This window comes from Psychrobacter sp. Choline-02u-9, from assembly GCF_002836505.1.
In the GTDB taxonomy this organism is placed as follows: Bacteria; Pseudomonadota; Gammaproteobacteria; order Pseudomonadales; family Moraxellaceae; genus Psychrobacter.
The window spans coordinates 173,014-230,684 of sequence record NZ_PJBF01000042.1; the positions used below are offsets into that span (position 1 = coordinate 173,014).

At 43.1% G+C, this 57,671-nt stretch carries 53 protein-coding genes; 24 read left to right on the top strand and 29 right to left on the bottom strand.

Features of this window, described 5'->3' with window-relative positions; all coding sequences use genetic code 11:
• Window positions 1-48 precede the first annotated feature (48 nt).
• The gene (locus CXF69_RS04335) at window positions 49-957 is read right to left on the bottom strand and encodes a LysR family transcriptional regulator (RefSeq protein WP_101204534.1); all 909 of its coding nucleotides are present in this window, start codon (window positions 955-957) and stop codon (window positions 49-51) included.
• Between the two features lie 161 nt (window positions 958-1,118).
• Here CXF69_RS04335 and CXF69_RS04340 point away from each other — a divergent pair, with 161 nt between their 5' ends.
• Both CXF69_RS04340 and CXF69_RS04345 read left to right on the top strand, forming a co-directional pair.
• Window positions 1,119-1,565, top strand: a complete 447-nt coding sequence (locus CXF69_RS04340) for a DoxX family protein (RefSeq protein WP_101204535.1) — start codon at window positions 1,119-1,121, stop codon at window positions 1,563-1,565.
• Window positions 1,566-1,653: 88 nt separating this feature from the next.
• Window positions 1,654-2,481 (top strand): DODA-type extradiol aromatic ring-opening family dioxygenase, encoded by an 828-nt coding sequence (locus CXF69_RS04345; protein ID WP_101204536.1) that lies wholly within the window; start codon window positions 1,654-1,656, stop codon window positions 2,479-2,481.
• Window positions 2,482-2,620: 139 nt separating this feature from the next.
• On the opposite strand, the gene nirD is transcribed toward CXF69_RS04345, so the two are convergent.
• Together nirD and nirB are read right to left on the bottom strand one after the other, a co-directional pair.
• Complete coding sequence (nirD, locus tag CXF69_RS04350) at window positions 2,621-2,971, bottom strand: nitrite reductase small subunit NirD (RefSeq protein ID WP_101204537.1); 351 nt, start codon at window positions 2,969-2,971, stop codon at window positions 2,621-2,623.
• A gap of 179 nt (window positions 2,972-3,150) precedes the next feature.
• On the bottom strand, window positions 3,151-5,751 hold the full coding sequence (gene nirB, locus CXF69_RS04355) for a nitrite reductase large subunit NirB (protein ID WP_101204538.1): 2,601 nt from the start codon (window positions 5,749-5,751) through the stop codon (window positions 3,151-3,153).
• Window positions 5,752-6,391: 640 nt separating this feature from the next.
• Between nirB and CXF69_RS04360 the strand changes: the two genes are divergently transcribed.
• The 5 genes from CXF69_RS04360 to cobA all read left to right on the top strand — a co-directional run bounded on the left by CXF69_RS04360 (window position 6,392) and on the right by cobA (window position 16,206).
• Window positions 6,392-7,900, top strand: coding sequence for a NarK family nitrate/nitrite MFS transporter (locus CXF69_RS04360; protein WP_101204539.1), 1,509 nt, complete (start codon window positions 6,392-6,394; stop codon window positions 7,898-7,900).
• A 16-nt stretch (window positions 7,901-7,916) separates the two neighbouring features.
• A complete protein-coding gene (locus CXF69_RS04365; RefSeq protein ID WP_310649261.1) occupies window positions 7,917-10,106 on the top strand; it encodes a bifunctional protein-serine/threonine kinase/phosphatase in 2,190 nt (729 codons plus the stop codon).
• Window positions 10,107-10,158: 52 nt separating this feature from the next.
• Complete coding sequence (locus tag CXF69_RS04370) at window positions 10,159-11,637, top strand: NAD(P)/FAD-dependent oxidoreductase (RefSeq protein WP_227522874.1); 1,479 nt, start codon at window positions 10,159-10,161, stop codon at window positions 11,635-11,637.
• Entirely contained in the window at window positions 11,634-15,137 is a 3,504-nt protein-coding gene (locus CXF69_RS04375; RefSeq protein ID WP_101204540.1) for a nitrate reductase, read from the top strand. The genes CXF69_RS04370 and CXF69_RS04375 overlap by 4 nt, the downstream gene beginning before the upstream one ends.
• Window positions 15,138-15,342: 205 nt before the next feature.
• Window positions 15,343-16,206, top strand: a complete 864-nt coding sequence (gene cobA / locus CXF69_RS04380; protein WP_227522881.1) for a uroporphyrinogen-III C-methyltransferase — start codon at window positions 15,343-15,345, stop codon at window positions 16,204-16,206.
• A gap of 164 nt (window positions 16,207-16,370) precedes the next feature.
• Here cobA and CXF69_RS04385 read toward each other — a convergent pair whose 3' ends face one another.
• The gene (locus tag CXF69_RS04385; protein ID WP_101204542.1) at window positions 16,371-17,255 is read right to left on the bottom strand and encodes a LysR family transcriptional regulator; all 885 of its coding nucleotides are present in this window, start codon (window positions 17,253-17,255) and stop codon (window positions 16,371-16,373) included.
• A 174-nt stretch (window positions 17,256-17,429) separates the two neighbouring features.
• Between CXF69_RS04385 and CXF69_RS04390 the strand changes: the two genes are divergently transcribed.
• Both CXF69_RS04390 and CXF69_RS04395 read left to right on the top strand, forming a co-directional pair.
• Window positions 17,430-18,569, top strand: a complete 1,140-nt coding sequence (locus tag CXF69_RS04390) for an alkene reductase (RefSeq protein ID WP_101204543.1) — start codon at window positions 17,430-17,432, stop codon at window positions 18,567-18,569.
• A 171-nt stretch (window positions 18,570-18,740) separates the two neighbouring features.
• Window positions 18,741-18,962: a putative antibiotic biosynthesis monooxygenase gene (locus CXF69_RS04395; RefSeq protein ID WP_101204544.1), complete on the top strand. Its 222-nt coding sequence runs from the start codon at window positions 18,741-18,743 to the stop codon at window positions 18,960-18,962.
• A 35-nt stretch (window positions 18,963-18,997) separates the two neighbouring features.
• Here the strand turns inward: CXF69_RS04395 and CXF69_RS04400 are convergent, their stop codons facing one another.
• The 7 genes from CXF69_RS04400 to CXF69_RS04430 all read right to left on the bottom strand — a co-directional run bounded on the left by CXF69_RS04400 (window position 18,998) and on the right by CXF69_RS04430 (window position 24,798).
• Window positions 18,998-19,465: a DUF305 domain-containing protein gene (locus CXF69_RS04400; RefSeq protein ID WP_101204545.1), complete on the bottom strand. Its 468-nt coding sequence runs from the start codon at window positions 19,463-19,465 to the stop codon at window positions 18,998-19,000.
• 43 nt (window positions 19,466-19,508) lie between these two features.
• A complete protein-coding gene (locus CXF69_RS04405; RefSeq protein WP_101204546.1) occupies window positions 19,509-20,633 on the bottom strand; it encodes a copper resistance protein B in 1,125 nt (374 codons plus the stop codon).
• A gap of 25 nt (window positions 20,634-20,658) precedes the next feature.
• On the bottom strand, window positions 20,659-22,359 hold the full coding sequence (locus CXF69_RS04410) for a copper resistance system multicopper oxidase (protein ID WP_101204547.1): 1,701 nt from the start codon (window positions 22,357-22,359) through the stop codon (window positions 20,659-20,661).
• Window positions 22,360-22,457: 98 nt separating this feature from the next.
• Window positions 22,458-23,111, bottom strand: a complete 654-nt coding sequence (locus tag CXF69_RS04415) for a DUF411 domain-containing protein (RefSeq protein ID WP_101204548.1) — start codon at window positions 23,109-23,111, stop codon at window positions 22,458-22,460.
• A 140-nt stretch (window positions 23,112-23,251) separates the two neighbouring features.
• Window positions 23,252-23,845: a c-type cytochrome gene (locus CXF69_RS04420; RefSeq protein ID WP_101204549.1), complete on the bottom strand. Its 594-nt coding sequence runs from the start codon at window positions 23,843-23,845 to the stop codon at window positions 23,252-23,254.
• 194 nt (window positions 23,846-24,039) lie between these two features.
• Entirely contained in the window at window positions 24,040-24,336 is a 297-nt protein-coding gene (locus tag CXF69_RS04425; protein ID WP_227522875.1) for a hypothetical protein, read from the bottom strand.
• Between the two features lie 177 nt (window positions 24,337-24,513).
• On the bottom strand, window positions 24,514-24,798 hold the full coding sequence (locus CXF69_RS04430) for a hypothetical protein (protein ID WP_101204550.1): 285 nt from the start codon (window positions 24,796-24,798) through the stop codon (window positions 24,514-24,516).
• A gap of 408 nt (window positions 24,799-25,206) precedes the next feature.
• On the opposite strand from CXF69_RS04430, the gene CXF69_RS04435 reads away from it, so the two are divergent.
• From CXF69_RS04435 to CXF69_RS04445, 3 genes are all read left to right on the top strand, one after another.
• A complete protein-coding gene (locus tag CXF69_RS04435) occupies window positions 25,207-25,929 on the top strand; it encodes a heavy metal response regulator transcription factor (protein WP_101204551.1) in 723 nt (240 codons plus the stop codon).
• A gap of 1 nt (window position 25,930) precedes the next feature.
• The gene (locus CXF69_RS04440) at window positions 25,931-27,478 is read left to right on the top strand and encodes an ATP-binding protein (protein ID WP_101204552.1); all 1,548 of its coding nucleotides are present in this window, start codon (window positions 25,931-25,933) and stop codon (window positions 27,476-27,478) included.
• 208 nt (window positions 27,479-27,686) lie between these two features.
• Complete coding sequence (locus CXF69_RS04445) at window positions 27,687-28,814, top strand: M14 family metallopeptidase (protein WP_101204553.1); 1,128 nt, start codon at window positions 27,687-27,689, stop codon at window positions 28,812-28,814.
• Window positions 28,815-28,880: 66 nt separating this feature from the next.
• Here the strand turns inward: CXF69_RS04445 and CXF69_RS04450 are convergent, their stop codons facing one another.
• Complete coding sequence (locus CXF69_RS04450) at window positions 28,881-29,846, bottom strand: EamA family transporter (RefSeq protein WP_101204554.1); 966 nt, start codon at window positions 29,844-29,846, stop codon at window positions 28,881-28,883.
• 243 nt (window positions 29,847-30,089) lie between these two features.
• Window positions 30,090-31,469 carry an aminotransferase-like domain-containing protein gene (locus CXF69_RS04455; RefSeq protein ID WP_101204555.1) on the bottom strand — a complete coding sequence of 460 codons (1,380 nt, stop codon included), beginning with the start codon at window positions 31,467-31,469 and terminating at the stop codon, window positions 30,090-30,092.
• A 265-nt stretch (window positions 31,470-31,734) separates the two neighbouring features.
• On the opposite strand from CXF69_RS04455, the gene CXF69_RS04460 reads away from it, so the two are divergent.
• Window positions 31,735-32,916: an MFS transporter gene (locus tag CXF69_RS04460; protein WP_101204556.1), complete on the top strand. Its 1,182-nt coding sequence runs from the start codon at window positions 31,735-31,737 to the stop codon at window positions 32,914-32,916.
• A 132-nt stretch (window positions 32,917-33,048) separates the two neighbouring features.
• Here the strand turns inward: CXF69_RS04460 and CXF69_RS04465 are convergent, their stop codons facing one another.
• On the bottom strand, window positions 33,049-33,321 hold the full coding sequence (locus CXF69_RS04465) for a type II toxin-antitoxin system HicB family antitoxin (RefSeq protein ID WP_101204557.1): 273 nt from the start codon (window positions 33,319-33,321) through the stop codon (window positions 33,049-33,051).
• A gap of 227 nt (window positions 33,322-33,548) precedes the next feature.
• Here CXF69_RS04465 and CXF69_RS04470 point away from each other — a divergent pair, with 227 nt between their 5' ends.
• Together CXF69_RS04470 and CXF69_RS04475 are read left to right on the top strand one after the other, a co-directional pair.
• Complete coding sequence (locus CXF69_RS04470) at window positions 33,549-34,412, top strand: SDR family NAD(P)-dependent oxidoreductase (protein WP_101204558.1); 864 nt, start codon at window positions 33,549-33,551, stop codon at window positions 34,410-34,412.
• A 298-nt stretch (window positions 34,413-34,710) separates the two neighbouring features.
• The gene (locus tag CXF69_RS04475) at window positions 34,711-35,760 is read left to right on the top strand and encodes a zinc-binding alcohol dehydrogenase family protein (RefSeq protein WP_101204575.1); all 1,050 of its coding nucleotides are present in this window, start codon (window positions 34,711-34,713) and stop codon (window positions 35,758-35,760) included.
• 132 nt (window positions 35,761-35,892) lie between these two features.
• On the opposite strand, the gene CXF69_RS04480 is transcribed toward CXF69_RS04475, so the two are convergent.
• Complete coding sequence (locus tag CXF69_RS04480; RefSeq protein ID WP_101204559.1) at window positions 35,893-36,366, bottom strand: winged helix-turn-helix transcriptional regulator; 474 nt, start codon at window positions 36,364-36,366, stop codon at window positions 35,893-35,895.
• Between the two features lie 102 nt (window positions 36,367-36,468).
• Between CXF69_RS04480 and CXF69_RS04485 the strand changes: the two genes are divergently transcribed.
• Both CXF69_RS04485 and CXF69_RS04490 read left to right on the top strand, forming a co-directional pair.
• Complete coding sequence (locus CXF69_RS04485) at window positions 36,469-37,197, top strand: SDR family oxidoreductase (RefSeq protein WP_101204560.1); 729 nt, start codon at window positions 36,469-36,471, stop codon at window positions 37,195-37,197.
• A 64-nt stretch (window positions 37,198-37,261) separates the two neighbouring features.
• Complete coding sequence (locus tag CXF69_RS04490) at window positions 37,262-37,849, top strand: 2-hydroxychromene-2-carboxylate isomerase (protein WP_101204561.1); 588 nt, start codon at window positions 37,262-37,264, stop codon at window positions 37,847-37,849.
• A gap of 171 nt (window positions 37,850-38,020) precedes the next feature.
• On the opposite strand, the gene CXF69_RS04500 is transcribed toward CXF69_RS04490, so the two are convergent.
• Both CXF69_RS04500 and CXF69_RS04505 read right to left on the bottom strand, forming a co-directional pair.
• A complete protein-coding gene (locus tag CXF69_RS04500; protein ID WP_102078383.1) occupies window positions 38,021-38,767 on the bottom strand; it encodes a carbon-nitrogen hydrolase family protein in 747 nt (248 codons plus the stop codon).
• Between the two features lie 122 nt (window positions 38,768-38,889).
• Entirely contained in the window at window positions 38,890-39,780 is an 891-nt protein-coding gene (locus CXF69_RS04505; protein ID WP_101204563.1) for a LysR family transcriptional regulator, read from the bottom strand.
• Window positions 39,781-39,911: 131 nt separating this feature from the next.
• Here CXF69_RS04505 and CXF69_RS04510 point away from each other — a divergent pair, with 131 nt between their 5' ends.
• Together CXF69_RS04510 and dddP are read left to right on the top strand one after the other, a co-directional pair.
• Window positions 39,912-40,781 (top strand): DMT family transporter, encoded by an 870-nt coding sequence (locus tag CXF69_RS04510; protein WP_228153121.1) that lies wholly within the window; start codon window positions 39,912-39,914, stop codon window positions 40,779-40,781.
• A 198-nt stretch (window positions 40,782-40,979) separates the two neighbouring features.
• Window positions 40,980-42,329: a dimethylsulfonioproprionate lyase DddP gene (gene dddP, locus CXF69_RS04515; protein ID WP_102078382.1), complete on the top strand. Its 1,350-nt coding sequence runs from the start codon at window positions 40,980-40,982 to the stop codon at window positions 42,327-42,329.
• Window positions 42,330-42,505: 176 nt separating this feature from the next.
• Here the strand turns inward: dddP and CXF69_RS04520 are convergent, their stop codons facing one another.
• Together CXF69_RS04520 and CXF69_RS04525 are read right to left on the bottom strand one after the other, a co-directional pair.
• Window positions 42,506-43,033: a GNAT family N-acetyltransferase gene (locus CXF69_RS04520; protein ID WP_101205835.1), complete on the bottom strand. Its 528-nt coding sequence runs from the start codon at window positions 43,031-43,033 to the stop codon at window positions 42,506-42,508.
• Between the two features lie 134 nt (window positions 43,034-43,167).
• A complete protein-coding gene (locus CXF69_RS04525) occupies window positions 43,168-44,043 on the bottom strand; it encodes an MBL fold metallo-hydrolase (RefSeq protein WP_101205836.1) in 876 nt (291 codons plus the stop codon).
• 147 nt (window positions 44,044-44,190) lie between these two features.
• Here CXF69_RS04525 and CXF69_RS04530 point away from each other — a divergent pair, with 147 nt between their 5' ends.
• Window positions 44,191-45,084, top strand: coding sequence for a LysR family transcriptional regulator (locus tag CXF69_RS04530; RefSeq protein ID WP_101205837.1), 894 nt, complete (start codon window positions 44,191-44,193; stop codon window positions 45,082-45,084).
• A 184-nt stretch (window positions 45,085-45,268) separates the two neighbouring features.
• Here CXF69_RS04530 and nfsB read toward each other — a convergent pair whose 3' ends face one another.
• From nfsB to CXF69_RS04545, 3 genes are all read right to left on the bottom strand, one after another.
• Window positions 45,269-45,925 carry an oxygen-insensitive NAD(P)H nitroreductase gene (nfsB, locus tag CXF69_RS04535; protein ID WP_101205838.1) on the bottom strand — a complete coding sequence of 219 codons (657 nt, stop codon included), beginning with the start codon at window positions 45,923-45,925 and terminating at the stop codon, window positions 45,269-45,271.
• 513 nt (window positions 45,926-46,438) lie between these two features.
• A complete protein-coding gene (locus CXF69_RS04540; RefSeq protein WP_101205839.1) occupies window positions 46,439-47,587 on the bottom strand; it encodes an acetyltransferase domain-containing protein in 1,149 nt (382 codons plus the stop codon).
• Window positions 47,588-47,747: 160 nt separating this feature from the next.
• Window positions 47,748-48,722 (bottom strand): 2OG-Fe(II) oxygenase family protein, encoded by a 975-nt coding sequence (locus CXF69_RS04545; protein WP_198551541.1) that lies wholly within the window; start codon window positions 48,720-48,722, stop codon window positions 47,748-47,750.
• A gap of 175 nt (window positions 48,723-48,897) precedes the next feature.
• Here CXF69_RS04545 and CXF69_RS04550 point away from each other — a divergent pair, with 175 nt between their 5' ends.
• Window positions 48,898-49,812, top strand: coding sequence for a LysR family transcriptional regulator (locus CXF69_RS04550; RefSeq protein ID WP_101205840.1), 915 nt, complete (start codon window positions 48,898-48,900; stop codon window positions 49,810-49,812).
• A gap of 82 nt (window positions 49,813-49,894) precedes the next feature.
• Here the strand turns inward: CXF69_RS04550 and CXF69_RS04555 are convergent, their stop codons facing one another.
• From CXF69_RS04555 to pqqA, 6 genes are all read right to left on the bottom strand, one after another.
• Entirely contained in the window at window positions 49,895-50,944 is a 1,050-nt protein-coding gene (locus CXF69_RS04555; protein WP_180952632.1) for a dipeptidase, read from the bottom strand.
• A 2-nt stretch (window positions 50,945-50,946) separates the two neighbouring features.
• A complete protein-coding gene (gene pqqE / locus CXF69_RS04560) occupies window positions 50,947-52,113 on the bottom strand; it encodes a pyrroloquinoline quinone biosynthesis protein PqqE (RefSeq protein WP_102078381.1) in 1,167 nt (388 codons plus the stop codon).
• Window positions 52,110-52,406, bottom strand: a complete 297-nt coding sequence (pqqD, locus tag CXF69_RS04565; protein WP_057760106.1) for a pyrroloquinoline quinone biosynthesis peptide chaperone PqqD — start codon at window positions 52,404-52,406, stop codon at window positions 52,110-52,112. The genes pqqE and pqqD overlap by 4 nt, the downstream gene beginning before the upstream one ends.
• Window positions 52,403-53,161 carry a pyrroloquinoline-quinone synthase PqqC gene (gene pqqC, locus CXF69_RS04570; RefSeq protein ID WP_102078380.1) on the bottom strand — a complete coding sequence of 253 codons (759 nt, stop codon included), beginning with the start codon at window positions 53,159-53,161 and terminating at the stop codon, window positions 52,403-52,405. Before pqqC ends, pqqD begins: the two co-directional genes overlap by 4 nt.
• 42 nt (window positions 53,162-53,203) lie before the next feature.
• A complete protein-coding gene (gene pqqB / locus CXF69_RS04575; protein WP_102078379.1) occupies window positions 53,204-54,115 on the bottom strand; it encodes a pyrroloquinoline quinone biosynthesis protein PqqB in 912 nt (303 codons plus the stop codon).
• Window positions 54,116-54,186: 71 nt separating this feature from the next.
• Complete coding sequence (pqqA, locus tag CXF69_RS04580; RefSeq protein WP_082894360.1) at window positions 54,187-54,261, bottom strand: pyrroloquinoline quinone precursor peptide PqqA; 75 nt, start codon at window positions 54,259-54,261, stop codon at window positions 54,187-54,189.
• A gap of 359 nt (window positions 54,262-54,620) precedes the next feature.
• On the opposite strand from pqqA, the gene CXF69_RS04585 reads away from it, so the two are divergent.
• Window positions 54,621-54,872, top strand: coding sequence for a hypothetical protein (locus tag CXF69_RS04585; protein ID WP_102078378.1), 252 nt, complete (start codon window positions 54,621-54,623; stop codon window positions 54,870-54,872).
• Window positions 54,873-55,127: 255 nt separating this feature from the next.
• A complete protein-coding gene (locus CXF69_RS04590) occupies window positions 55,128-55,373 on the top strand; it encodes a hypothetical protein (protein ID WP_102078377.1) in 246 nt (81 codons plus the stop codon).
• A 165-nt stretch (window positions 55,374-55,538) separates the two neighbouring features.
• On the opposite strand, the gene CXF69_RS04595 is transcribed toward CXF69_RS04590, so the two are convergent.
• Complete coding sequence (locus CXF69_RS04595; RefSeq protein WP_102078376.1) at window positions 55,539-56,435, bottom strand: 3-hydroxyacyl-CoA dehydrogenase; 897 nt, start codon at window positions 56,433-56,435, stop codon at window positions 55,539-55,541.
• Between the two features lie 589 nt (window positions 56,436-57,024).
• On the opposite strand from CXF69_RS04595, the gene CXF69_RS04600 reads away from it, so the two are divergent.
• Window positions 57,025-57,519 carry a glutathione S-transferase family protein gene (locus CXF69_RS04600; RefSeq protein ID WP_205963280.1) on the top strand — a complete coding sequence of 165 codons (495 nt, stop codon included), beginning with the start codon at window positions 57,025-57,027 and terminating at the stop codon, window positions 57,517-57,519.
• Window positions 57,520-57,671: the final 152 nt, after the last annotated feature.

Here is a 57,671-nt window from a genome sequence, read left to right on the forward strand (position 1 = left end):
CTACGATACATAATGTGTCGTGGCTTTTTTATTTCTCTATATTTAGAGCTATATATTCTCATCCCAATACGGCGGCGTGCCATAGTAGTTGGTCATAAAGTCGATAAAGCATCTGACTTTGTGAGGTAGTAGTTTTCTATGGGCATAGACTGCATACAACCCCAAAGGGCTAGGTTCATATTCTGGCAACACTACAACCAACTTACCAGTACTTAATGCTTCGCTAGCAATAAAAGTTGGCTGTAATATCAATCCTCCGCCTGCAATAGCTGCTTCAACGAGTACGTCACCATTATTACTATGGAAAACGCTACGTTCTTTGAATTGTTTGGTCTTTAGGTATTTGTAGATTTGACCCTTAGTTTCTACATTCATATAGCTATAATGCAAATAGCGATGCGACTCTAAATCCTCAAGTTGCTTAGGGGTGCCATGAGCTTTGAGGTACTCAGGCGAGGCGCATAGCACCACGCGAATCGGAGCAATCTGCTTGGCGATAAGCGATGAGCTTTGGAGCTGTCCGATACGCAGGGCAATATCAAACCCTTCTTCAACGATATCTACTTTTCGATCACTCAACTGCAGATCAACGGTAACTGACGGATAGCGCTCCTGAAAATCAGTGATGAGTTTTGCCATATGCTTTAAGGCAAAGGAGACGGGCGCACTGATGCGCAGGACGCCTTTGGGATGCTGCTGTAAGCCGCCTAACTGCGATGCCATCTCATCAATACTCAATAAAATCTGCTGCGCGTGTGTAAAGTATTGACTGCCAGCTTCTGTCAGGCTGACTTTGCGTGTAGTACGGTTGAGCAGGCGAGTATGTAGTTCCTCCTCTAGCTTTGCTACATACTTGCTTACTAGCTGCGGCGAGAGCTGCATCGTAATTGCCGCCTTACTAAAGCTGCCTTCTGTCACTACCGCGACAAAAGCACGCATGGCATCGATTCTATCCATATCTGTCCCTATAATTCTCTCGATATCAAATCCATTATAAACAGTATGTTGATAATTATTCAATATAACTGATCTTACTCTTTTATAGCGTTGATAGTAAAGTGTGCCTATATCATTTTCGACACTATTTATTCTAATCATACGTTATGGAGTGAGCATCAATGAAATCATCACTATTAAATACTATTTTGACATCAAAAGCTGGAGCAGCGGCCTTAGTTCTTCGTGTACCCGTTGGCCTAATTTTAGCAGCCCATGGCGCCCAAAAATTATTTGGTTGGTTCGGTGGTAACGGACTGGCAGGTACGGCTCAATGGTTAAGCAGTATGGGTATGGAGCCTGGCTACCTGATGGCAATACTCGCAGGCGGTGCTGAGTTCTTCGGTGGTCTGGCTATGGTATTAGGTTTGCTAACCAGACCGGCCGCTTTAGCCGCAGCTTTTACCATGTTGGTGGCTATTTTTTCTGTCCATATCAGTAATGGGCTGTTCGCTGATAATGGTGGTTATGAATACGCGCTAACATTGATGGTGGCTTCGCTTGCTCTAGCCATCCAAGGTGGCGGTTCCTTCAGTATGGATAAGGTATTGTCAGAAAAATTAGGATAGGTTTTATAGTTGTAAATAGCTTTATTCAATTTTCGTGAATAAAGCTGTTTAATTAGAGCCATTTAAGAAAAGCAACAAGGGGAAAGCCATGATAACACTTCTATCTAATGAGTCAGTTAGCCAGCCTGTATTGTTTATACCGCATGGTGCAGGGCCGTGCTTTTTCATGGATTGGCAACCAGCGGATACGTGGTATGAGATGGCAACGTTTTTAAAGAGCATTTCTGCTCGTTTGCCTGAGCGACCAAAGGCTATCTTAATCATTAGTGCACATTGGCAGACAGCTGAATTTAGTATCACCGCTAGTAAGCAACCTGATCTCATTTATGATTATTATGGCTTTCCTGAACATACTTACAGTTTGACTTATCCAGCCTCAGGCGCACCAGCATTGGCGGAGAAAGTCAGTAGTCTACTGACAGAGGCAGGGGTAAGCAATAAACAAGATGCGGAGCGTGGGTTTGATCACGGGGTATTTATACCGCTCAAGCTAATGTTCCCTGAGGCGGATATTCCAGTGGTCCAACTATCCCTGCGTCATGATTTAGACCCACAAGCGCATTTGGCTGCTGGTCAGGCATTGGCGTCATTGCGTACAGAGGGTGTGCTAATCATCGGTAGCGGCATGAGCTTTCATAATATGCGCGGTTATGGCGATACCAGTTTTACTGAACCGTCAGAGCGTTTTGATGAATGGCTAACGAACACTGTAGAATCAGCAGATTCGAATAAACGACTCACGGCCTTGGCTAATTGGAAAAATGCTCCTCATGCGCTTGACTCACATCCGTTAGGGGCAGAAGAGCATTTGTTACCGCTTATGATAGCGGTGGGTGCAGCAGGACGTGATAAAGGCCAAAAGACTTACTCCCAGCAAGTGCTAAAAACGCAATTGTCAGCTTTTCAGTTTGGGTAAGTATTTTGAAAATCATAGATCACGGTGTTTCAGCGTAATTGTCAAAAATAAAACATCCTTTGAATCTCAGAATCAAAGGATGTCTTAGATTAATACAGCAATTATTAATGGCATATCAAATTAGAGATAACGTCGCTTATTATTCGTAGTTTGCCACCACATTATTCCCATCAAGTTTGAATTTATAAGTATTGAGCACAATACTCTCATCATCTAAACACTGGCCAGTAGCTAGGTTAAAGCGTTGTTTATAGATGGGCGAGGCCACATAAAGCACTTCTTTTGCTGTTCCTGTATCATCTGTAATCGTGGTTCCACCAATCAACCCCCGTGACAGTACATTGGCTTGACTGAATGGATCGTAGTTATCAAGAGCAAATAAATCGTTCTCTTTGGTACGAAAGATAGCAATTTGTTTGCCATCTATCAGGGCGCAGACACCGGTTTCAGGAATGATATCGTCAAGTGTACAAATAGTCTGTTGGTTCATGAGGCGGTATCCTTAGTGATGATAATATTGCTCTGTATGAATGATAAATCGTGAGTGATAAGCTGCAATTTGCAAAACATGATTTGAGAAAAATGAGTCGTAAAACTTGAGTCTAAAAACATGAGTGGAAAAAACAGCACCTTGCTTGTTGTGATAACAAACAAGGCACTCATCATTGGCTAGGCCAATTCAACCAGGTTGATGGTTGCTTTTTCCGCATCAGTCGCTGGGCGAATCTGCTCACGATCAGTCACGAAAACGACATTATCATCGCCTTTCTCACTGTTTACAAAATGACGGAAACGTTTGAGTTTTTCGGTGTCATTAATCGTCGCTGCCCACTCACACACGTAATTGTCGACCAATAATTGCATTTGTGCTTCGAGCTCATCTGCTATGCCCAAACTGTCTTCGATAATGACGGCTTTTAGATAATCAAGCCCGCCATCTAAGCTTTCACGCCACTTTGAGGTGCGCTGTAGCTTGTCCGCTGTTTTGATATAGAACATAATGATGCGGTCGATGTATTTGACCATGGTTTCGGTATCCAGATCGGTGGCGAACAGCTCACCATGACGCGGGGTAATACCGCCATTACCACAGACAAATAAATTCCAGCCGTTTTCAGTCGCAATCATGCCAAAGTCTTTACTTTGCGCCTCAGCACATTCGCGCATACAGCCTGACACACCCATCTTGATTTTGTGCGGCGAGCGCACGCCTTTGTAACGATCTTCTAATCTCAAGGCGAGGCCAATGCTGTCATCGACGCCGTAGCGGCACCAGTTATTACCGATACAAGATTTCACGGTACGTAAAGATTTACCATAGGCATGGCCAGTCTCAAAGCCTGCTTGCACCAGTTGCGTCCAAATATCAGGCAATTGCTCCATGCGTGCGCCAAACAGATCGACCCGCATCCCACCAGTGATTTTAGTGTATAAATTAAACTGCTTCGCCACTTGACCCAGTACGATGAGCTTGTCTGCAGTAATTTCACCGCCCGGCACACGCGGTACGACGGAATAAGTGCCGTCTTTTTGGATGTTACCTAAGTAGTAATCGTTACTGTCCTGTAGTGGTGTCAGCTCAGTCTTGAGTACGTAGTCATTCCAGCACGATGCCAAAATAGAGGCGACCGTTGGTTTACATATCTCACAACCATGACCGCTACCATGTTCAGTTAGTAATTCATCAAAGGTTTTGATACCGTGCACGCGAATCAAGCTATATAAATCTTGACGAGAGTAAGCAAAGTGCTCACACAAGTCATTGTTTACTTCAAAGCCCATGGCGGTGAGTTGATAGCTGACCGTATCTTTGACCATAGGGGCACAGCCGCCACAGCCACTACCAGCACTGGTCATGGTTTTTACATCGCTGACGGAGTATGCGCCGTTTTCGACGGCTGAGCAGATAGCACCTTTGGTCACGTTATAACAAGAACAAATCGTGGCGGTATCTGGCAGATTGTCGATGCCCATCACGGGTTTTTCGACATTGGGTAATATCAGGCTTTCTGGGTGTGCGGGTAGGTCAATGTCATTTAAATATAATTGCAATAGGTTGTTATAGTCTTCGGTGTCGCCTACCAATACAGCGCCAAGCAATCGTTTGTTATCTGGTGTGGTGACCAGTTTTTTATAAATTCCCTCAGCAGGGTTCTGATACAGGTAGCTTAAGCTGCCTTCACTTGAGCCATGTGCGTCGCCAATACTACCTACATCCACACCCATCAGTTTTAACTTGGTGCTCATGTCAGCACCCGTAAATATCTGTTTGCTATCACCAGCGATTTGCGCGGCACAGATACTGGCCATGTTGTAACCGGGAGCTACCAGACCAAATACTTTATTGTCCCATACTGCGCATTCGCCTACGGCATAAACATGATCTACATTGGTGCGACATTGCTCATTGATCAAGATGCCACCACGCCCGCCCATTTCGATACCGCATTCGGGATTGTTTTTAATGAGACCGTCTTGCGGTCTAATACCAGCGCTAAACACAATCATATCGGTCGTTAGAGAGGTGCCATCTGTAAACTGCATGGTTAAATGTTGACCATCACTGCTAGTGTCATCAGAGTGGCGTGCAGTATTAGACAGAATCTCTTTGGTGTTTTTGCCTGTCAGTACTTTGACACCCAGTGCTTCTATTTTACGCTTTAAGATCTCACCACCAGCGGCATCAAGCTGAACGCCCATCAATTGCGGTGCGAACTCGACCACATAGGTATCAAGCCCTAGCGTCACGAGCGCTTTTGCGGCCTCAAGCCCCAGTAAGCCACCACCAACCACCACGCCTTTTTTGACAGTGGGTAGCTCAGCAATCGCTAGAATCTCATCTAAATCTGCAATGGTACGGTATACGTGGCAGTGCGGATGCTCGCGGCCTGGGATGGGCGGCACAAAAGGATATGAGCCCGTCGCTAGCACCAATTCAGAGTATTCAATAATCTCGCCTGCCTCAGTAGTAATACGCTGACTGGCAGAATCGATATCTACAATGCATTGATTCAAATGCAAATTAACTTTTGATAATTCGTAAGCCGTTAAATCTACTAGGTTCAGCTTACTGGCATCTTTATGTTCAAAGTAGCTCGACAAATAAACACGGTCATAAGCAGGGCGGTCTTCTTCAGCAAATACATGAATATCAAATTGCTGGTGCAGTCCTTGCTCAATTGCTCGTTCAATAAAGTGATGACCGACCATACCGTTGCCAATCACCACCAAATTGCCTTTGTTTTCTGTGTTCAATGCAGTGCTAATCATGCGTCTGTCCTTAGTAATGGGGCTGGTTGAATACGGACATCGTTTATTTTTTATCACGCTATAAACGGCTCCGTCTCTCAACAACAGCTGATAAACAGCATTTAATACCTACTATTACAGAGCATTCAATAATCATGCCAGAGCACTTCGATTAGCTAGGTTTTTGCGTGTTGCCATCAGACATAAAGGTATACCGTATCGGTTCGAGTCACTTATGTACAAAGGTTTTTACGTGAGTATAGTTAGCGCCACTATTTGCCAAAAATCAGGGTGAACACGATTGTTAACGACAGTGATATCAAAAATTAATGCACCAAAATAGACACTACAGTGCCCCAAGTTGGATGTTATTGCTGTTTATAAGGGAGGCTGATGGAGTGTTTTAAATCTGCTGTGTTAATGCTTTATTAGCATAAGCGTCAGGTGTGGTAATGGTTATAGACCCGCCAGTAAAGGCGCTTGGATAATTAACGAGTGCTGATCTTTATACGGATTTGGCAGCGTACATAAATAACTGGCATAACCATTGCACTGCTTGAAACATTGCTACTTATCATATTTGAATACTGCATTTTTTGAACACTTAGTACCTTTAGTACGTTGTCAGAACCCTGAAGTTAATCATTTGAGGAAGTTGCCTATGTCATCATCAGCCCCCGTTGCACCTAGTAAAGACAAGCTTAATGTTTTGTCATTTACGGGTAAAAATAAAATCCTTCATTTAGGTTGGATGGCATTTTTCCTTACCTTTTTTGTATGGTTTAACCATGCACCATTTTTATCAGCGATTGGAGAAACACTCAATCTGAGTAAAGATCAAGTCAAAACGCTACTCATTTTAAACGTGGCACTGACTATTCCTGCCCGCGTGATTATCGGGATGCTGACAGACCGTTTTGGCCCTCGTATTGTTTATACCGCCATTTTAGCCATTGGTGCTATTCCTTGTTTTACCTTTGCGTTCGCGCAGGATTACAACACCTTGGCACTGTCTCGGTTTTTACTGGGTTTTGTGGGTGCAGGTTTTGTGGTGGGTATCCGTTTGATGAGCGATTGGTTTCCAACCAATGAATTGGGAACAGCTGAGGGCATTTATGGGGGGTGGGGTAATTTCGGCTCAGCAGCAGCGGCACTGTTATTGCCGACTATCGCGATTGGTGCCGCAGCAGTGTTCGGTGGTGATGAAGGTTGGCGTTATGCAACAGCCACGTCAGGAGTTGTGATGGCGATTTATAGCATCATTTTTTATAAGATGGCGCGTAATACACCCAAAGGAGCTACTTATTTTAAACCCAAAAAATCAGGTGCCATGATGGTGACGTCATCAGGTGATTTTTGGTTAATGATGGTTTTTAAACTGCCTATGTATTTGGCATTGGCCCTATTGGCGTGGAAACTATCACCTGATGGTGTGAGCTTGCTGAGCCAGTCTAGTGTCACCATGGTCTATATCGGCCTTGCGATACTGTATGTTTACGAGTTCATCAGTAGCTACCGCTTTAATAAAGAGGTTTTCACCACGCCTGTACCAGTGGCGCATCGTTATGATTTTAAGCAAGTAGGTATTTTAAATATTTTGTATTTTGCTACGTTCGGCTCAGAGCTTGCCGTCGTGTCGATGCTTCCTTTGTTTTACCAAGAAACTTTTAGTTTATCGATTGTGATGGCAGGGGTATTGGCATCGAGCTATGCCTTTATGAATCTCATGTCACGCCCAGGTGGCGGTTGGCTCAGTGATAAGTTTGGTCGCAAAATTACTTTGTTGATTTTGACAGCTGGTTTGGCCATCGGGTATCTATTAATGGGCTTCCTTGACTCAACGTGGCCACTGGCATTGGCATTGTTAATCACAATGTTTTGCTCATTCTTTGTACAGGCAGGTGAGGGTGCTGTTTTTGCAGTGATTCCTCTGATCAAACGCAGTATGACAGGGCAGTTTGCAGGGATGACAGGCGCGTATGGCAATGTTGGATCAGTGGTGTATTTAACGGTGTTGAGCCTGGTGTCTTATCAAGTGTTTTTCTTTGTAATTGCCGCGACAGCAGTGGCTGGATTCTTTGCTTTGTTTCTCTTAAAAGAGCCAGAAGGCATCATTATTGAAGAGATGCCAGATGGCACATTTGCCGAAATACAAGTGAGTCATAGATAGTACGGGGTGAAGACAGATGACGATAGCACACGCCAATAGAAACAATAGTCAAAATGCGGATGGTGATATGTACCAAAACGCTGATGAGATGGCGGTTCATTTTAATACAGGCAATCCGTCATCTCTAATAGGCTCAGGTCAGTTTGTTACCAACGATGTCAGCCAGCGCATTGATAGCCACGCTATTGATAAGACTGGTGACAGTAAGGATATTGTTGATGCCAGTACTGCATTATGGTGGCTTGATTTTTTCACTATGGCAGGTCGCAAGACTGAAAACCAAGACAGCTTACTTATCACCACCTGCTTGCCCTATCAATGCTCAGGTGCAGAATCATCTAATGCTAATCGCTCAATGCCTCATGCAGTATCTCACCCGTCCTCATCAGCCCCATTATTGGTGCTGATGGCAGATGGGGTCAGCGCTTGTCAGTTTCCAAAACAGGCAAGTCGACTGGTAGTGAATACCATTGCTCACAAAATCACATTAGGGTTGACTGCACTGGCACAATCACAAGATGAGACGTCATCCATCAGTTTTGATGATGATCAAGTCGCCACTATCATCAAAACAGCAGTCAACAAAGCCAACGATATTCTATATTTTCCTCAATCGTATCAACGGGTACCGCCGTTGTTGTCTACGTTATCAGGCTTGCTCTGTATCGGTGACCGTATTCACCTGTTTCATACAGGCGACTCTCGAATATACCGCGTTGGGGTAGATTGTCTGACAGTATTGAGCAAAGATCATCGCGTGCACCGCGGCCAAGACAAAGGAGCGCTTGCTGCAGCTATCGGCGCAGATAGCCAGTTAGAGCTACAACAATCGGTATTTACCCTTCATCAAAACGAATGTTTGGCCATTATGACAGATGGGGTTTATGAGCATATAGAGCCCACAGAGTTGCAATTTGAGCTGTGCAGCAGTGCGACTGATATATTTCAGTTGATGGCCACCACGCACAAATTACCGCTAGGGTTTAACACCAGTCAAGCCGTGTGCGAGCAAGCCTTTAGTGCAGGCAGTCATGATAATCTAAGCATGGTCATGCTGAGTATGAACACACGATCAGCCCATTTTACTTCTATCAATGGCTCAAAGGGTATTGGTCATTTTGATGGCATTGACTTTGATAATCTGGATACGGTCATACATGATGTGAATCGCTACCAGCTGCCAACCGATTTACAGATAGGCGATCATATTGATGGTTTTACTGTGATTGGTATCATTGCTCGTACGGCTCGCAGTCACGTGTACTGGGTGCAAGATGAATACAATCATGACTTTGTTCTAAAATCACCCAGTTTAGACTCTGTTGCCGATGGTCACTATCTGCGTGATTTTCTAAAAGAACGTAAAATCGGTTTGAGCCTATCAAAACATCGCCGCGCAGGAGAGTCGGCTTACAATCAAGCTGATCCCAATCGATTGTCTGTCAATCCTGCATCCAACAATAGTGGTCATAACGTGGGTTCTGGGCTCAGTGAGTCGGGGCTGCTGCGTTACTATCCAGTACCAGCAAGTACCACATACTTATATCATTTGACTGAATATATCGCCGGTGAGAGTCTACGGGACTTTATGGATCGTCATGAGCCTTGTGATGTGTGGCAAACCTTTGATTTACTCACCAAAATTGGCATGGCGGTTCGAGTCATGCATCGCAACTATCTGTTGCATCAAGACATCAAACCCGAAAACATTCTTTTAACCAAATCAGGCGCCGTCAAACTGATTGATTTTGGTTCCGCCAGTTCCTCTATCTTAAAAGACAGCACCCGACCACCAAATGGTGATTTGCACTATGCTGCACCAGAATATTACACCGATGCACCAAAAGGCGTGCATTCTGACTTGTTCTCGATTGCAGTGATTGGTTATGAACTGCTGACGGGGCAATTGCCATTTAATACCCAAACACTAATGATGCCAAACCAAACACTAATGATGCCCGCGCAGCCGCTACGGCAACAGAACGTACCTGACACCAGCCAACAGGCACTCATGCGTGCGCTGCATGTCAATACTAACGCGCGCTATCAAGCCATTGGTGAGTTTTTACAAGATTTTAACCCCGATAATAAGGCGCACAGCCGCGACCCAGAGCCTCTCATTAAGCGTAACCCTCTACTAGTATGGCATGGCATTTGCTTCATAGAGTTTGTCATCATTTTATTGTTGTTGGCGTACTTTTCATGACACGCTGTTTTGCATTCAATGCTGCTCCGCGCGGCTAAGGAATTTTCTGTTTATGTCGCTATCTATGTCGCAAGCCTCCACTAGGGTAGATACTCATACCAACACTCACGCCTTAGCATCAGACCATCAAAAAAACGCTGGCATCGTTATTATCGGAGCGGGCATGGCAGGCAGTCGTTTTGCCATTGAGCTTGCTCGCACGCAATCAAATGATGACACCGCCCGTTTGCCAATTACGTTAATCAGTAAAGAGCCGCAAGTGGGCTATAACCGCATTATGCTGTCACCAGTATTGGCTGGCGACACAGCGTTTGAAGATACTTATTTATATGACAACTCAGAGTATGAGCAGCTGGGTATTACCGTGCTGGCTGGGGTTGCAGTAGAGACAATAGATACTAAGTGCCAGTGTATTGAGCTAGATGATGGGCAAACACTCAACTATGCCAAGTTAATAATGGCCACAGGATCAACTGCTCGAGTCATTCCGTTCCCCAATCACACGGCTAAGGGCGTGCATGTGTTTCGAGACCTTGCCGATGTGACCGCTCTGATGGACTATGCCCGCCAAGGAAAAACGGGTTTGGTGATTGGCGGTGGCGTACTGGGATTGGAGGCTGCCTGCGCGTTAGCGGCACAGGGCGCGAGTATGACGGTCATTCATATGGATGGTTATGTCCTCAATCGTCAATTAGACCTGCCAGCCGCCGAACTTTTGCAAGCCGAGCTCCGCCGCCGAGGGGTTTGTCTCGCGGTTTCTGCACACACTGAAGCCATTGAGATGAATGACGCAGGAGAAGTATGCGGACTATCTTTAAAAGACGGGCGCATGCTAGCGGCCGATTTTATCGTGATGGCAGTGGGTGTGATACCCAATACAGCGCTTGCTAAGCAAAGCGGACTCGAGGTTAATCGCGGTATTGTGGTCGATGATTTTATGCATACCAGTTGTCCCAATGTTTATGCGATTGGTGAGTGTATAGAGCGAGAGGGCGAGCTATTTGGAATGGTGGCGCCGGTCAATCAACAAGTAGATACGTTGGTCACGGTTTTAAAAGATGCTTTGATAAAAAACGATACAAATGTGATAGACAATAAAACTGCCGTACCAGATCACTGGGTTTCTTTTGTGAGCAAACCGTTGTCATTAAAATTAAAAGTATCTGGTATGTCGGCATTTTCTGCAGGGCAAATCGCTTTTGATGACGAAGCCGCTGATACTGTTGAAACCCTCGTATATCGTCAGCCTGAATTAAACCATTATCATTGTCTGTACCTCAAAGAAAACAAACTCATTGGTGCTGTGCTTTATGGGGACACCAGCGATGGCAGCTTTTATAGCCAGTTGATTATAGATAACGTTGATATTACGTCCATCAAAGACACACTCATATTTGGTGAGGCATATTGTCATTTGGATGAAATCACACTTAACAATTTGCCAACTACGGAAGTAGATATAGAATTTAATGAGACAGACAAGAACGTCGATCATCATAAAGCGGCTGAACTGTTAGAGGATGCATTATGAATGACGCTATTGCCAATGAATCTGCTGCAAGCAAAGTAGTATCAGCTAATAAATCGAACGGCCTACCTAATAGCGTGCAAAAAGCAACAGACTGCGTCATTGAAACACATGATATAAGTGCTGCCAAAAATATAAAAAAAGCACTGACGTCTTCTGATGGCGATTTGATTGATAGCTCGATTGATAGCTCTATCACTACTATCCGCACGACGTGCCCTTATTGCGGAGTGGGATGCGGTGTTTTAGCGAGCGTAAATGAGACAGAGGTGCTGAGCGTTAAAGGAGATCCTGAGCATCCGGCTAACTTTGGTAAATTGTGCTCCAAAGGGAGTGCGCTAGCACAAACACTGGGCACTGCGCGCCGCTTGACCGAGCCATATTATCAAAACAAGCAAGCAGTCATGAAACAGCATCAGCCTATGCAATTGGGTAATGATTTCAATGCTATAGACGTATCCGACAAGCCACTTATAAATCAGACAGACTGGGACACCGTTTTAGATGACGTAGCCAGTCGTTTAAATGACACTATCGCTAAACACGGGCGAGACAGCATTATGTTTTATGTCTCAGGTCAATTGCTGACTGAAGACTATTACGTGGCTAACAAATTTATAAAAGGGTTTATTGGTAATAATAACATCGACTCCAACTCTCGGCTGTGTATGTCATCTGCAGTAGCTGGGCACAAACGTGCGTTTGGTGCAGACCTTGTGCCGGGTAATTACGAGGATTTGGAAGCTTGTGATTTATTGGTACTGGTAGGCTCCAATATGGCGTGGTGCCATCCTATTTTGTTTGGTCGATTTTTAGCAGCCAAAAAAGCCAATCCTAATAAAAAACTGATTGTAATAGACCCGCGCCGTACGGACTCTTGTGAATTTGCTGATTTGCATTTACCAATTGCTGCGGGTACGGATACACATTTATATAATGGGTTGCTGCATTACCTAGATCAGCAGGGTTGCCAAGATGATGAATATGTTAACCAAAGCTTGGGCGTTGATGATGCGGTGAATGCTGCCAAAGCATGGAGCATTGACAAAGTTGCACACGCCTGCCAAGTGTCGGCAGATAGTATCCGCCAGTTCTATGAATGCGTTGCCGCCACTGATAAAACAGTCACTGCCTTTAGTATGGGCGTTAATCAATCACAAAGCGGAACCGATAAGGTCAATGCTATTACCAATACCCATTTGTTCACGGGGCGTGTGGGCAAAGTAGGGGCCAGTCCGTTTTCACTTACTGGACAGCCTAATGCAATGGGTGGACGAGAAGTCGGCGCCCTTGCAAATCTGTTGGCGGCGCATTTAGAACTAGACAATGCCGATCATCGTCAGCTTGTGGCAGACTTTTGGCAGTCGCCTCAACCTATCTCCCCAAACGTGGGTGTCAAAGCCTGCGATGCTGCCGCTGCCATATTGGATGGTCGTATCAAGGCCATTTGGATTATGGCCACCAACCCTGTGGTCAGCTTGCCAGATGCGGATAATTTTCGTCAAGCGCTTGCTGCATGTGATTTGGTAATTGTCTCTGATTGCTCGGTAGACAGTGATACGGTAAAGTGTGCCGACATTGTACTGCCTGCTCAAGGGTGGGGTGAAAAATCTGGAACGGTCACCAATTCTGAACGGCGTATCTCTCGGCAGCGGACATTAATGCCTGCAGCAGGGCTTGCCAAACCAGATTGGTGGATACTGTCTCAAGTTGCCACACGAATGGGATTAACGGGGTTTGATTACCAACATCCTAGCGAGATATTTAATGAGCATGTGGCATTGACCGCTGATGGTAATACGCATAGCCACAGAACATCTCACTCTAATAAGAATTACCCTCGTTATCTGAACCTTAGCAAAGACTTGTCTGCTTTAATGACAGATGAGGTACCAGCCGATAAACCTGCTCAACAATATATTAGCCAGCATATTAACCAGAACGGCAATCAAATACATCAGCCAATCGTACTCAGTCAGCAAGCATACGAAGAGATGCTACCGTTTCAATGGGGTGGCACGCGTATCTCTATGATTGATAAGATAAAACCTTTAGAAAACGAGATTATTAATTCCGCTGCTACTATTACTAAGTCACAGTTAATCGCTATTACACCCTCTAATGAAGCGAGCGTAGCTAATGTGCATCGATATCAAAGCAGGCAAAAACCCCAACTGATTGTTGATAATCGAACACCCTCTAAACACGAGGTTGAGTATGATACTCAATCTGAAAACGAAGTGTTTCATGTACGCCTGATTACTGGCAGGCTGCGTGATCAATGGCACACCATGACTCGCACTGGCCTTGCATCGCAGTTAAATCAACATCAGCCAGTACCGACACTGACCATACATCCTAATGATGCACGGCAGCTAGGTGTTCAAGACAATGATTTTGTGCAACTGCATCGTAGGTATGAAAACTACGGAAAGTATGAAAGTTATGAGAACGGCGTGACCAATAATGGCATAGTCATTGATATCGCGATGAGTACGGCTAGGGATGGCAACGAGCCCGCAAGTACCGTAATGGCGCAAGTTGCCATTAGCGATACGTTGCGCGTTGGTGATGCGTTTATGCCCATGCATTGGAGCAATGCTTTTGCTAGCTTTGCTCGGGTAGGTCCCCTTATTCCAACAGTCGTCGATCCACATTCAGGGCAGCCAGAGCTCAAAAATTCGGCGATCAGTGTCACGTCCGTTCCTATGCAATCATTTGGCAAGATTTTGGTGCATCCTGAGTGGCAAGACGCCGTTATAGTGCAACTACGTACTATTTTGGCCAATTTTTCTGCGCAATCGTCAGAGAAAGAATTGTCTGAAACAAAATGCGAAGCACATTCGAATAATATTTTGCCAGAGGCATTACCTGCACTTACTTGGAGTTTGAGTCATCAAAATAACAGTGTCTTGATAAATCTCGCTAGCCCGATGGTGGAGGCTAGCAGTACCTTAGCGTGCCCCGAGTTTTGGCAGCAGTTTATGGCCTCTATGCAATCATTATCACAGCCAAACTGTCAAGAGCGTGTCATGCATACGGCGTTTACGGTCGATAATGTACAGAATCAATTGCGTTTTATTGTGACGCAATCTGCGCCTGAGACGGACTCAAATAACGCTGCCATAAATAGTGGGTCATCTGATGATGAGAGACCCAGCACACAACTGATTATGGCTATTTATGTTGCTCCAACGCAAAAGCAATTACCGAGTGTACGTTGGCTCGATAGCTGCTTTACGGATACTAGTCAAATACCTGTTAATCAACGATATAAATGGTTGCTAGCGGGGCGGCCTGCCAGCGGCTATGTTGATCCAGGACCTTTAGTGTGCTCATGTATGTCAGTTGGAAAAAATACCATTCTCAACGCTATCACACAGCATGGTTGTATTAGTGCGACGGCAGTGGGTAAGCAGTGCCGAGCAGGTACCAATTGTGGCTCTTGCGTGGGGCAAATTAACGCATTAATCGCAGAATGCGGCCCATTGGCACAAGCTTAAATGATGTTATGGCACGTCGCTTGCAGCCTTTTATATGCAATTACTGGTTGAGTGTTGTGTTATGAACAATAAGCCATTTTAGGGTAGGGGTTTATTGACAACTTTGCTTGTGGTTGCCCATTTTGCTGTATTCACGCTGTTATCAGGAGTCACCACCATGACCAATATATCTGCCGCTACCTCAATGCATGAGACCTATCAGCTAATGGATCAACACTGCGCAGAAAACGTGCAAACTTGCACCAAAAGAGGCACTGTGCATCTGATTGGCGCAGGATCTGGTGACCCTGAGCTATTAACATTAAAAGCGTGGCGAGTAATGCAGCGCGCAGAGGTAGTGTTATACGACAGTCTGGTGTCTGAGGATATTTTGGATATGTGCGCGAGCACGGCTGAAAAAATATTCGTTGGTAAGCGCCGCGCCAATCATGCATTGCCACAAGAAAGTATTAACGAGCTACTGGTCAAACACGCGCTGGCAGGTAAGATGGTGGTTCGCTTAAAAGGTGGCGACCCTTTTATTTTTGGACGCGGCGGCGAAGAGCTACAGGAAGTGGTACGTCATGGCATTCATTTTGAGTCTATTCCAGGTATTACTGCCGCCAGTGCCGCTGCTAGCCGTACAGGAATTCCACTAACGCACCGTGACCATGCTCAATCGGTCAAGTTTGTTACTGCTTGCAAAAAAAATGGCGCGCCTAATAACGATTATAGTGAGCTAATGGACAGCAGCCAGACAGTTGTGTTTTACATGGGTTTGCACCGTTTGCATGAGATGACACAAGGGTTGATAGCAGGCGGACGTGACAGCGAAACGCCTTTTGCTATCATTAGTCATGCCAGTATGCCAACGCAGCAAGTACTTATCGGCACATTAAGTGATATCGCTGATCAGCAAGCTGAAGCAAAACTGCCAACCCCTGCACTATTGATTATGGGTGATGTGGTCACTTTATATCATGAGTTTGCAGACTATAATCTTGGCGCCATGGGTAAAGGTGAGTTTGTTGATGTTGATAAAGTGATAAGCAGTAATGATTTAATACCCAATTTGGAGAGTATTGCGTAGGATAACTATGTTTAAAAGACTGTTATTTTAAGAAACTGTTACTAAGGTGATTATGTGCACCCGTCTAGAATCTTGTGTAGAACCATGTTTAGTCTAGATAATACTTACATCAAGTTTAAGAGTGTTCGATGTCGTTTCAAGGTTGGCTATAGCTAAGTTAATTATTATAGATTTCGTAATTGCTCGATTAACCAACGATGTATGCCACTGTCAGTAGTACGTGGATGCCATGCTGCGATGACCTTAAAAGTAGGCGGCAATGCTTCCACCTCAAGTTCTTTGACCTTATTGCTCGGCAATAATCGCGAAGGATAAAACGCAATCATGTCAGTCGTGTGCAAAATATCTGGTACAGCCGAAAAGCTAGGAACCGACATCACAATGTTTCGTTTTAGACCTTTTTCTGCAAACCATTGATCATGAGAGCCGCGCAAATTAGCACGCGAGGGTGACACGACTAGCTGCGCGTGTGCAGCCACTTGCGACAGCGTTAATGGCTCTGTGGCAAAGGTATTTTCACAACCCGTCACGCATAAATGTTGCTCTTCAAACAGAGTGACATACGATAAGTTATCAGGGATAAATTCAGGAAAGGTAATCAACAAATCAAGCTCACCTGCTGCTATCAGCTGATTGATATTGTCCGAGGCAAAGTCGCGCACGATTAACTTCAAATCTGGTGCGTTGCGTCGCGTTATGTTAAACAACTGCGGTAATAAGGCTTGCGTCGCATAGTCGGTCGCGCTAATCGTAAAGACGCCTTTGTATGTGTGCGGCATAAAAATCTCTGGCTCTAACAAATCTTCCAACTGCTTTAATATATGGTCAATAGGTTGCTGCATCGATAGCGCTTTTGGTGTTGCCACCATGCTATTGCCTTGACGAATAAACAAACGATCATCAAACACCTCACGTAACTTGCGTAACTGCTCACTGATGGCTTGTTGGGTCAGCCCCATTTTGCGTGCGACTTGCGACAAGTTTTTTAGATCAAGTAGCGCCTGCAATACTCTAAGTTGCTTGATATCGAGCCGATTCATACCATTCATAATTTCATACCATTAATAATTGTATCTTAAACAAGAAACGGTTGTTTCTAATTGTACCTGCAAAACGCTATGCTGACCAACATTGCTTAAGTAGCCACTAAATGAGCTGTTAAGCATTAAAACAGGCTCAATACATTCAATAATAAGCCATCAGCTGCTTTAAAAGAGATACTTATGACACAAACTATTCCAGGTACAAAGACATTATTTTCCTCTGTAGCACTTGGGCCTTATACGCTCAACAACCGTATCGTAATGCCGCCATTGACACGCTCTCGTAGCACGCAACCTGACAATATCCCTAATGACTTAATGGCCAGCTATTATGCACAGCGTGCGTCAGCAGGCTTTATGGTGACGGAAGGTACGCAGATTGAGCCAAGAGGTCAAGGTTATGCTTGGACACCGGGTATCCATTCACCAGCCCAAGTTGAAGGCTGGAAAAAAGTCACGCAAGCAGTACATGACAAAGGCGGTATTATTTTTGCTCAGCTTTGGCATGTAGGCCGTGTGTCGCACACCAGCTTGCAGCCTAATGGTGCTCAGCCGGTAGGGCCGTCTGATATTACCGCTGATAACGTCAAAGTATTTATTGAAACAGGTCCAGGTGCAGGTGCATTGGCTGATCCAAGTGAGCCACGCGCTCTCAGTACCGATGAAGTTGGTGAGTTGGTAACGATGTATGCGGCCGCTGCGCGCAATGCATTGGAGGCGGGTTTTGATGGGGTAGAGCTGCATTGTGCTAACGGTTATTTGGTCAATCAGTTTATCTCTGAGCACACCAATCACCGTGATGATCAATATGGTGGGTCGTTGACCAATCGTTTGCGCTTCTTAAAAGAAATCGTCGCTGCTGTCAGTGATGTGGTGGGTGCTGATCGTTTAGGCGTACGCTTTGCGCCATTATTTGCGAGTACGGATGAGACGCGCGTGTATTTAGGCTTGGTAGAGTCAGATCCCCATCATACCTATGTCGAAGCAGTCAAATTGCTTGAGCAAGCGGGTATTGCTTATTTGTCCATTGCAGAAGCTGATTGGGATAATGCGCCTGATTTACCAGACACTTTTTATCAAGCAGTCAGAGAAGAGTTTTCAGGCCGTATTATTTATGCTGGCAAGTACACGGTACAAAAAGCTGTGAACATTTTAGAAAAAGGCTACGGTGATTTATTCGCGTTTGGTCGTCCTTTTATCGCCAATCCTGATCTGCCAGAGCGTATTGCCAATAACTGGCCATTGAATGAAGTAGATCCTACCACGATGTATGGTGGTACTGATGTGGGCTACAGTGATTATCCTTACTATCAAGAATAGCAAAGTACATAAACAGTGACTGAGATAAGGCCATTAATACTAATGGCCTTATTTTCATTTATAAATTTGTGACTTGTTGGATATTCACAGACAGTCAATCTTTAAGCGACAATTATTGTTTTTGTCGCTTAAAGGTTTTTCTTTTATCGTTTTATCAATAGGTAGTAGGCAATGAATCAGAATTCCAAAGACAGACTTATACGCATATTGATAGGATATGTCGGACTTTATCCAACGCTCCTAATCGTATTGACGTTATTGAAGCCTGTGACCCAAGGATTAAGCCTGCCAGTGGTGGTATTAATTGAAACGATAATACTTGTTCCACTGACACAGTTGGTGTCTTTCCCACTAGCAGGCTGGGTCATTGAGCGTCTGAGCAGAAAAGAGTGATCACTTTTCGCAGCGTTCACTGGTACACCATTCTCTTATTCAAGCTCATCAATCAACTGCTTCATTTCATCAATTTCACGTTTTTGTGCTTTTATAATATCATCAGCAAGCTTTTGTACACGCGGATCTTCAATATCAGCGCGACTACTAGTGAGAATGGCAATCGAGTGATGCGGTATCATCGCCTGCATCCAATCGACTTGATCGACAGTCGCTTGAGATCTAACGCCCCAGATACCAACTGCAAACATCAATACACTTAGACCATAGATCATCAAATTGACCTTGGTCTTTTTATACATATTGGTCATAAATGCCAACATGACGACTGCCATACCGGCACCCATATATAGCGCCATATAAGCTCGGGTTTCACTAAAGTAAATGTGATCCCACTGGTAGGTGTTAAAATACATCATGATATACATGATGACAGTCGATGTCAGAATCATTAAGGTGAATTTTACATAAGGGTTCATATTTTTTTGCTTAGAAGCTTCCATGATATGACCTCCATTGTTTTGTTAAATTAAAATGGGTAGACAGTTAAAACCAGAATTTAACCCCCGCAGTCAAACTACTGCTATCAACTGATTCATTTTCTTGACGTCGTTGGCCACGAGCCTTGCCAAGCGCTGTCTCATAACTAACACCTACATAAGGAGCTAGCTGGCGACTGAATGTCTCGTAAGTCAGCCTGACCTCAGTTTCCATCTCATTAAAGCCTTTGGTAATACCATTATCATGGTCATCTTTACTAAAGGCAGTCAGTCCAACCTCCGGTATGACTACCCAATGCTGATCCAAACGCCATTCGTACTCTGCGCCCAAATCAAGACGAAGTTGACCATCGGTATATAAGTAGGCTCTCGCATCCGTTTCGATAAAATAAGGCGCGGTACCGACAATACCTGCCATTATGGCAGCGTTATCGTTTTCAGTATCGTAAGCGACACCAGCTTCACCATTCCAGAAAATGCTCAGTGGTTTCCAATAAGCAAGCGAGCTCAAGCTATCGATTTCTTTATCATCTTTAGTCTGAGCACTACCTTCCGTCCGTAGTCTTATACGGTTACTATCAGTACCATACCAACCCATCGCTTCGAAGTTGATTTGATCCTCATCAAACTGATAGCCCAAGTCGTCTACTGAGACTCCCCATAATGGCATGCTGCCCATCATCATGGGTTTACCATACTGCCCGTATGGAACCCCATTTGAATAGTCTGGACTGCGAGCATCAGCTGGTGGCTGCCCACCTTGCATACCCGACATATCCATACTGCTGTGCTCCATATCAGACATATCGCCTGACATATCCATACTGCTGTGCTCCATATCAGACATATCGCCTGACATATCCATGCCGCTGTGGTCCATACTAGACATATCACCCGACATATCCATGCCGCTATGATCCATATCGGACATATCCATGCCGCTGTGATCCATACCAGACATATCGCCCGACATATCCATGCCACTATGATCCATACCAGACATATCGCCTGACATATCCATGCCGCTGTGATCCATATCAGACATATCACCGGACATATCCATGCCGCTGTGATCCATATTCGACATCTCAGCAGCTGCTGCAAAAGATGATGCGAGCAAGACTAGTGATGACAAACCAATGAATGGCAGATTTTTCTTAGATATTTTCATAATAAGCCTCATATTCGAAGGTTTGTTAAACGACGGCAACTTCTCGGAACATACCGGCTTCCATGTGATAAAGCAGATGGCAGTGCCACGCCCATCGTCCAAATTCACCCGTCACATCAAAGCTAATCTTTTGCGCAGGTTGCACCACAATCGTATGTTTACGTACCTGAAAGTCTCCAGATGGCGTGCGCAAATCACTCCACATACCATGCAAATGCATCGGATGGTTCATCATAGTGTCATTGACTAAGGTAATACGTACGCGCTCGTTTGGCTTAATATTGACAGGGGTTGCATCCTTAAACATGACACCATCTAAGGCCCAAATATAGCGCTCCATGTTACCAGTCAGATGTATTTCAATCTCTCTAGTAGGCTTACGCTGCTCCGCAAATATGGCCTCATCGACAGAGCGTAATTGATCATAAGTCAAAACCTTTCTATCAATCTCACGCAGGTTGATACCGGGGTCATCGAGGTTCATACGTGGACTGTCGACACGCATATCAGATTTAAAGTCATACTCGGTCTTAGCATGCTTTGCTTTATAGCCTTTGTCACCCATCGCACCCATCATATCGGCCATGGTCAGCCACTCAATCTTATCCATAGCAGGTATTGCCGCACGAGCGCCTTTCTTGGTTGCAAGCGTGGTCGCGACATAGCCCGAACGATCGATATTTTGGGCAAATATGGTATGTGCATCTTGAGTAGGCGTGACAATGACATCATAAGTCTCAGCCACCCCAATGCGGAAATCATCAATCGCAACGGGTGCGACGTCAATACCATCTGTTGCCACCACCGTCATTTTGAGACCCGGTATACGCACATCAAATATCGTCTGTGCTGAGGCGTTGATAAAGCGTAGTTTGACGGGCTGTCCCGCTTTCACTAGTTGTGTCCAATTAGCTGCTGTGGTCTTACCATTCATCAGATACGTAAAGGTTTTTTCACCAGATAGATCGGTGAAATCCGTTGGCATCATGCGCATCTTATTCCACATTTTGCGCTTGTCATGAGCGGCTTCTAGATCTGTTGCTGCGATATCAGACAATAGTTTTTTGAAGTCTGGCAAGTGGTAGTTATCAAAGTCTGCGCGCTGTTTGAGCAGCTTCAAGAGATTGTGCGGATCGCGGTGCGTCCAATCACTTAGCACGATTACATGGTCTTCTGCAACAGGATGACGCTCACGCCCTTTAGGTTCAATGACGATAGCACCAAGCATACCGGTTTGCTCTTGAAAGCCACTGTGTGAGTGATACCAATAGGTGCCTGATTGTTTAAGTTTGAATTTATAGGTAAAGGTGCTGTTCGCGGGAATACCATCAAAACTGATACCTGGTACGCCATCCATCTCAAAAGGTACCAGCAAGCCATGCCAATGGATAGAGGTTGACTCATTCATCTGGTTATGAACACGAATGGTTACGGTATCGCCTTCACGCATCTTTAGCGTTGGTGCTGGTAGCGAGTCATTAATCAGTGTTGCCATACTCGACTTGCCATTGACAGTGACGGGCTTCTTGCTGACATACAGATCAAACTCATTCCCAGTTAAGATAGGTACGATATGGTCGGCTTTATCACTGTTGATGGCTACATTCTGCTGGCCTTTACCGAGCGCACTATTGGCAATAGACGGCAGTGTGGATAGCATGGATGCCCCTAACAAAGTAGAAGATCCTGTTAAGAAACGCCTGCGATTGAACATATTCTTGTTCATAATAATTTACCTAACTTAATCCGTGAAATGGGAGTTGAGTTCATATAACTGTTGGCTCATTAATAGAACAGAATGAGCTATGTAAAGTGTTAATCAAACTAGATTTGCTGCTGCGGTGAGTCAATGGTTGCATAAATGGCTGTTGAGCCATCTTTGTTAAGCTGCATCACTTTATATGGCATAAATTTATCTTGATATTCCATACCAGGGCTACCAACTGGCATACCAGATACGGCAAGACCAATGGCATCACTTGGCGGGTTTTTTAGGAACTGCGCCATATACTTAGCAGGGACATGACCTTCAAATACGTAGCCATCAGTAGTGACGGTGGTATGGCAAGAGCGCATTTGCTGCGGTACGCTGTATCGCTCTTTAAACAAGGACACGTCTTCGACATTCTGTGCGGTTGCGTTTAGACCATGACCTTCGGCATAACCGACCCATTCTTTGCAACAGCCGCAATTGGCATCTTTATAGACGGTGGCTGAGATGTTTTTTAGGATAGTTGATTGGGTATCTGAAGGAGCGCTGACTGGCATTATTTCAGCTGTTGGCTGCTCCGTTTGCGTAGTTTGCACGTTTTGCGTAGCAATAGTTGGCTCAGTCGCTGGTGTTGATTCAGCAGCAGCGGAATTAGGTTGATTACAAGCGGCAATCGTTAACGATAATGGCAATACCACGATCGCCGAGAGCACACGGCCAGATATCAGATTATGTTCATTAATAAATCTATTAGTATAGCGTCTCATAAAACCACTCCCGAGCGTCTGTCTGACGATTAAATATTATAAAAATTAGAGCCACATCACTGGATAAAATAGTGCTAGCAAAGCTTAAAACTCAAATCGCAAAAAGCAGCACTATTGAGCACTGCATTTTTTACAAAAAATCAATGTTGCATTTCGGATCCATCACCTGACATATTCATCTCACCATCAAATGACATATCCAACATACTATCGTCTAACCGAGTCGTTAGCATGGTGTACTGGTTTTCATTTAAGTCAGGTAGCGATCTAATAAAAGCAACCATCGCCCATATTCTGTCATCATCGTGAGTAGCGCCCCAAGCGGGCATGCCAGACGCCATAATGCCATGTTTAATCGCCCAAAAGCTTTGTCTGGCACCAGCCTCGTTTCGATAGCGCTTAACGATATCCGCCTGAGTAAAGTTAGGAGGCTTTGGGTACATACCGCTATTTAAATCTGTGCTGTTGACGCCAGGAGATAAATGACAGCCTGCACACATATCTTTGTAATCTGCACCGCCCGAGCTGATCATCTCCGCCTTTTTTAAATTGGGAACCAAAATATTCTTACTGGCATGTTCAATCGAGCGTGTGCGGGCAGTTTCTAAAAAATCGTAAACCAGCGGACTATGAGCTCGATCAGCACCGATATTTATCATGCCACTAGTCACCACCATAAAAATGCCCACAATAGCGACAAAGACAGTAAACAGTATTCCTAGTAAAAACTTCATAGGTTTGTCCTAAAAATCCATTTTATTTAATATCCCATTACTGCTTGATCAGCTTCTCTGACAATATAGTCAAGTCTATATAAATCCGCTACAGCGTCATCCTCGCTAAGCATATTAATGTATAACTTGCACTCGGTTTCCTTGTATCGAAATTATATTGAACTGACTATAGTATTGAACTTATAAATTGATATTTAAGAATCGCTATCGCTGCTCACACAGTGCTTTTGGTACATCGCTTTCATTTTGCTCATGTTAGCCATCATGGCTTTCATAGCAGGATCATTCATATCCATTTTGCTATGATCCATTTTTTGCATCATCTGCATATGCTTTTGCATTTTCTCACAGTTCATTTGGTCTTTTTCAGCGTGCATTTTGGGATCGTGTGCCAACGCAGAGGTTGAAACAACTAAGGCTATAGCAGTTGCTACGATTGATTTAGAAAGTGGCATTGATTTGAGCAGTGGCATTGGTTTGAATAATGACATGGTAAATCCTTATTTAAATTGGTATGTAGTCGAAAAGACTTTAAGATATTAAGTTACTTTAAAGCATACTTTAGTGATTCTGACAGAGAGATGACGGTAAGATTACAATTCTGTCATCTTACTATTTATGGTTTTTAATGTTGTCAGTAATCCTTTAGTATGACATCAGAGCTGATATCACTTATCGCTACCATATTTGTTAATGAAGTATTTTTCAGACTGTAGATGTTGATCTTTGTGTTCAATCTCACAAGCCACTCTCGCATCGATATAGCTTTTCATTTGTGAATTTGAGAGCTGAGCATCGTTATGATCCAAGTTTTTTGCAAACTCAGTCACAGCGTCGCAGTTGTTGATGATTGAAGTGCTTAGATCAATCGTATGCGCATTGGCAGTGGTAGTACCGATAAGTACAGATACCGAAAGCAGTACTACTTTTTTGAACGAACCATAAATTTTCATATAAAACCTCTTTCGTAAGTTGTTTACATTGATTACCGATAAAAATAATTCATAGTAGCTAGGGCGTGTCCTCATTTTAAAAATGGTGATAAAAATGAGATAAATTGCCGTCAAACGAGGAAAGTAGTGCAGATAATATCGAGATATTGACCAATTATTTGACGATGTTTGGCAAAATCTAGCTGTTTTTAGCCCATTTAGAGACACTCGTTTGAATTGAGGACACGCCCTAAGTATTGGATAGTAGCTAAGTATTGAAACGAGCACCTATGTACCGTTTATATAGATTAGCAAAATAAAACTGACAGTCTGATTACGAGCACATGACATCTTTGTCCGCTACCAGTCAATATTGTCACCTGTGCTGGTTAGAACGTTAAACAATCATGACCGTATTGAGGAATTACAATGAAAGTACTGCTGGTAGAAGATGAATTGAAGCTTGGCGAGTATATAAAAAAAGGCTTAACCGAAGCTGGGTTTATCGTGGATCATCAGCTAACAGGATTAGATGGCTATCATGCATTGATGACGGAAGAATTTAGCGTGATATTGATGGATGTGATGCTGCCTGATGTTAGTGGCTTTGAGCTGGTGCGTAATTACCGAGCGGCTGGCAAGCATACGCCTGTGCTATTTCTAACCGCAAAAGATGACTTAAGTGACAAGATAAAAGGGATTGAGATTGGTGGCGATGATTATTTGACCAAGCCTTTTGCCTTTGCAGAATTGATCGTCAGGATGAAAAGCTTATTACGACGTGCCAATCAAGCCGACTATCAAAGTACGATTATGCAAATAGCGGATCTTAAGATGGACATCGGCAAGCGTACGGTGCATAGAGGAGATAAGCCTATTAAGCTCACGGCAAAAGAGTTTTCCTTACTACAGTTTTTATTAGAGCGCCGCGGTGAAGTGCTTCCACGCTCAATCATCGCCTCCCAAGTATGGGATATGAACTTTGAAAATGATACCAATGTGATTGATGTGGCGATAAGACGTCTTCGTATAAAAATAGACGATGATCATGACGCAAAGCTGATTCATACGGTGCGCGGGATGGGCTATCGGTTAGAAGCTGTCGATACAGCGCTTGATAGCCAACCATCTCACGAAGCTGGCAATGTCTAATATGAAATATAGGTTTGATAATCGGCGCTTGCCACTATTATGGCGTACTGTGTTGCTGCTCACGATATTTGTTGTTATATCACAGGTTATCATTTATATATGGATACAGCGTTCTGTTAAAGGCCATTTCGAGCAAATGGACGCTGAAATTATGACTCATGCGGCTTTTAATCTACGTAAACGAGTGATAGAACCTAGTAGCCCTATAACTTCCCAAACCCTACCTAGCTCTCAAAATCCATTGGATAGTCAACAGCCGCTAAGAGCGGCACCTGACGTAATGCCTGATGGAGATACTTCTACCGCAGCGATATCAGATGAAGCTGATCATCAGCATTCTTCTTGGCTAGATTACGATCTAAAAACCATTATCGCTAATAAAGAAGGGCAGATACTGTCTAGTACCCCCAATAACTTTGCTCAAGAGCTAGGGGAAGGATTTAATCTGTCATCACTGAAACAAGATAATGATAAGCAACAGTTTGTGATGAATATCAACAGCCGATACTATCGAGCAATGGTCATTGAAGACGACAAAATGCTCGCGCTTATCGCATTGCCTATAGATGTGCATCATCAGTATTTATTACAGTTCAATCGTCAGCTTAGTATGATTTTGTTCGCGATTACCTTGTTGCTCGTATCAGTAGCGGCGCTGGGTGTGTATTGGGGTTTTGCACCTTTGGCGACCATCGTCCAAAAAATGAAAACAATGAATCCTGACAGATTGGATGATAGAGTCACGGTCAGTGATATGCCGTTAGAGCTGCGACCATTAGCAGAATCTTACAACTCAATGATGGCCAAGCTTGAAAGTAATTTTGAATCATTGTCACGGTTTTCAGACAATATCGCCCATGAGCTGCGCACTCCAATAGCGACACTCAGCACGCAAACGCAAGTCATGTTAAACAAACCGAGAGCTAGTGATGAATACATTGAGCAGCTACACCATCAGCATGACACCTTAGAGCAGCTATCGGCCATGATAAATAATATGCTGCTGCTAGCAAAAACCCAAAAAGGATTGAGTGACTCGCAAATCAGTCACGTGGATACGGACAGTTTAATCACCAAGCTCGTTGATTACTACGAAATGATTGCAGAAGACCGAGGTATCGCTATTGAAACCAAAGGTGAGTTCAGCGCTGTTTTAGGAGATAAAAGTTTATTACAAAGGCTCTTTGCTAATCTGATATCGAATGCGATTTATTATGCTGCTCAAGATAGCGTTATAACCATTAGTGCAGATAGAGTAAACTCAGATGAGATGGTGGGTACAACAATAAGCAGTCTTCAACAATCAAAACAAGCTATTTTACGAATGACCATCACTAACCAATTAGATGAGCCGTTGACACAAAGTGAGGCAGATAAGTTGTTTGAGCGCTTCTATCGACATCATAAAACAATAGATCGCCACACAGGAACAGGTTTGGGTCTATCTATCGTACAGTCTATCGTTGGGGCGCATAATGGTAACGTCAGTATTACTATAAAAGACGATGATTACTTTCAAGTAAGTGTCGAGTTATTAGCAGAGGTTTAATCTTTTAGTAGCCAACGCTAAATATTCAACCTGAACAGATAGATTTGATAGGTTATTGCCTTGAAAACGAGCTGATAATGACCAAGTAAATGTATGTCTAGTGCCCAATATAAAGCTAGAGATTATTACAAGGCAATAGGTAGAACAGTAAGTCGATAACGAACATAATACTTAAAACACAATCATAAAAATCAATTAGGGAATGACTATGCATATCACAGCTAATTTTGATGCAGGCAACATTGACATTATTAATGCAGACAACAAAAAAGACATTCAATTAGCGATTCGTCCAGATGTTGGCGGCGAGTTTTTTCAGTGGTTTAACTTTCGTTTGTCAGGTCAAATAGGGGAGCAGTATGTTCTCAATATTCTGAATGCAGGAGAGGCGTCTTATCTAGAAGGGTGGGAGAACTACCAAGCGGTGGCTTCTTATGATCGTCAGCATTGGTTCCGTCTGCCAACCTCTTATAAAGATGGCAAATTGACCATCGTGGCAGAGTTAGAATGCGAAACCATTCAGATTGCGTATTTTGCGCCTTATAGCTATGAGCGTCATCAAGATTTATTGGCCGCCGTGCAAGTGCATCCGCTAGTGACGTTAGAGCATCTAGGCGAAACGCTTGATAAACGTGACTTGACCCTAGTCAAAATAGGTGACGGTGCTGCCCACAAGCGCAATATATGGATTACTGCTCGTCAGCATCCAGGTGAGACGATGGCTGAATGGCTCATTGAGGGTTTGTTGTATAGCTTGTTAGATAGTGATAATGCGACTGGCAAACAGTTGTTAGACAAGGCCAATTTTTATATTGTTCCTAATATGAACCCTGATGGCAGTGTGCGTGGACACTTGCGTACTAACGCTGCCGGAACCAACTTAAATCGTGAATGGCAAAGTCCAAGCTTAGACAAAAGCCCTGAAGTATTTCATGTGATTAATAAAATGGAAGCGACAGGCGTGGATCTATTTTATGATGTGCATGGTGATGAAGCATTGCCGTATGTATTCCTCGCTGGGTCACAAGGGACGCCAAGCTACAGTGACCGTCTTGCTGGACTACGTGATAAGTTTTCAGAGGTATTAAAGTTAGCCAGTGCCGACTTTCAGTCTGAGATTGGCTATGAGGTCGATGCACCAGGTGCTGCCAATATGACCGTTGCCACCAATTGGGTAGCAGAGCGTTTTGATTGTCTTGCTAATACGTTAGAGATGCCATTTAAAGACAATGATAATCTGCCCGATGAAGAGATGGGTTGGTCACCCGAGCGTTCTATCAAGTTAGGGGAAGCATCACTGGTAGCAATGCTAGCTGTGGTGGATGACTTACGATAACTATAGAAAAAAAGCTGCAGAAAATAGAAAGCTGCTAATGATGGCTGAGTGTTTTAGTGGTCATCGTTAGCAGCTTCTTTTCATTTTCACATTCGCCAATAACAGCCCTGATAAGATCAACATCATGGCCAGCATCTTCCACCAAGTCACCACTTCTCCTGTGAGTAGTACTGAGGTCACCATACCGAATACGGGCACCAATAGTGCAAACGGCATAACCTTGGACGCGGTATTTTGACTGAGTAAGTGTGCCCACAGACCAAAGCCAATTAAGGTTGAGATATAGACGATAAACCCAAGTGAGAGCCAAGACTTGAGTGATGCTTCAGTAAACGTCGCCATCTGCCATGCATCAGTCTCAAATGTAAGAGAAGATATCGTCAACATCACGCAAGCAATGAGACCGCCCCAGACTACCAGCGCTAGCGCAGACAGAGCAGAGGCTTTATTTTTTTCAGTGCTGGATGTAGCAACAGATACCCTTGTTCCTTGCTGCATCGCTTTTAGAGCCGTTTGCTCTGACGCTTTTTCTGAGGTCTGTTTTGATGCTTGCTTGGAGGCAATATTACCAAAGCTCCAACCGATGGCCGCAATCAAAATACAGATGAACCCTGCCAAAGGCATATCACCGCCAAGGTTTAGCGCAATCACGCTGAGTCCTAGTACACCGACCAACATACCGACGATTTGCATACGGCTGACTGCTTCACCCAATATAAAGTACGCTAGCAATACCGTGATAAAAATCTGAATTTGTAGCAGTAGTGCCGTCAGCCCCGGGGATGAACCCAGATGCATTGCTGTAAATACAAAGGCGTACTGCATGACAAATGTACCGATAGCATAGATAAACAAGGTACGGTTGAATTTAGGCGGCTTTAGAAACAAAACCAATGGCACAGCAGTAAAGAAAAAACGCAGAGCAGTAAGCATCAATGGCGGAAAGCTCTCAAGACCCCACGCAATAAAAGTAAAATTTACGCCCCAGATAAAGGTAACCAGTATAGCCAATGCAGTATATATAGGGGACATATGAGCTATCCTAGAGAAATAGTATCCGTTGTCGGGAGTGGTTATATTTAATTGTGTTCAGCTTATGTTTAGGCTTAGAATTATAGTCGAAAGGTCAATATATAATAAGAAGGTACTAGCACTATAGTCGATTCAATTTAAAAGTAGTACAAGGCAACCGAGTGTAGATGTACATGTGATACTTCAAGCGAGGTTAACGCTGTAATACTTTATAGTGGAATGACTATATAAGTCTCTGATTGATCAGTCTAACGATTGAGCCAATACCTCGAAAATTTTTGAATGGCTCATCTGCGCCACATTGAACCGCATAAAATTTTCAGCATTGTCCGATTGGCTAAAAACATTGCCCGGTGCCAATACCACACCTTTGGATAAACAGCGATTGGCCAATTCGGTCGCATTATTATTCTTAGGTAATCGGCACCATAGGAACATACCTGCTTGTGGGAGCAGCCACGGTACGATGCCTAATTTGGCCAATCGTGGTAGCGTATGAGTACGCGCGCTTGCCAGCCGAGTATGGATATCATTCATATGCTTACGGTAGCCGCTATCAGTCAATGCTGAGAACACAACCGCCGCTGCTAACTGACTGCCACCAAAGCCAGTCGCTATCTTTAAATCTACCAAACTCTCAACCCACTCTGTAGGCGCTGCAATATAACCACAGCGTAGGGATGCTGATAACGTTTTAGAAAAACTGCCTATATAGAATACTCGTGATAACCCATCCAAAGCCGCCAATCTCGCCGCAGGCTTGACTTCAAAATCTGCAAAAATATCGTCTTCGATAATGTACAAATCAGCAGTCTGAGCCAATTGTAATACACGGTATGCCGTAGCAGGTGATAACGTTGCGCCCGTAGGATTATGAATGGCAGCATTGGTGATGTACAGGCGCGGCTTACACTCATCTAAAATCGCTGCAAAGGCATCTATATCTGGCCCATTTGGCGTATAAGGCACACCAACCACTTTGACCCGATGGGCAAGCAGCTGTGCTCGAAAGTTAAAATAACAAGGATCATCGACGATGACCGTGTCACCCGGCGTCAGCAAAAATCGAAAAATCAAATCTATCGCCTGAGTGCCTGAATCCGTCAATATAACCTGTGATGGCTCTGCATTGATACTTAATCCTGCCATACGCCGTGTGAGTAATTGGCGCAATGTTAACAGTCCTAGCGGCGTTGCATACTCACTGATAATGGACGCGTCAGCCTTTGCCACATTTCGTAGACCACGGCGTATACCTGCCTCAAACAGCCAGTCCGCTGGTAACCAGCCGCAGCCTGGCTTTAGCGCGCCATCGGGTGGCTCCAGTGACTGCCGCGATACCCACAACGGATCTACCACTCGGTCAATTTTTGGTGCTATATCTGTCAATGATAGCGGCGCTGTAGTTTCTGCCACATAAAACCCTGCGCCAGGACGGGAGTAGATGATTCCCTCAGTTTGCAGGCGTTCATAGGCTTCAACCACGGTAGATGGCGAGAACCCATAATCTTTGGCAGCGGCACGGACGGAGGGTAGTCGCGACTCTGGCATGTAGATGACAGTCGCTATTTTCTCTTTTACGTCAGCCATGACAACTTCGATACGTGTTAGCTTTTTATTCATATTTTTTACAATTTTTGGTAAGGCGAATTTTGTGAAGGTTTTATCTTAAGGTTATAGCTAGGACAATATATGGGTAGGATATCCGAACTGTATGGGTTTTATAGACCAAACAGTTCTGTCTAATTGTACTGGATTGTATATAGATAACCTACTGTACTTTTGTTTTAATCATTGAACGTAAACGATGTAGAGGTAGGTGTCATTCTACTGTGAATCACACTTACCTCAGTCAATTCAATGGTAATTCTTCAAAAAGCAGCGATATATGACCACGAAAAAATATAATAAATATCTGGCCTTTGCCTTATGCGTGATAACGACAAGCGTCAATATCCAAGGGCCGCTTTATGCCGTTTACGCACACAATGATGGCTATGGTGTACTAGCAACTACGATAGCGTTTTCCTTTTATGTATTAGGCGTCATACCTGTATTGTTGGCTTTTGGTGGGTTGTCTGATCGGATTGGACGGCGCAAGACAATTTTAATAGCTTTAGCGTTATCGGTAGCAGCGACGGCTCTTATGTTATTTTATCCATACACGCGAGCATTAGCAGTAGCGCGATTCGTACTGGGTGTGGGAACTGCTCTGATGGCTGCTACGGCGACAGCCTATATGATTGAGCTGCTTGGCTCATCGGATACGATGCGTGCGACAGCGTGGGTGACGGCCAGTACGACGATAGGTTTTGGTCTTGGTCCTGTATTGACGACAGTTTCTTTAATGTTTTACGAAACCGATCAGCCAGCCAGTTTTTTCTTACTGCTAGCGAGTGGGATATTCGCTATGTTTTTGTTATATCAATTACCAGAGACAGCACCTAAACGCACTAATTTGCCCACATCTATGCTACGGCTACCTTATTTTAATCGTGAAGTCATTTGGTATGGCAGTAGTATTTTGATTTGTTGGGCGACGACAGGTTTGGTGCTGTCAGTTATTCCCTCAGTACTGGCCACACATGGACTCGCTAAGTATGCAGGGATATCCTCTATGTTAGCCATCAGTTGTGGATTGATCGTTCAGCCAATCGCCCGAAAGCTTGACCCTCAAGTCTCAAGCAAGCTTGGTCTTTTGATCTTATTACCGGCTTATGCTTTATTGGCTTGGGGGACGTTGAACGCCAATCTACCAGTCATTCTTTTGGCGGCATTCTTGGCCAGTACTAGTTGCTATGGCTTTGTCTATTTAGGCGGTATGTTAGGAGTCGCAAAATCTGCTGGAAATGAGCAGGCACGTGCAAGTGCAGGCTATTTTCTGATGGCATATATAGGGCTTAGTGTACCCGTCATCTTTACTGGTTTGATTGTGGATCGGTATGGTGCTGCTACTGCATTCTACGCCTTTGGTGTGTTTTCATTAGTTGGTGTGATTGTCTTATTTGCCAGTCAACCTATGTTGAGGACTGGACGTCATTCGAACGCCAATTTGCATAGCGTGACTTAAAATAAGATTGATAATGCAGTTTTCTATTCATTATCTTTTTAATTTTTCATGATTAGATTACTTGTCCTTTTTGTTATGTGAATTTTTTTAGTTCATTTATTATATCTGACAGGCATGAGTGGTTCTTTGATGTCATTCATATAGCTCATGTATCTGAATATCTACTACTGCCCAATCCATTCCTTCAAAATCTAGATTATCTTTATGTTTAGTACTATCGGTAGGTAGAGGAATGGCTTCACCGTCTTCTATCAATCCTTTTAGATGGAGCATAATCGCTTCTTTAGCATTATTAGAGATATCTGCACGTTCATCGCTGGCTGAATAGCAACCCACTATGTCTGGGATAAATATGCCATAAGCTGTTGTTTTATTACTTGGTGTAATTGCTATGGGATACTGCATTTAACATTCCTCATGAAGTTTGAACCTAAGTATAACTAGCAACCGCTTAGATAATGCTCTACATAACCTCTTAAATATAATTCACTTTCAAAATTATATTGAAAGTGTTTTAGGTGATGGCTACTGTTTGACCCACAACACTTTCATTACAATGGACGCTATCACGACGGATAAAATAGAACAGGTATCCAAAACTGAAACAATAATTCAAACAATAAGGGCGGTTTATGACTCTGAATACCACTAAAACAATTTTAATTACTGGCAGCACAGATGGCATTGGCAAATTGGCAGCGTTAAAACTGGTAGAAGCTGGGCACCAAGTGTACTTGCATGGCCGCGATGCTGACAAGCTTGCTAGCGTCATTGCAGAAGTTCGAGCAGTCGCGACAGGCGCAGCAGTAGATAATATTGATGGGTTTGTGGCTGATTTTTCTGATCTAACGGATGTGCTAAAGATGGCAGCAGACGTCAATGAAAAACTGACCAAGCTTGATGTGCTCATAAATAATGCAGGGATTTATACTACGGCATCAGCAATGACGAAAGACGGTTTGGATGTACGTTTCGTAGTCAATTACCTAGCGCCTTATGAGCTGACCAATGCTTTGTTGCCTTTGCTCAAGCAGTCTAAGCAAGCGCGTATCGTGAACTTAAGCTCAGCTGCGCAAGCGTCAATATCTTATCAAGCACTTGCAGGTCAAACCCGCCTCGATGATAAAGATGCTTATGCCCAAAGTAAGCTGGCATTAACCATGTGGAGTATGGCATTAGCTGACACAGTCGTTAGCAACGATATCAATGTCATCGCCGTTAACCCAGGGTCGCTACTGAATACAAAAATGGCTAACGAAGCGTATGGTCAGCATTGGTCATCAGCAGACAAAGGCGCAAATATCCTAACGGAGTTGGCCATCTCGGATGAGTTCGCTGACGATACTGGTACATACTTTGATAACGACATCAAAGGTGGCGCACATGGCGATGCAAGAGGAGAATTTGGTCGACCACATGCTGATGCTTTAAACCAAGCAGCCATTGCAGAGCTTGAGCAGCAGACTCAAACATTATTGCAGTCAATTTTTGCATAAGATGCATAAGATTTATATTTTGCGGCATCAATGAATTTCAAACAATTAAACCATTACTAGGGCGTATCTTCATTTCAAAAATGGTGATAAAAATGAGGTAAATTGCCGTCAAACGAGGAAAATAGTGCAGATAATATCGGGATATTAACCAGCGATTTGACGCTGTTTGGCAAGGTTTAGCCATTTTTAACCCATTTAGATGACTATTGATTGAATTGAGGACACGCCCTAACTATATTTTCAAATTTTATTATTAAAAACTTTCTTATTAAAAACAGGACACAATATTATGCAAACTATCAAAGCCATTGGTTATCAAAACAATCTACCTATCGATAATGAACAATCGCTACAAGACATCACCCTTGATAAACCAGTTGCTTCAGGTCGCGATATTCTCGTAGAAGTAAAAGCCATATCAGTCAATCCAGTAGATTACAAAATCCGTGAAGGGCGTCCTGCTGCAGAGGGTGAGTATGCTGTTATTGGTTGGGATGCTGCTGGTACTGTGACGGCTGTCGGTGAAGACGTCAGTTTATTCTCAGTAGGCGACAATGTCTATTATGCTGGAGATTTGACCCGTTCAGGCAGCAATGCTGAATATCAGTTGGTCGATGAGCGTATCGTTGGGCACATGCCAGCCTCTTTGTCTTTCGCTGAGGCAGCAGCATTACCACTGACGACGATTACAGCTTGGGAGATGTTATTTGATCGTTTGCAAGTGCCTGTCTCTGATAGCGCAGCGAATGACAGCGGTAGTAGCGAGAACGCTGATGACGTCTCAGTATTGGTCATTGGCGCAGCGGGCGGCGTTGGATCTATCCTAACTCAGTTATTAAAAACAAGAACATCTGCCACGATTATCGGTACGGCTTCGAGAGATGAGAGCGTGCAGTGGCTCAAAGATTTGGGTGCTGATCATGTTATCAATCACCGCAACCCATTGTCTGATGAACTACAAAAAACAGGTATTGCTGAAGTAGACTACGTGGTGAGTCTCAATAACACTGAAGATCATTACGAAGAAATCATTAAATGTTTAAAGCCGCAGGGTAAGCTTGGACTGATTGATGATCCAAAATCACTAGATGCCAACCCGCTTAAAACCAAAAGCTTAATTCTGCATTGGGAATTTATGTTTGCACGCTCAATGTTCAATACGCCAGACATGATTGAACAGCATCATTTATTAAATGCGGTGGCAAAATTGATTGATGCAGGCGAGATCAAAACCACAGTTGCTCACAATCTTGGGGCTATCACCGCTGAACATCTACGTAGTGCGCACCAAATGCTAGAAAAACAGCAAGCGCATGGCAAGATTGTATTAGAAGGCTGGTCTGCATAACGCCATTTAGATTAATAGTTAACGAGGGTTCGGAACACTTTAGGCTGAAATACGGTACAGCCGTAAAAGGTTAAGTCTTTTAAATAAAGTGTTCTGATATCTAGCTCTAATGGCTTATAAACCGCTACTATATTAAATACTTACTTCATCATTACCGATCCATTTGGGTCCTATCTCAACCTCAATATCACGTGCAGTAATGGGCTCAGCGCACTTGGAGCATACTGTCACCGGATGCATAATGTGACCACATGCCTTGTGTCTATGCAACAGCGGTGCCCCGCGTTCATCAGCCATGTATTTATCACCCCAACTGACCAATGCCAGTACGACAGAGTGCAAATCTAATCCACACTCTGTCAGTCTATATTCCTCACGTAGCGGCCGCTGCTGATAGGCGACTTTTTTTAAAATATCGTATTCAACCAATTTACGAAGACGGTTAGATAGGACATGACGTGTAATGCCCAAGCGTTGCTCAAATACGTCGAATCGTCTGACTCCCAAAAAACAATCACGTAAAATCATGAGCGTCCAACGATCACCAATGACTGCTAAAGTGCGAGCCACCGAGCAAGACTGTTGGTTCAGTTCATCCCAGCGCATAGGTTATCTCCTTTATCTTTAAGCTATAGGTTAGCTTGACAGGGTCCAAAAATAAAGCTATGTTTTTGTTAGTTCTAAAAAGGAACCTATAAGGAAATAGACATGAACAGAGCACCCGTAGCAGTTGTAATCGGCGCAGGCGATGCCACTGGCAGTGCTGTTGCCAAACGTTTTGCGCGAGAAGGTTTTACTTTGTGCGTGACCAGAAGGACTGTTGAGAAGCTAGAGACATTAGTCAGTGATATCGAAGCGGCTGGAGGAGTAGTCAAGCCATTTGGTTGTGATGCACGTGTCGAGCAAGAGATGGTTGAGCTGTTTGCTCATATTGAAAAAGACATTGGGCCGATTGAAGTAGTGGTGTTTAACATCGGTGCAAACGTGCATTTCTCCATCTTAGATACGACAGAGAGGGTCTATCGTAAAGTGTGGGAGATGGGTGCTTTGGCTGGATTTTTGACAGGTAGAGAAGCGGCAAAAGTCATGATTCCACGTGAGAGGGGGACAATTATTTTTACGGGTGCAACAGCGTCTTTACGCGGTAGTAAAGGTTTTTCAGCTTTTGCTAGTGCTAAGTTTGCTCTGCGGGCACTGGCACAAAGCCTGGCGCGCGAGTTGGGACCTAAAGGCATACATGTCGCACACCCTATCATTGACGGTGCTATTGATACTGATTTTATTCGTGACAACTTTCCTGAGCGCTATGAGCTAAAAGACCAAGATGGTATTTTAAATCCAGAACATATCGCTGAGCAGTATTGGCAGTTGCACTGTCAGCCAAGAGATAGCTGGACGCATGAGCTGGATTTACGCCCATGGATGGAAAATTTTTAATCTTATCTGGTTAATAACCGTCAAAATTTTAATGAATTTTTAATATATTGCAAGGAATGCAAAGATGAGTAAACAAGTAGAGTTTTTCTTTGATGTGGGTAGCCCAGCCAGTTACTTGGCATGGACACAGTTAGCGAGTATCGCGCAGCGTCACAATGCCGAAATTGTTTGGCGACCTATGTTACTTGGCGCAGTGTTTCAAGCCGTTGGTAACACCTCACCAGCTGCCGTACCTGCTAAAGGCGCTTATATGCTCAAAGACCTTAAGCGTTTTTCAGCCATCTATGACGTACCTTTTCGCTTCAATCCATTTTTCCCAGTCAATACGATGCAGCTTATGCGCGGTGTTACCGCTTATTTGGGGACACCTAAATTTGAGAGTTATTTATCCGCTATCTTCAATGCGCTATGGGCTGAAAAGTTAAATATGGAATCACCAGAAGTTGTGGCTGAAGTTCTGTCGAAAGTAGGCATTGAGGCGACTGATTTTATGGCGCGTATTAGTGAGCCTGAGGTCAAGGCGCGTTTAAAATCTAGTACCGAAGAAGCAGTAGCACGAGGCATATTTGGGGCACCAAGTTTCTTCGTAAATGATGAAATGTACTTTGGTCAAGACCGGTTGAGCTTTGTTGAAGATGCTTTGAGAGACTGAGAATAGTAAGTCATAGGATATATAGGCTGCGCTGTACTAGCTCAACGATAGTCCATTGGCTCTCAAGCCACCAGACGTCAGCCGCGATAAGTAACCGTGATTTTTCTTCACTGTGGTTTCTCCAGAAAATAACCTTGTTACTCAGTTTAATGATTAAGCTCTATGGTTACATTAAGACAAGTCTATATATTGATAGTTTTGCTTAGACTGCTCTAGTTCCTCTAAATCTATATCTACTGTTACTATATCTGGCGACGAACCAAGTTTTTTGATAATTCGTCCTGTAGGAGAGACGATTAGGCTCTCTCCTACAAACTGACCGCCATGACCGACGCCGACACCATTGCAGGTAATCACAAAACATTGGTTCTCTATAGCCCGAGCTTGAGTCAATACATAGTGGTTATTTGCATAGGGAGACATATTGCCGTTTGGCATAAATATGATCTGTGCGCCTTTTTTTGCCAGTGCTCTTGAGCCTTCTGGAAACTCTAGCTCAAAACAAATCTGAGCACCACAAACCATATCATTAATGCTAACCACTGATAAGTCTTCTCCGCTTGTAAATACCCCAACATCATCAAGCCAAAGTTTTGACTTTCGGTGTTTATGAATGATTTTGCCGTTTTTTATAAAAGAACATGCGTTATAGAAAAGTTGATCCTGTTTGTCAATATGTCCAATAATGATGGTTGAATCTGTATTTTTGCTTGCTTCCAATATGCTGTGAAAGTGCTCTGTTGATTGATGATACAACGCTTCAATATTGTCTAGCGTCGGAAAGCCAGTCAAAGCAAGTTCTGGAAAAATCATAAAGCCATCGCAGGCTTGATTGTCATGGATTGATTTTAATATCGCAGCAGCATTTACTGATACTTGATAATCGGTAATATCCATTTGATTGAGGATTATTTGCATAGGTCTTGCTCTTTACCGTAGGGGGTTGATACTTTCACAGTGCTTATTGGTCGCAATTATAGGTAATATTCGTTAATGACGGTCTTTAGAAACACTTATTTAAAATGCTATTTAAAACACTTTTAAAGACATTGTGACTCTAACCAACGACTCAATTTAATGATGTCTGGTTGATTTGACTTTAAGTCATTATAAAAGAAATAGAAACTGTCGCCAGTGAGTAATTCATGCATTGGGATTTTGACAAGATTTTGCTGATGTGTTTGTTCTAGCATCATATAGTTGTCGGTAAGCGTAATACCTAAGTTATAACGTGCAGCCTGTGCGGCAAGCAGTACATGGCTAAATTGATTAATCTTTACCTCGCTTGGCAGCTCAAACCCGCCTGCTTTACACCATTTTAGCCAATCATTAGCCGTACCTTCACTTTTGTCAGAATATTTTACGGACAGTATAGGGTGTTGCCATAACGCCTCAGGCAATGGCTGATCCTTTATTTCTGCCCAAAGCTTTTGGCCACAGACAGGAAATAGCTTCTCAGCGAATAAAAGCTTGCTGACTACATTGCGTTTCGGTAGATTGACGGTAATAAAGCAATCCGAACATTGCTCATTATAGTCGTCTTGGTCTGTCACCATATTTAAGGTCAGCTCAATCTCTGGGTGCTGTTCGCGGAAGTTTTCTAACCGAGGAATCAACCAATTGACAGCCACTGAACTATACAGTGCTAGGCGAATATGGCCAGGCTTATCATGGCGAATGGCCTGACTGGTATTGGATAGAGTAGTCAGCGATTGATTCACTTCTGTGAAATAGCGAGCACCTATATCTGTTAAAGAAAGGGTTCGGCCCTGCCTATAAAACAACGCTTCACCAAGATATTCTTCAAGCGTTCGAACCTGATGACTCACAGCACTTTGCGTTACGTTGAGGCTTTCTGCCGCTTTAGAAAAACTATTGAGCCTTGCTACAGATTCAAAGCATTGTATGGCACGTAATGGGGGGAGTTTCATTATGAGTTCAACTAATACTAAACGTTTTTATATCATTATACGTCATGAGTATACGCGAATATACTATTTATCCGACCATTAGATTAAATGGCTTAATTGAAAATTTTATGTATTTTGAGATAGGTATAAGCATGATAATGCCGAAGATGAGTGTTGGATTTGCAATGATACTGTTGGTTGCAGGAAACATGATTGCCGTCCTTTCAGATGCGCTGATAAAAGAATTGCCTGATGGCGCAGCCGTCTATCAGTTTGTGCTATTGCGTCAGCTAACAGCTGTCTTGATGCTGCTACCGTTTTGTTTATTCAACCAAAAAGCCAAGCTACTTAGTAACGTAAAATGGCATTTTGTACGTGGGCATATTTGGTTGTTTGGCGCGGTATTCATGGTGTTGTCTATCCAAGCGCTACCGCTAGCCACGGTCAATGCGATTTTTTATACTGCACCTTTACTGATGTTGCCGTTAGGGTTTCTGTTTTATAAAGACAGACTCACAGCACCAAGCATCATTGTGGCAATACTAGGCTTCATAGGTATTCTTGTCGTGGTAAAACCAACACAAATTAATATGGGTGCTATATTTGCGCTGATCGTGGCCTTAACCATGGCGACAAACAACCTACTAGTGCGTAAATTGCCTTCGAATCACACCGTTGCTCAGACCTTGTTTTTGACCAATTTAGTCGGAATACCGTTGGGGCTTGGTTTGGCTATTTGGGAAAATGCCCCTTTGAGTTGGTACGCGCTATGGATAGCAGCAGGCTCAAATTTGTTTATTTTGATCTATGCGGGTATCTGCGTACTGGTCTACCGAGCGGTTGAAGCACATAAAATATCTAGTGCAGAATATACCGGTCTGTTAGGAGCAGTGGTTATCGGCATCATATGGTTTGATGAAATACCTGATATCAGTCTTTTGATAGGTTCGGCTCTTATTGTCTTACCTTTAATTTGGCTCGCCACGCTTGAGTCTATTAAATATAAAAGAACAGCCTTATAGCGTTTTGAAACATAGAGAGCGGAGAAAGAAAGCGTCATAATATTAGCATGACTTTATGTCATGAATTCGTGTGTTTAAATCGTTTTTTTATACTCATTTTCTGTGGCAAATTACTATAGATACAACCATTCACGCAAGGCTCTAGTCTTCAATGGAGCCTGTGTTTGTTGGAGTTATTACTATGAGGTAGGCCAAATAATGAGCAATATAACCACATTCTCAGTCACATCTTCAAATCGAAAAATAGACCCTTCACGGCGTCGAGGTGGCACGTTCAAAGCTGATGGCTCTCTTAACGACAATGACCGTGTCGAGATAGGTCCAACAGATCTTGCATTCAATGAGTGGGCTGAGCTAGGGCTGACACCTCCTAACCTTACACGAATGCGCGAATACCGCCTCCAAAGAATCGTAAAAGAACTACAGAAAAGAGATCTTGGCGGCATCTTATTGTTTGATCCTCTTAATATTCGATATGCGACTGACTCCACAAATATGCAGGTATGGGTAACCCATAATCACTCTAGAGCCTGTTTTGTATCGGCATCAGGCCATCTTATTTTATGGGATTTTCACAATTGTGAGCACTTATCAGCACACCGTCCTTTGATCAAAGAAGTCAGAGGAGGCGCTTCTTTCTTCTACTTTGAAACCGGTGATAGAACTGACGAACATGACTCTAGGTTTGCTTCAGAAATTCAATCTATTTTACAGGAACATGCTGGAGACAATAAAAGATTGGCTATCGATAAAATGGAAATTGCTGGTTTCAATAAGATAAAACAATTAGGAATCGATGTTTTTGATGGTCAGGAAGTGATGGAGTTTGCTCGATCTATTAAGAACGAAGATGAAATTAATGCCATGCGATGTTCAATTGCCTCAACAGAGGTTGCGATGAAGTGCATGCAAGAAGCAATAGTACCCGGTATCACTGAGAATGACATATGGTCTATTCTTCATGCGGAAAATATTCGTCGAGGTGGTGAGTGGATAGAATGTCGAATTCTTTCTTCAGGGCCTAGAACCAATCCTTGGTTTCAAGAAAGCGGCCCTCGAATTGTGAAGGAGGGTGAGTTACTTGCATTCGATACAGATCTGATTGGCCCTTATGGAATGTGTGCAGACTTGTCTCGAACTTGGATGATTGGAGAGAGCTTGCCAAGTGCAGAGCAAAAGCATCTCTATCAGGTAGCTTATGAACATATCCAACACAACATGAATATATTGAAACCAGGAATGACATTTGAAGAGGTGACAAAATCTGGTTTATTGCTTCCTGAAGAATATAGAGCGCAAAGATATGGTGTGATGATGCATGGCGTTGGTCTTTGTGATGAATACCCGTCTATTCGTTACCCCGAAGACCTTGAATGCCATGGCTATAGTGGTGTGTTGGAGCCGGGCATGGCACTCTGCGTTGAAGCGTATGTAGGTCGAGTTGGTGGTAAAAGTGGTGTCAAACTTGAAGATCAAATCATTATTACAGACACTGGGTTTGAAAACCTTACTAATTATCCATTCGAAGCCGCTTTATTGGCTAATTAAAGATAGTTTATTGGTTGTATGAATATTGTCTCAGAGCTTTTGGATTATGCTTATTTGAATATCATTGATGGTCATCTATAAAAGCTTGTTAAGATAAAGATTTGACATAGGTATAGTGTATTATCTGCGGATTTAGGTGGTTAGGATACTGATCAACACGTTGATAGCCATTATTATCAGTAGTACTGATAAGTACATAAAGTGTCTGTATGTAATGCATACGTGGTTACGCCCTGTGCCACGAGATAAGTCTCAAATGCCTGAATTAGCGTCGCTCCAATACGGTGGCGACGATAGTCAGGATCTACACAGAAGAACTGTAATTCGTTATCAAAATCGACTTTCTTTTGTTTCGCGCCAGCCGATTCTTTTTTCTGTAAATCACTTAATACCTGTCGACCTTGATCAGATAAACGCAGCTTGTTTTCTATCTGATCAATAATGGGCTTATCATCGAATGACAAAGCTTTATGTGGATCTTGTCTAGTGATCCCTATCACCACACCGCAAATAATGTCACCATATTCTGCAACTTGTATAAAAGTAGCATGATGACAGTCTTTAGCTAGAAATAGGGTAGCCAGTTGCTTTAGAACCTGCTTATCTGTTGCAGTAGTAAATACACTCAAATTCATATTGACGACAAAAAGGTCAACAATGGCTGCAAAGTCTTCAGGCGTAGCACGACGATACTGTATTGTCATCAGTTGTTCTCATTTATCATTAAAAGTACTGGCGTATGCTGATTGACCCAGCATACGCCAGTACTTTGCTACTAATATCTGGTTAGTGGGTTTAGTAAAGTATTAGTGTTTTTTACTTAATAGTTGTCCTGTATTTACCACTCTATCTCACCTGTATTGACTTGACTGCTCAACTCTAAATCACTTCCTCCGGGCAACGCTGGATAAGCCGATTTCATGGTAGAAATTACTTTTTCTGACTGCTTGGAGTCTTGCTTTTTTGCCTCATCTAGTGCTTGCTCAAAGGTTTTTAGATAGCTGAGGGTGAAATCAACAGCATAGTCTTTTTTGAGTAGGTTGCCTGAATAGTGACCTGGTATCACAAGGTTTGGCTTTAATTGCTTCATTTGTTCTAACGATTGCATCCACTCGCTACGAGCTTCTTTAGTTTGGGTATCCGCAGTCCACACATGCATACCTGATGTTACCGACACACCGCCGAAAACAGTTTTTGACTTTGGTACCCACATGTATGCTTGATGGGTTCCCATCTCCTTGATTTCAATTTTGTGACCTTCTAGGGTCAGTGTAGACTGATCAAGGGTTTGCGGTACTGTGATCTTGGTAGGCGCATGCTTGCCAAGGATTGGACCCCAATGCTTTAATTTTGCATCTTTAGTCGCCTCAATGTGTTTAATAATAGAAGGGCTAGACATAACCTTCACATTAGGGAAGGCTTTGACTAAAGGCTGAAGACCGAAATAGTAATCTGGATCGCCTGCCGTGATATAAATCATTTTTAGGTCTTTATTACTTTTTTTGATCATATCAACCAAAGCTTCACCATCTTTGACACCAAACTGTGCATCGAACAAGATAGCATCTTTCTCGCCACTTGCCAGCACAGAGGTCACTGGGAAAATAGCATTTTGATCAGGTTTATATGCTTGCAGTTGTAGATCGGCTGCGTTTACTTGGGTTGCGAGCAGTAGCACACTGGCCGCCATAGAAGCTGTCATTAATTTTTTCATAGTTCACCTATATTTTCGTTTGAGTAAATAGACCGCGTTAATAGCGGTATTCGTTGTTAATGGCTATTCTATTCGATTGTATTTCGTTTAAATACGCTATAATTCGGCATTTACTGTTTCAGTTTTCGCGCAAATAAGGATGGAGAGATGGACAGGCTGACCGCGTTGCAGGTGTTTGTTACGATCGTTGAACAAGGTAGCTTGAGCCGTGCCGCGGACAATTTAGACATGTCTAGAGCTAAGGTAACGCGCTATCTGACAGAGCTTGAGGGTTGGATGGATATGCGCTTATTACATCGCACGACTAGAAGTCTAAGCCTCACTGCACCTGGTGAGCAGACCCTTGAGGTGGCGTATCAGTTACTTGGATTAACCGACTCGTTGGATCAGATACGCAATCAAAATACTTTGGAGCTAAAAGGACAGTTGAGAATCACGGCCAGCTTTTCGCTAATTGATAGCCTTCTGATGGATGTGGTTGGTCGCTTTGTTTCTCACTGGCCGCAAACAGCAATTGATATTCTTACCACTGATGATTCGGTCAATTTAGTTGATGCCCGTATTGACTTGGCGATTCGTATCACCAATGACTTGGAGCCAAATGTCGTTGCCAGACGTATCGGTGAGTGCCACTCTGTCGTATGCGCTGCCCCTGAGTATTTACAAAAGCGTGGCAGACCTACAGATGTACAGTCGCTTGTACATCACAACTGTCTATCGTTTGCGTATTTTGGACGGTCGGCATGGGTGTTTGATGGGCCAAATGGTCCAGAGTCTGTTCCTATCTCTGGCAATATCAGCGCCAATATTTCTGAAGTCTTGCTCTCTGCCACGTTGCGTGGACATGGGATTAGTTTACAGCCATCTGGCGCAGTCAAATCTTTGATTGCCTCTGGCCAACTTATTGAGTTATTGCCTGAATGGAAACCTAAAACTTTGGGTGTTTATGTGGTTTATGCCAATCGAAAGCAGGTGACACCACTACAAAGAAAGTTTATTGATTTTCTCGCTGAAGAAATAAAGCGTTCACACTACTGGTAGCAAGTAATGGATGGATCGATCGGAATGTTTATTTATACTATTTTAAAAACAATACAATAGATCAATAAGAAATTTTATTAAAAAACGTCAGAAAATCTATAGCAGAAACTCAAACGGTCAATAGCAACGTTACAATGATGATTACTGACCATCTGATAATGTCTAGACTTCGCTTAATGATTGCTTAAGCCTTGATAAAAATAGTCTCTTCACTTAAGCGTGATTTAGGTATTTTGGCATTAAAGTCTTCATCGCTGCGATAGCCAAACGATACCACTGCTACAGCAGAATATCCTTTGCTACGTAAGTCGAACTCCGTATCAAGCGCCTGTAAATCAACGCCTTCCATAGGAACAGTATCAATACCTAAGAGACCGCTGCCCAATAATACCGCGCCCATATTTAGATATACCTGTTTGGCAAGCCAATGTGCCTCATCTTTGACATCGTAACGATGAATGTCTAAAAATAATTGGCGTGCTTGGTGCATCTGCGTTTTAAACTCTGGCTGCGCATAGCGACCATCTTGATCTTCTTTTTCTAACACCGCCTGCATATACTCATCGTCGGCATGGATACGAGTACAGAAAACCACCACATGTGAGGCATCTAAGACTTTAGGTGTATTAAAATGAAAGGCGCCTTGCGTGCTTTTGGCAATGCGTGCTTTGCCTGCATCATCATCTGCAATGACAAAGCTCCATGGTTGAATATTGGTACTTGATGGACTCATCTGTAGCATGTCTTTAATCTGCTCAAAATCTTCAGCAGATATCTTTTTATTGGCATCAAATACTTTGGTGCTGTAACGCCAGTTTAGTGCTTCATTAATGGTTTTCATGATTGTCCTTAAGTAAAGTAAGTTTCAGTTTTTTAGTCAGCTGGTAATACAAACGGATTTAACAAACGGTGCTACTCAATCCTTATTGTTCATCAAGTTAACTGATTAGCCCGTCCTAGTGATGACTCATAATAGTAAAGTTCATACATCGGAACCAGTAGCTGTAAGAGTAAACACTTTCAATATTATTTTGATAATATGACGTTTTTAATTCATTAAAAGGTTATTTATCACTATACTCAAGTCGGTGATAAGCTTGATCCTAACCAAAACATTTTGTAATGGAAGAATGTTTTCGATATATTTTAGGAAAAGTAGATTGTGCTAAGGTAGGAGATGTTTTTTGAGTTGTTTGGAAGTATTTTACTTGTCTACAAACATCTAATACAGATGGTTGAGCTGATTGATTTAAACAGCTTATAAACAGGCGTGATACACCCAATATAGGATGGCCAAGCCTGCTTATAGGGTTGTTGTTCTTTTATACAGTTCTTATATCGTTGGGAGCTATCGCTATAAATATTTGAGGATAGTAATGTGTTTGTTGCCATGTTTGAATTTAGCAAAAGCACGCATTAAAGAATACAGTAAAATGCTCAGTGCAATCGCAATGAACCAAAGTGTACTGACGTCATTTACACCAAAATATTCTCCATGCGTCATACCGAACTGTTGAACGGCAAATACATACAGCAGTTTCAATACATAGAGATGTACGATATAAAAAAACATTGGTACAGAACCAATGACTACCAGTGGTTTTATCCATGATTTGGTTTCAATCTTTTGGAGCATTACTAATAAGACCAGTCCTATGCCTACATTCCACAATATAAAGAGTAACGATGGTGGATATTTGGTGAGATTCATAAAGCTCATGAAGGTTTCACTCAGAGTCGGCATCATCAGCCATGCTTGATCGCCGTATATATTGGCCAGTCGCAGTACTACAAATAACGCGATACTCACCATGCCAAATGTAAGTAACGTACGATTTCTCTTTCGCACAGACGTAGAGTCACCGAATACAGATGTACCGATACAATAGCCTAGTATGATAACGCCAATCCAAGGCAGTACAGGATAAGAGGTTCTGAAACGAATCACCTCACCAAACTCAATCCAGCCGCGTTCATGAAGTATCAGCCACAGTTGATGCATCATAGGAATGTCGGCAAAGGAGACGGTATCTAATAAATTGTGCCCAAATATAATCACTAAGCTCAGTAGCCACAGCCACTTCTTAGGCAGACCAATAACCGCTGAGAGCGCAATCATACTGAATCCAATCGCCCATATCACTTGGAGGTAAACTACATCAGGTGGAAATTGTGCTGTCCAAGCAAAGTTAATTACAATCAGCTCCAAAAACACCAAAAAAAGCCCGCGTTTGATTAAAAATTCGCGGGTCATTTGAATACTATTGTGTTTGTGTTGGTACAAATAAGCAGACAGTCCCGTCAGTAACACAAAGACAGGCGCACATAAATGGGCAATCATTCGGCTGAAAAATAGTGGTTCATCCGTTCCTGGTATCAGCATTGGATCAGGAACTTGATGGTGTAAGTAAAAGGTCTCTCGAACATGATCCACCATCATGATGAGCATCACAAGCCCTCGAAGTGCGTCGATCGCTTGCAACCGTTGAAAAGGTGTCGCCATACAATAGCCTTTGTATAGTTAAAACGAAACATTATAACATATCAATTATTAGCTACTACTGATTTAAGTACGCATTTTCGCAGAGGTGCTCACTGATTTGGATGTTTATGCTTGTCTTAACTTTTTATGCTGTGTCTGACCTAACGATAGCGTACCGCTGTTAAAACGGCGCGAAATTATCAGGCTGACTGTGCGTATCAGTCCAACGTTGATTGGCATCAATATGACTATTAAGCCCAACTCCTCGTGGTACTTGCATATTATCGCCATATAGCCAAAGCACCATATTGGTACGTTTGCCACTGGTGATTGGATGTGCGGCATGAGGCACCGAGCCTCTATGAATAATCGCCATGCCAGGTTTAAAAATGGCACGTTTGGTTTGCCCTAAATGGCGATCGACAAAGTCAACTTCTGATCCAGTAAAGTCTTCGCCTGGCAGATTTAGGTTAATATTCATAGTCACTGCTGAAGCATCAGTATGAAGTTGTAGCGATGTGTCGCCTGTCGGCTGGTATTGAATTGAGAACCCAAAGGTCTGAGTGTCATAGCCATAAACATTGGCAAATAACAACCGAGCGATAGGGCGCATATATTGATTCATGACTCTATGATAAAACGCCTGAAAATTAGGGGTGGCCAAATAGCCTGACGAGCGCGCATCTAGCATAGCCCCATTACTGTTCAATGCGATACCGTAAGGAGGACGTATAGGAATGTTAGCGTCTGCGATTGCTTGCAGATAACGGCGCAGCGTTGATAGTTGTGCTGGGTCAAAGAGTTGCCCTTGGTATACGTCAGGTAGTATCTCTTGCCATAAGTTTTTAACAGCCGTCTCCGTAGAAGGAGTGCGCCATGCTTGCGTCACTACATCACGTAGAGTTGGATCAAATAATGAGTCATCAAGTACAGGCAAGTCATGCTCAGTGGTTTCCCATTCTGCCCACGCTTGCTCTAGTAACTGGCTGTTTTGATGCCAGAAATGCTCTACCGATGCTGCACGTCTCAGCATATCTGATTTTGACGGTAGTGGTAAGTTGCGTGCCTGCTGTAGTGCGCTCTGTTGAGTATCTCCATCATGGTCGCTATAGTGTTGAGTGTCCTGTGTGCTCGTAGGCCGTATTATAGTATCCATCGTGTATCTCCAAATGTGTGAGTGAACCTTATAGGTGCATGCTACTATAATTAATGATTTTGATAATCAGCAGGTTTAGAGAAACAGTTTCAATAATTTTTATATAATGATGAGGCTAGCAGCAGCAAGCGATGGTGGTTGCTAAGTTAGACGCTAATTGAACGAAGGCATGACGATGAAAAATTTTCAGGATTTACGTATTTTTATTGAGACCGCTCGCTTAGGTAGCCTATCTGCCTGTGCTCGGCACTTAGATCTGTCGCCTGCCGTTGTGAGTGCAGCGGTCAAGCGATTAGAAGCGGAAATTGAGACGGTATTATTTGTTCGCTCTACTCGTAGGCTGCGTCTAACTAGCAAGGGTGAGCAATATTTAAAGCATTGCCGAGATGCGGTGGCTATTTTAGACAACGCTTATGCAGGACTGCATGACAATGATGCTGAGCTGACGGGTACCATTCGGCTGTCGGCATCATCAGATTTGGGACGAAACTTAATTTTGCCTTGGTTGGACGATTTTATAGACATTCACCCAAAAGTGACGGTGCAGCTACATATGTCAGACAGCTATGTGGACTTGTACGGTCAGCAGATTGATTTGGCACTACGTTACGGCGCGCCCAAAGATTCATCACTGGTCGCACTACCTATTGTATTGAATAATCGCCCTATATTGTGTGCGTCAAAGGAGTATTTGGGCAAAATTGATAAGGATATTGGTATGCCAAAAATGCCGGAAGATTTATCGCAGCATAATTGCTTACGTTTGGGGCATGATGAAAAGTATTTGAGCGAGTGGACTTTTGAGAAAGCGGGAAAGACTAAACGTGTGGCCGTGGATGGCAATCGCAGAAGTAAAGACGGTGACGTTGTGCGCCGCTGGGCAGTGGCGGGTAAAGGCATCGCATTAAAGTCTCAGTTAGATATAGCCGGCGATTTGAAGGCAGGGAGACTGGTTGAGGTAGAGTTGAACGGCTGGCAAGTGGCCAACTATCCACTATATTTGATTTGTCCAGAACGGCGATTAATCGATCCACTGTTTAATACGGTCAAAGAATACTTGATTGAACGGGTAGAGCAGGTGTTAAGGTAAAACAAAAATTAATGGTTACCCTATTTAATCAGACGAGCAAAACAACAGTCCCTAGACAGTAATTGCTGGATGGCTATTATAATTATTGCCATACCTTATCAAGCACCGTAAACCAGTTTTTTGACGTTATCTTTTCAATCAGTTGATCAGAGAAGTGCCGTTGCTGCATTCGCTCAATCAACATAGAGATTTGACTGATATCAGATAACTCATCAGGTAGTAGGCAACCATCGAAATCAGAGCCAAACCCAACGTGATCTTCGCCTAGATGGTCGATCAGATAATCAAGATGGTCGACAATCACATCAAGCGAAGTTTGCGTATTACGTTGCCCATCTGCACGAAGAAACGCCACATCGAAATTCACTCCAACCAAACCATCGCTTTGTTTAATAGCAGCCAGCTGCTGATCAGTTAAGTTCCGTGCTTGCTGACAGAGAGTATGTGCGTTTGAATGTGTCGCAACAATAGGCTGGCAGGCAATCTCTAGCGTATCCCAAAAAGCACGCTCATTCATATGCGACACATCGATCAGCATCTGCTTTTCACTGCATTTAAGAATGAGGTCTTTACCTTGAGTCGTGAGCCCAGATCCTGTATCTGGAGAGTGCGGAAAGGAAGCATTCAAGCCATCACCGAAGAGGCTCTTTCTATTCCATAGTGGGCCAATGCTTCTGAGTCCTGCCTCATAAAACACATCCAGCAGGTCAGGCTGTATGGCTAAAAACTCAGCACCTTCCAAATGCAAAACGATGCCCAGTTGCTTATTCTGCTGACAGGCCTGAATTTGTTCTAACGAGGTGCAAATCTGGATTTGACCATCAGATCTTGCCTGTAGTTGCTGGGCTAGTTTCAATTGTTCACAACAGATATCGACGATTTCTTGCGGAGTAAAATCTGAATGTGATGGGTTGGCTAATTTGTCAGGTTGGTTGTTTTTCACATAAGCGTAGGGCGGTAAAAATATAGAAAATAATCCGCCCATCCAATTCGCTTCTTTGCAGCGTTGTAAATCCAAATGTCCCGGTAACGTGCCATAAATAAAGTCATGTACCGGATCGGCAGCTGAACTTAGCCAAAGGCGAGTCAACAGATCATTATGTCCATCAAATATCACAGGCTGAGCGTTCATAGTTAATCCGTTACCATACGAGTAGGAATCAATTGCTCTTCATTCAGCTGTTTGTTACTCAGTGATTTAGAATTTTTTGGATTTCTAAACAGTAAATCTTCAAAAGGTACAGGCGTTTCACTATTGATACGTGCCTCCTCGATTAGATAATGATAAGGCGATTTGCCACACACAGGATCGGCGTTTTTGGCATCGCCCGTCAGCATAAAGGCTTGGCAACGACAGCCGCCATAATCGCGTTCTTTGTCTGGGCAGTTTTGGCAGATATCGGGCATCCAGTCATCACCGCGAAACTGATTGAAGCTCGCAGAGTCATACCAAATATCTGACAGTGGTGTATGTCGTACATTAGGAAACTGTATTGGCATTTGTCTGGCAGCATGGCAAGGTAGAGCTGTACCGTCTGGGGCCACTGTTAAGAAAATCTTGCCCCAGCCATCCATACAGGGCTTTGGACGTTCTTCATAATAATCAGGCACCACAAAAATAAGTTTGCATTTGATACCACGTTCTTCGATCTGCTTACGGTATTCATTGGTAATGCGTTCAGCTCGGACCACTTGCGCTTTGGTTGGTAGCAAACCCTCTATGTTCTCAAACGCCCAACCATAAAACTGACAAATAGCCAACTCAACCGTGTCGGCTTCCAGCTCTAAGCAGAGATCAATAATCTGGCCAATCTGATCGATGTTTTGCCGATGAATCACAAAGTTAAGCACCATCGGATAGTCGTATTGCTTAACCAGACGTGACATCTCATACTTTTGCTCAAAGGCATGTTTTGAACCTGCCAAGGCATTATTGACCGTTGGATCACTGGCTTGAAAGCTAATTTGAATATGCTGAAGACCTGCTTCTTTTAAACGCGCAATCCGAGCTTCGGTCAATCCCATACCTGACGTAATCAAGTTAGTATAAAAACCTTGATTGTGTGCATAAGCGACCAATTCTTCTAGGTCTTGACGAACCAGTGGTTCACCGCCAGAAAAACCAAGCTGCACCGCACCCATTTGCCGCGCCTGATCAAACACATCAAACCATTCCTCTGTCGTTAGCTCATCTTTATACTGAGCATAGTCAATAGGGTTTGAGCAATAAGGGCATTGTAAGGGGCAGCGATAGGTTAGCTCAGCAAGCAGCCATAGCGGTAGCCCGACTGGCGCAGTCATACTAAGTCAATCCAATGTTCACGCTGGGCGACCAGCATATATTCAATGATGTCTTGTTCGATTTCGGGAATATCGCCAAACATAGCTTGTACCTTTTGGATAATATCAGCAATGGACGCTTGACCATCAATATGTTGCCCAATGATGCTGGCACTGTCATTGAGCTTAATCATGCCTTCAGGGTAAAGTAGGACATAGGCGTTTTGCGCAGGCTCAAACTGAAAACGATAACCGTGACGCCATACCGGTACGATGGATTGATCCAGCTCAGGTAAGCTAGCAGGTATACTCATTTGAATAATCCTTTATGCCAAACATTGTCAGTGGTAACGCTTTGATAAGGGGCTTGATTATGCACATAGGCCAAGCTCAATGCATCCAAGATCGTCCATAAGATATCGAGCTTAAACTGTAGGATCTCAAGCATACGCTCTTGTTGCTCGGCGGTTTTGAATGAGTCGAGTGTGATGGTCAGACCATGCTCAACATCGCGGCGCGCTTGACTCAAGCGTGAGCGGAAATAGGTATAGCCTTGCTCCTTTATCCAAGGGTAGTGCTTGGGCCAAGACTCTAAACGTGACTGGTGAATCTGCGGGGCAAACAGCTCGGTCAGTGAGCTACTGGCGGCTTCTCGCCATGAGGTGCGCCGCGCAAAGTTCACATAGGCATCCACGGCAAAACGCACACCCGGTAGCACTAGCTCTTCAGAAATCACTTGCTCACGGGTCAAACCAACTGCCTCTGCCAGACCCAACCATGCTTCACGACCACCGCCGTCAGGATATACGCCATCTTGATCAATCATACGCTGGATCCATTCTTGACGCACGCGCTGATCAGGACAGTTTGCCATAATAGCTGCGTCTTTCAATGGAATGTTGATCTGATAATAAAAACGGTTGGCGACCCACGCTTGGATTTGCTGCTGTGTCGCTTTGCCTTCATGCATCATGATATGAAAGGGATGATAAATATGATAATACTGACCCTTAGCCATAATCGCTTGTTCAAACGCTTCTGGGCTTAGCGCTGTGTTTTCTTCTTGCATTGTTCTCACCTTACGATTGCTATCTTTGCCTTACCGTTTGTCTTAAAGCTCAATCTGCATACCATCAAATGCTACTTCAACATTATGTTGTTTTAATGTCGCGGCTTGTTCGGATTGTTCGTTCAATATCGGGTTGGTATTATTGATATGGATTAGCACCTTGCGAGCGTTATCTAGCTGGTCTAGATAATGCAACGAGCCATCTTCACCACTAATATGTAAATGCCCCATGTCTTGGCCAGTCTTCGTACCGACGCCGCACTCTTGCATTTCATTGTCCGTCCATAGCGTACCGTCAATCATCACGCAGTCAGAGCTTTTCATAATCTGCATCACTTGATCGTCAATTTTACCGAGACCTGGCGCATAAAAGAGTTGTTTTTGTGTTTTTAAGTCTTTTACAATCAGGGCAATATTGTCGCCATCATGTGGGTCATTACGATGCGGAGAGTAGGGCGGTGCAGAGCTTCTAATCACCAAAGGCGTCAATTCTAAATTGTCAAACCCTTCAATCTTAAACGTTTTTTCTGGATCAATTTGATTATATTGCAAGCCGCCATTCCAGTGCTTCAACATGTTAAAGAGAGGAAATCCTGTCGTTAGATCTTGATAGACCATGTCAGTACACCAAACAGGAATTGGACAACCTTCACGCAGGGTCAATAGCCCCGTCGTATGGTCAAGTTGACTGTCCATCAAGACCACATTGGTGATGCCTGTATCTCTCAAATGACGTGCTGGCTGTGCTGCCTTGAACTCAAATAATTGTTGGCGGATATCAGGTGACGCGTTGAATAAGATCCAATCCACACCATTTTCTGATATGGCAATCGAAGATTGGGTACGGGTCTTTGCCTGAATCGTGCCTTGACGCACGCCGTGGCAATTATCGCAGTTACAGTTCCACTGCGGGAAACCGCCACCAGCAGCTGAGCCTAAAACGTGAATATACATAAATCAATATTTCCAAAAAAATAAAAGCCCTAATCATCTAGGGCTTTTAATGGATTGAGTGCTAATGAGTTTTAGCGTGCTTCGAAATACATAGTCACTTCGAAACCGATACGAATGTCTTGAAAAGCTGGTTTGGTCCACTGCATGGGATTACTCCAAAAGTTATTATGGGATCATCGTTGAGATGAATGAAAGCAATTATCAATGGTAGTATAAGCTGACCCTTGCTGTCAATTTCTTAGATGTTAGTAAAGCGTTAACGAGCATCGATCAAGCAGTCTTCTATAGCACAGATGAAAGCCTATTTATCATGTTAAAAAGACAGTATATCGAGCATAAGATTAAAAATATCTTTGAATAGTTTGAGTATAAATTATAACTATAAAAAATCTGCTCGAAGTGAGTTAAGCGTATCTCAAGAACTTATGAGTTATACAGGTATATTGCAAAAACCGAATTTATCTATAAAGTAATAGATTAACTTAATAGATACTGGAGCCTGAAGATGATTGCTGAATTACAAGGCAGTGAGTTAACCAAAGCAATCTTGGAAAATGTCAGCAACTATGTATGGTGTGCTGTCAGCAACGTTAGCGATGATTATGCTGTAGCAACCATAGATAATGGTTACTACGAATTATTGGTTCCTATTGTAGCTTTCAATAACGACCAGTTCGTTTGTGATAAAGGTGAGCTATGGGAACATGCTGTCTCAGTAAAGAGAGTGGCGCTTACTCAAGATGATGTGGAGCTATAACTTACTATTAATAGAATGACTGTTATACTCTGCATGCAGATTAGTTTTGCAGCCTATGCACGAAAATCTACCATCTGTCTACAACTTCTTGTTCTAGTTGACATTACATCTGTACTATCTATTTATAAGCTCATCTGTCTAATCATCAATATTTTGAAACGATAGATATAACAGGTTCGAAGATGCTCAAGTAATTGTTGTTATGAAGCCACTTGTTTAGCTTACTAATCATTGTCATTGAATAGGAGTAACAACATGGATACAGTAACTGTTGGAAGCGAATTAACTCGTTCAATGCTTGAGGAAGGTTATCAAAGTATATGGTGTGCTGTGAGTGACGAGAGTGATGAGAACGCTATAGAAGATCAGGTAGGTAATGACTTCACATCTCGCATTGTGGCTTTTGAAGATGGCCAGTTCTATTGTACGGGCGGTATGCCTTGGAAGTATGCAGTGCCAATTGAGATCGTTGCATTGACGCGATATGACTTTTCTTTTTAGTGAACAAACATAACGTAGATAGGTTTGGATAGTCATCGCCGAAAGTAAACCCTAATATCAAGATATTTAGTTAGATAAAATGCGCGACTGACAAGGCCATTCAAGCGATGCAATATAAAGCTTGAATGGCCTTTTGTGTTTTAGAGCCAGTTTGAAAACTATCTATTATTTCAAAAATTCAGGGCGCATAAAGGCTGGGTTTGGATACGTATAAAATCCTTCACCAGTCGCGAATCCTAGTTTGTTTTGATCGATTAATTGCTCTTTTAAATATTGAGCAGCTTTTAACCTCGCAGGATTTTGAGTTTTTTCAGCAGATAGTTTGGTGATGTTGTAGGCAGTGTGGATACCGATAGTGTCCAATATGGCAAAGGGACCTGACGGCGCGCCAGTTACTATCATCCACGTTTTATCTATCGTATGTGGATCGGCAACCTCTTTTGCAACCAATTGCAAAGCTGCATCTATAAAAGGCGCCAACAAACTGTTCATGATATAACCGGGTTGCTCTTTATCCAGCGGCATTGCCACCATACCGATGGCAGTAGCAAAAGCAACAACCTCATCAAATACTTTAGGATCTGTGCCAGGATGTCCCATGATTTCGGCGACATTATGCAGCCAAATTTTATTGGCAAAGTGTAGCGCTAAAAACTGCGCAGGTCGTCCCGTTGATTCCGCAAACTGGCTAGGAAGTAAGGTTGAGGTATTGGTGGCAAAGATGGTTTTCTCTGGCGCTAGTTTGGCAAGTTTTTCGTAAAATTCGATTTTAATCTCAGGAATCTCGGGAATGGCTTCAATCATTAGGTCAGCATCTTTGACTGCTTCTGCTAAGTCTGAGGTGTAGCTGAGATTATCAAAAGCCTTGTCTAGCTGCTCTTGAGTTGCCCTCAAATCCTTTCTAAAAGCCTTGCACATCAATTGAAATTTTGACTTTGCTTTTTCTAAAACCTCATCATTGATGTCATAGACACTGACATTAAAACCATGAAATGCGGCCTGAAAAGCAATTTGATAGCCTAGGATGCCGCTTCCAGCGACAGTTACATTTTTATACGTCATTGTATTTATTTCCTAATAGTAGTGGATATAAGTTGCTAGATAAATGTCTAGAACTTATAGACCTATTATTAGATGGTTTTACCTTATTATTCAACCTTCATTTTTATAAAAACATTAAAGAGAACCCAAAAATCTCGCTATGCAAGTATCAGATAAGTTTACACCACTTGACTTCTTATATTATTAAATAATTCAATGGCTTGATAATAATATTGCTAGCTTCATACCTGATGATTTTATGATAATTGAAGGCTAATTTAATATCATAACTATATTTTTAATGACTGTTGATGTCAAAATATTGTCGACGAGGTTGTAAAGGAGGATATAAGCAGTGATGTAGGAAGATAAGATAGAAATGAAATCTATGCTTAAGCATCATATTACCGAACTTGCTCAATATTAGGCTTGCGAGAAGGCATTTTATCTATCCTAGTTAAGCGAAACAAAGATATGTACGATGAAAATCGTATTTAACGCGTTCAATATCTAAGGAAGGGTATTATCCTTATCATTATTCTTATGTATGAATCCGTTACTGAGTTATAAGGTTTACACTTGTGTCACGCACCATCTTCCAACTGTGTTTATGTGCGTAAGAATTGCATTAGTAGAGAAGCAGCTAGAGCAGACAAGCCATCTTATTGATCTATCCAAAGGTGAACAGCGTAGCAAAGAATATCTAGGAATCAACCCTAATGGTGTGGTACCAACCTTGGTAGATAAGGGTATGGTTGTTATTGATTCGACCGATATCGTTAATTATTTAGATACCACCTATGAACCCAATTCGTTGCGTCCTGATAGTGAAGCTGAAATGCAGGCCATGTATGATTGGATGCATATGGCAAAAGACAATCATCTGTCTATAAAAACTTATATGTATTATAAATTAGGTGCCACGGGTATTAGCGAAGAAGAGCCAACAGAATACCGCAAAAACCAAACTTACGACAAAGCACTGTTAGCATTTCACGAGCACTGTAGTACACATGGTTTTAGTCAAGAGGATGTTGATAAGGCTACCGCAGTGCTTGATGACTGTTTTGCAAAAATGGACGTGCGTCTCAAAGATCATGATTAGCTAGTTGGCGATGGCTTTTCATTGGCAGAGGTTACTTGAACTCCGCAACTGGTTATTTTAAGTAGAACAGGTTATCCCTTTACTCGGTATGTACACTTTGAGTGTTGGAAAAATGCAGCTATCGCATACCCTAATTTTACATAAGCAGTTGC

Bases quoted from the DNA above. Each gene is read 5' to 3' on its own strand.
- CXF69_RS04510 (WP_228153121.1), top strand. From the start codon at position 39,912: ATGATAATGCCGAAGATGAGTGTTGGATTTGCAATGATACTGTTGGTT.
- CXF69_RS04555 (WP_180952632.1), bottom strand. From the start codon at position 50,944: ATGAACGCTCAGCCTGTGATATTTGATGGACATAATGATCTGTTGACT.
- CXF69_RS04385 (WP_101204542.1), bottom strand. From the start codon at position 17,255: ATGAATGGTATGAATCGGCTCGATATCAAGCAACTTAGAGTATTGCAG.
- CXF69_RS04460 (WP_101204556.1), top strand. From the start codon at position 31,735: ATGACCACGAAAAAATATAATAAATATCTGGCCTTTGCCTTATGCGTG.
- CXF69_RS04520 (WP_101205835.1), bottom strand. From the start codon at position 43,033: ATGACAATACAGTATCGTCGTGCTACGCCTGAAGACTTTGCAGCCATT.
- cobA (WP_227522881.1), top strand. From the start codon at position 15,343: ATGGATCAACACTGCGCAGAAAACGTGCAAACTTGCACCAAAAGAGGC.
- pqqB (WP_102078379.1), bottom strand. From the start codon at position 54,115: ATGTATATTCACGTTTTAGGCTCAGCTGCTGGTGGCGGTTTCCCGCAG.
- nirB (WP_101204538.1), bottom strand. From the start codon at position 5,751: ATGATTAGCACTGCATTGAACACAGAAAACAAAGGCAATTTGGTGGTG.
- CXF69_RS04435 (WP_101204551.1), top strand. From the start codon at position 25,207: ATGAAAGTACTGCTGGTAGAAGATGAATTGAAGCTTGGCGAGTATATA.
- CXF69_RS04335 (WP_101204534.1), bottom strand. From the start codon at position 957: ATGGATAGAATCGATGCCATGCGTGCTTTTGTCGCGGTAGTGACAGAA.
- CXF69_RS04440 (WP_101204552.1), top strand. From the start codon at position 25,931: ATGAAATATAGGTTTGATAATCGGCGCTTGCCACTATTATGGCGTACT.
- CXF69_RS04525 (WP_101205836.1), bottom strand. From the start codon at position 44,043: ATGAAAAAATTAATGACAGCTTCTATGGCGGCCAGTGTGCTACTGCTC.
- nfsB (WP_101205838.1), bottom strand. From the start codon at position 45,925: ATGAAAACCATTAATGAAGCACTAAACTGGCGTTACAGCACCAAAGTA.
- CXF69_RS04450 (WP_101204554.1), bottom strand. From the start codon at position 29,846: ATGTCCCCTATATATACTGCATTGGCTATACTGGTTACCTTTATCTGG.
- pqqC (WP_102078380.1), bottom strand. From the start codon at position 53,161: ATGCAAGAAGAAAACACAGCGCTAAGCCCAGAAGCGTTTGAACAAGCG.
- pqqD (WP_057760106.1), bottom strand. From the start codon at position 52,406: ATGAGTATACCTGCTAGCTTACCTGAGCTGGATCAATCCATCGTACCG.
- CXF69_RS04360 (WP_101204539.1), top strand. From the start codon at position 6,392: ATGTCATCATCAGCCCCCGTTGCACCTAGTAAAGACAAGCTTAATGTT.
- CXF69_RS04345 (WP_101204536.1), top strand. From the start codon at position 1,654: ATGATAACACTTCTATCTAATGAGTCAGTTAGCCAGCCTGTATTGTTT.
- CXF69_RS04395 (WP_101204544.1), top strand. From the start codon at position 18,741: ATGAATCAGAATTCCAAAGACAGACTTATACGCATATTGATAGGATAT.
- CXF69_RS04490 (WP_101204561.1), top strand. From the start codon at position 37,262: ATGAGTAAACAAGTAGAGTTTTTCTTTGATGTGGGTAGCCCAGCCAGT.
- nirD (WP_101204537.1), bottom strand. From the start codon at position 2,971: ATGAACCAACAGACTATTTGTACACTTGACGATATCATTCCTGAAACC.
- CXF69_RS04425 (WP_227522875.1), bottom strand. From the start codon at position 24,336: ATGTCATTATTCAAACCAATGCCACTGCTCAAATCAATGCCACTTTCT.
- CXF69_RS04390 (WP_101204543.1), top strand. From the start codon at position 17,430: ATGACACAAACTATTCCAGGTACAAAGACATTATTTTCCTCTGTAGCA.
- CXF69_RS04465 (WP_101204557.1), bottom strand. From the start codon at position 33,321: ATGCAGTATCCCATAGCAATTACACCAAGTAATAAAACAACAGCTTAT.
- CXF69_RS04375 (WP_101204540.1), top strand. From the start codon at position 11,634: ATGAATGACGCTATTGCCAATGAATCTGCTGCAAGCAAAGTAGTATCA.
- CXF69_RS04415 (WP_101204548.1), bottom strand. From the start codon at position 23,111: ATGAGACGCTATACTAATAGATTTATTAATGAACATAATCTGATATCT.
- CXF69_RS04550 (WP_101205840.1), top strand. From the start codon at position 48,898: ATGAAAAATTTTCAGGATTTACGTATTTTTATTGAGACCGCTCGCTTA.
- CXF69_RS04480 (WP_101204559.1), bottom strand. From the start codon at position 36,366: ATGCGCTGGGATGAACTGAACCAACAGTCTTGCTCGGTGGCTCGCACT.
- CXF69_RS04595 (WP_102078376.1), bottom strand. From the start codon at position 56,435: ATGACGTATAAAAATGTAACTGTCGCTGGAAGCGGCATCCTAGGCTAT.
- CXF69_RS04470 (WP_101204558.1), top strand. From the start codon at position 33,549: ATGACTCTGAATACCACTAAAACAATTTTAATTACTGGCAGCACAGAT.
- CXF69_RS04530 (WP_101205837.1), top strand. From the start codon at position 44,191: ATGGACAGGCTGACCGCGTTGCAGGTGTTTGTTACGATCGTTGAACAA.
- CXF69_RS04420 (WP_101204549.1), bottom strand. From the start codon at position 23,845: ATGAAGTTTTTACTAGGAATACTGTTTACTGTCTTTGTCGCTATTGTG.
- pqqE (WP_102078381.1), bottom strand. From the start codon at position 52,113: ATGACTGCGCCAGTCGGGCTACCGCTATGGCTGCTTGCTGAGCTAACC.
- CXF69_RS04405 (WP_101204546.1), bottom strand. From the start codon at position 20,633: ATGAAAATATCTAAGAAAAATCTGCCATTCATTGGTTTGTCATCACTA.
- CXF69_RS04445 (WP_101204553.1), top strand. From the start codon at position 27,687: ATGCATATCACAGCTAATTTTGATGCAGGCAACATTGACATTATTAAT.
- CXF69_RS04400 (WP_101204545.1), bottom strand. From the start codon at position 19,465: ATGGAAGCTTCTAAGCAAAAAAATATGAACCCTTATGTAAAATTCACC.
- CXF69_RS04505 (WP_101204563.1), bottom strand. From the start codon at position 39,780: ATGAAACTCCCCCCATTACGTGCCATACAATGCTTTGAATCTGTAGCA.
- CXF69_RS04590 (WP_102078377.1), top strand. From the start codon at position 55,128: ATGGATACAGTAACTGTTGGAAGCGAATTAACTCGTTCAATGCTTGAG.
- CXF69_RS04410 (WP_101204547.1), bottom strand. From the start codon at position 22,359: ATGAACAAGAATATGTTCAATCGCAGGCGTTTCTTAACAGGATCTTCT.
- CXF69_RS04430 (WP_101204550.1), bottom strand. From the start codon at position 24,798: ATGAAAATTTATGGTTCGTTCAAAAAAGTAGTACTGCTTTCGGTATCT.
- CXF69_RS04485 (WP_101204560.1), top strand. From the start codon at position 36,469: ATGAACAGAGCACCCGTAGCAGTTGTAATCGGCGCAGGCGATGCCACT.
- CXF69_RS04365 (WP_310649261.1), top strand. From the start codon at position 7,917: ATGACGATAGCACACGCCAATAGAAACAATAGTCAAAATGCGGATGGT.
- CXF69_RS04370 (WP_227522874.1), top strand. From the start codon at position 10,159: ATGTCGCTATCTATGTCGCAAGCCTCCACTAGGGTAGATACTCATACC.
- CXF69_RS04540 (WP_101205839.1), bottom strand. From the start codon at position 47,587: ATGGCGACACCTTTTCAACGGTTGCAAGCGATCGACGCACTTCGAGGG.
- CXF69_RS04340 (WP_101204535.1), top strand. From the start codon at position 1,119: ATGAAATCATCACTATTAAATACTATTTTGACATCAAAAGCTGGAGCA.
- dddP (WP_102078382.1), top strand. From the start codon at position 40,980: ATGAGCAATATAACCACATTCTCAGTCACATCTTCAAATCGAAAAATA.
- CXF69_RS04600 (WP_205963280.1), top strand. From the start codon at position 57,025: ATGTGCGTAAGAATTGCATTAGTAGAGAAGCAGCTAGAGCAGACAAGC.
- CXF69_RS04500 (WP_102078383.1), bottom strand. From the start codon at position 38,767: ATGCAAATAATCCTCAATCAAATGGATATTACCGATTATCAAGTATCA.
- CXF69_RS04455 (WP_101204555.1), bottom strand. From the start codon at position 31,469: ATGAATAAAAAGCTAACACGTATCGAAGTTGTCATGGCTGACGTAAAA.
- CXF69_RS04585 (WP_102078378.1), top strand. From the start codon at position 54,621: ATGATTGCTGAATTACAAGGCAGTGAGTTAACCAAAGCAATCTTGGAA.
- CXF69_RS04545 (WP_198551541.1), bottom strand. From the start codon at position 48,722: ATGGATACTATAATACGGCCTACGAGCACACAGGACACTCAACACTAT.